The sequence below is a fragment of the Streptomyces hundungensis genome (assembly GCF_003627815.1).
In the GTDB taxonomy this organism is placed as follows: Bacteria; Actinomycetota; Actinomycetes; order Streptomycetales; family Streptomycetaceae; genus Streptomyces; species Streptomyces hundungensis_A.
Genome location: NZ_CP032698.1, coordinates 4177415 through 4234340, shown reverse-complemented (window position 1 = coordinate 4234340; position 56926 = coordinate 4177415). Strand labels below are relative to the sequence as shown.

Genomic DNA, 56926 nt, shown 5'->3' with positions numbered 1-56926 from the left:
GGGGGCCACGTCCTCGGTGGGGCCGCGTCATGAGCGTGCGCGGGGCCGACTCGCTCGGCGGCAGGGCGGCGATCGTGGGGATCGGCGCGACGGAGTTCTCCAAGGACTCGGGGCGCAGCGAGCTGAAGCTGGCCGTCGAGGCGGTGCAGGCGGCGCTCGACGACGCGGGGCTCTCGCCCTCGGACGTCGACGGCCTGGTCACGTTCACCATGGACACCAGCCCCGAGATCACCGTCGCGCAGGCGACCGGCATGGGCGAGCTCTCCTTCTTCTCACGCGTCCACTACGGGGGCGGCGCGGCGTGCGCGACCGTGCAGCAGGCCGCCCTCGCCGTCGCGACCGGTGTCGCCGAAGTGGTGGTCTGCTACCGGGCGTTCAACGAGCGGTCGGGGCGGCGCTTCGGCTCCGGAGTGCAGCACCGCGAGCCGTCGGCGGAGGGCGCGGCCCTGGGCTGGTCCCTTCCGTTCGGGCTGCTCACGCCCGCCTCATGGGTCGCCATGGCCGCCCAGCGCTATCTGCACACCTACGGCCTCACCCCCGAGGCCTTCGGTCATGTCGCCGTCACCGACCGGCGCCATGCCGCGAACAACCCGGCGGCCTACTTCCACGGCAAGCCGATCACCCTGGCCGACCATGCCGCGTCGCGGTGGATAGTGGAGCCGCTGCGGCTCCTGGACTGCTGCCAGGAGACCGACGGCGGCCAGGCCCTCGTCGTCACCACCACCGAGCGGGCCAGGGACCTGCGGCAGCGGCCCGCCGTGATCACCGCGGCCGCGCAGGGCGCCGGGCGCAGACAGGAGGCGATGACCAGTTTCTACCGGGACGAGCTGACCGGCCTCCCCGAGATGGGGGTGGTCGCCCAACAGCTCTGGCGCACCTCCGGGCTCGCCCCCGCCGACATCGACGTGGCGATCCTGTACGACCACTTCACGCCGTTCGTGCTGATGCAGCTGGAGGAGTTCGGGTTCTGCGCTCCGGGCGAGGCGGCCGATTTCGTGGCGGCGGACGCGGTGCCGCTCAACACCCACGGGGGGCAGCTGGGGGAGGCGTATCTGCACGGGATGAACGGCGTCGCCGAGGCGGTCCGCCAGCTCCGGGGCACCTCGGTGAACCAGACGGCGGACGCGGCGCACGTCCTCGTCACGGCCGGCACCGGCGTCCCGACCTCGGGCCTGGTCCTGGGCCGGGACGGCTGAGCGGCCGTCAAAGGGCGGCCCGCGCCGGGTCGGACGGCCGACCGTGTGCCCGTACGGCTGATCCTGCGCCCGTACGGCGCAGGGGGCGGCCCGAGCGGTGGCCGGTGCGGGTGGGGGCCCGTTCACTCGGGCCATGCGCCGCTTCAGACTGACTTCCGCCCCCTCTGTCACCGCCTCCGCCGCCCGCGCCACGGCCCTCGCCGCCCTGACCACCGCCCTCCTCGCCCTGGCCACCCTGCTCGCCCCGACCGCCGCCGCGGACGACGGGTGGGAGTGGGAGGACAGGGTGGCGGACGCCATGTCGTTCCGGGGGGCCGCCTTCGACACCTGCAACACGCCTCCGCTGGACACGATGCGGGCCTGGAAGAAGAGTTCTCCGTACCGCGGTGTCGGCGTCTACTACGCGGGGCGCGGCCGGCACTGCCTGGTCCAGAAGAACCTCAACGAGGCATGGGTGGGTCAGGTGCACGACATGGGCTGGCAGGTGCTGCCCGTGTTCGTCGGGTCGCAGTCCCCGTGCGTGTACGCCGCGAACAAGCAGAAGGTGAAGATCGGCAACCAACCCGTCAAGCAGGGCAGCTCCGAGGGGGAGCAGGCGGTCCAGGAGGCGGCGGAGCTCGGCATCCGCGAGGGCAGCGCCCTCTACCTCGACCTGGAGGCGTACAACGCGAACAACGCGGCCTGCGCCAGGACCACCCTGGACTTCGTGCGGGCTTGGAACCGGGAGGTGCGCGAGCGCGGCTATCTGCCCGGGTTCTACAGCAGCGCCGAATCGGGCGTACGACAGATCGAGCAGGCCAGGGTCGCGGGCAAGAGCGACCTTCCGGCGGCGATCTGGTTCGCTCGCTGGCGCTCCGGCCCCGCCCTCTACCAGGAGGCGGCGCTGCACAAGGACGCCTGGCAGCACCGTCGGATCCACCAGTACGCGGGCAACTCCGACGAGACGCACGGCGGGAAGCGCCTGGTCGTGGACCGCAACGACGTCGACGCGCCGGTCGCGCGCATCGGCTGAGCGCCGGCTGAACCCTGAGGGCCGAGGTTGCGTCCTCCACCTACAGGAGGTGCAGCCAGCCCCACCCCTACAACCTGAGGCGGACATCGCTTCGGGACCTGGGGCCGATCCCGGCGGCCCTTCGCGCTCATAGCGTGGAGCCATGACAACGCCCGTCTGCACCAGCGCCTCCCGAGCGGCGACGCCCTACCACGCGTACTCGTCGTTCTCGTCGTACGTCCGCGCCAGGGGCCCCGTGCTGCTGCGCACCGCGCGCTCGCTGACCGCGAACGCGAGCGATGCGGAGGACCTGTTGCAGACGGCCCTCACCAAGACCTATGTGGCCTGGGACCGGATCGAGGACCACCGCGCGCTCGACGGCTATGTGCGCCGCGCACTGCTCAACACCCGCACCTCGCAGTGGCGCAAGCGCAAGGTCGACGAGTTCGCCTGCGACGAGCTGCCCGAGCCGGAGATCGTGCCCGGCCCCGACCCGGCCGACCAGCAGGTGCTGCACGACGCGATGTGGCGGGCGGTCATGAAGCTCCCCGACCGCCAGCGGGCCATGGTCGTCCTCAGGTATTACGAGGACCTGAGCGAGGCCCAGACCGCCGAGGTGCTCGGGGTCTCGGTGGGCACGGTCAAGAGCGCGGTGTCGCGCGCCCTCGGCAAGCTCCGCGAGGACCCGGAGCTGGAGCCCATACGGTGACGTGCCGTGACGGGTGGGGGTCCGGCAGGCACAGCGTGGCCGGTTTCTCCAGGTAACTTCGCCGATCCACGAGTGTAACTACTCCCGGGTAGTGACATACCGCGCGGTACGTGAGCAGAATCGGCAGACCCTATCGTCATGGAGCGCGCCGTAGCGCTCACCGGGAGGACGCCGTGCTGAGCACCATGCAGGACGTACCGCTGCTGATCTCGCGGATCCTGACCCACGGGTCGACGATCCACGGCAAGTCCCAGGTCACGACCTGGACCGGCGAGGCCGAACCGCACCGCCGCAGCTTCGCCGAGGTCGGTGCCCGGGCCGCCCAGCTCGCTCACGCGCTCCGTGACTCATGCGGAGTCACGGACGCGAGCGCCATCGGCACGCTGATGTGGAACAACGCCGAGCACGTCGAGGCGTATCTCGCGATTCCCTCCATGGGCGCCGTGCTGCACACCCTCAATCTGCGGCTGCCCGCTGAGCAGCTGATCTGGATCGTCAACCACGCCGCCGACCGCGTGGTGATCGTCAACGGTTCGCTGTTGCCGCTGCTCGCCCCGCTGCTCCCCCACCTTCCGACGCTGGAACACCTCGTCGTGTCCGGCCCGGGCGACCGTTCCCTGCTCGACGACATCGACGGCGGGGGCCCTCAGATCCACGAGTACGAGGAGCTGATCGCCGGGCGGCCCACGACGTACGACTGGCCGCAGCTGGACGAGCGCAGCGCCGCCGCCATGTGCTACACCTCCGGCACCACCGGCGACCCCAAGGGCGTCGTCTACTCCCACCGTTCGATCTATCTGCACTCCATGCAGGTCAACATGTCGGAGTCGATGGCGCTCACCGACCAGGACACGACGCTGGTGGTGGTGCCGCAGTTCCATGTGAACGCCTGGGGCCTGCCGCACGCCACGTTCATGTCCGGGGTGAGCATGCTCATGCCTGACCGGTTCCTCCAACCCGCGCCGCTCGCCGACATGATCGAGCGGGAGAGGCCCACGCACGCGGCCGCCGTCCCCACCATCTGGCAGGGCCTGCTGGCCGAGGTCACCGCCCACCCCCGCGACCTCACCTCGATGCGGAACGTCACGATCGGCGGCGCGGCCTGTCCGCCCTCGCTGATGGAGGCATACGACAAGATCGGCGTGCGGCTCTGCCACGCCTGGGGCATGACGGAGACGTCGCCGCTTGGCACCATGTCCAACCCGCCCGCCGGACTCAGCGCGGAGGAGGAGTGGCCCTACCGCATCACCCAGGGCCGCTTCCCGGCCGGCGTCGAGGCGCGGCTCGCCGGGTCCGACGGCGCATTCCTGCCCTGGGACGGGGTGTCGGCCGGCGAGCTGGAGGTCAGGGGGCCCTGGATCGCGGGCGCCTACTTCGGTGGGGCGGGCGGCGAGGACTTCCGTCCCGACGACAAGTTCAGCCCGGACGGGTGGCTGCGGACCGGCGACGTCGGCGTCATCAGCCCGGACGGCTATCTGACGCTCACCGACCGGGCCAAGGACGTCATCAAGTCCGGCGGGGAATGGATCTCCAGCCAGGAGCTGGAGAACGCGTTGATGGCCCACCCCGAGGTCGCCGAGGCGGCGGTCGTCGCCGTCCCGGACACCAAATGGGGTGAACGCCCGCTCGCCACGGTCGTGTTGAGGCCCGGCGCCACCGTCGACTATGCCGCCCTGAAGGCCTTCCTCGCCACGAGGATCGCCAAGTGGCAACTGCCGGAGCGCTGGGCGCTGGTCGAGGCGGTGCCGAAGACCAGTGTCGGCAAGTTCGACAAGAAGGTCATCCGCAGGCAGTACGCGGACGGCGAACTGGACGTGACCGAACTGCGCTGACCGGCAGGTGACGGGGGGAGTTGACGGGGGGCGGCAACGCCCGTCCCGTCAACTCCCTTCCGCCCCGGGCTAGTTGGTGCCGATCTTCGCCAGTAGATCCACGATGCGGCCCTGCACCTCGGTGCTGGTGGACCGTTCCGCCAGGAACAGGACCGTCTCGCCCGACGCCAGGTTCGGAAGGTCGGCCTGGTTGATGCCGGCCGAGGTGTACACGACCAGCGGGGTGTGGTTCAACTGCCCGTTGGCGCGCAGCCAGTCGACGATTCCGGCGCGGCGGCGGCGTACCTGCATGAGGTCCATCACCACCAGGTTGGGCCGCATCTGGGCGGCCAGGGTGACCGCTTCGGAGTCGGTGGCCGCGCGGGCCACCTGCATGCCGCGCCGTTCCAGCGTCGCGGTGAGCGCGAGCGCGATCTCCTCGTGCTCCTCGATCAGCAGGACCCGGGGCGGATGCTGCTCGCTGTCACGCGGAGCGAGCGCCTTGAGCAGGACGGCCGGGTCGGCGCCGTACGCCGCCTCCCGCGTGGCCTGCCCGAGACCCGCCGTGACCAGCACGGGAACCTCGGCCGCGACCGCCGCCTGACGCAGCGCCTGGAGCGCGGTGCGGGTGATGGGTCCGGTGAGCGGGTCGACGAACAGGGCGGCGGGGAACGCGGCGATCTGTGCGTCCACTTCTTCGCGGGAGTGCACGACCACGGGACGGTAGCCCCGCTCGCTCAGCGCCTGCTGGGTGGAGACGTCGGGCGCGGGCCACACCAGGAGCCGGCGCGGGTTGTCGAGCGGTTCGGGGGGCAGCTCGTCGTCGACGGGCCCCGGCTGCGGCCGGTTGGCCACCTCGACGGCGCCGCCGGGTCCGTCCAACGGCTCGGGACCCTCGGCGCCCTCGTCGGGCCGCCCGATGGCGTACGCGCGCCCCTGCCCCTCGGAGGGAGGGGACGGCAGTACGGGGTGCGGGCGGGCGGCCGGTTCGGTGGGGCGTTCCACCCCCTCGGGCGGCGTGCCGAGCTTGCGCCGCCGCCCGGAGCCGAGCGAGCCGCCGGACGTCTGCGTCGCCAGGGCGGCTTGGGCCGCCTGGGCCTGGGCCTGCACCTGGGCTTGCGTCTGGCTGAACGGGGCGCCCTGCCCGAGCGCCCGCACACTGAACGCCCGGCCCTGGGTGTCCCCGCCGGCGGCCGGGATCCCTCCGGGCGGAGTCTCGGCGGGCAGCGGCTGCCGAGCGGGCCGGCCCCCGGCGGAGCCCCGCCCCTGGGTCGGATCCGGGCCCGGGTCCTGCGTCTGCGGGGGTACGGGGTTGAGGGCGCCCGGCGCCGCCGTCGCGCGGGCCGCCCACTCGGGCCGCTCGGCGGGGTGCGGCTGGGGCGGGGTGTGCTCGGCCAGCGGGTCGCCGGGGGCGGCGTTGCCCTGAACCGGACCGGTCGGGTTCGGGCCGTTCGGGTTCAGGGCGCGGGGGGCGGCGGGGGCGGCGGGAGGGGTGGGCGCGGAACCCAGGGCTTCGGGAGCCGTGGTTCCAGGGGCCGTGGTTCCCGCACCTACGTGCCCGGCACCCACAGGGCCAGCACCCATAGGTCCGGCGCCCGCAGGTCCGGCACCCATAGGTCCGGCGCCCGCAGGTCCGGCACCCACAGGGCCAGCACCCATAGGTCCGGCACCCATAGGTCCGGCGCCCGCAGGTCCGGCGCCCGCAGGTCCGGCACCCACAGGTCCCGCACCCATAGGCCGAGCGCCCGTGGGCTCAACTCCCTTAGGCGGGGCGCCCGTTGAGTCGGCGCCCAAGGGCTCGCTACCCATGTGCCCAGCACCCATGGCTCGACGCCCCATGGCCTCGGCCCCCACAGGACCCGCCGCCCCGACAGGACCCGCCGCACTCACAGAACCCTGAGCACCCGCCGCATCCACCGAACGCGCGGGCCCTTCGGCACGTACAGCATCGGAACGTACGGAATCCGGGCGGCCCGGCGCGGGAGCGGCGGAGGGGGCCGGCGTCGGCGGGGCGGGGGTGGGCCCGGGGTATGGCGCGCGGTCGGCGTCGGCGGGCGGCAGCGCGAACGCGGTCCGTACCTGCCCCTCCTGGCCACTCGCGGCGCCCCCCGCCGCACTTCCCCCGCCCGGCGCGACACCCAGGGCACGCCTGGCCCGGCGGCCGGACGGCTCGGCGGAGTTCTCGGCAGGGGCTGAGGCAGGGGCGGAGGCGGTGGGTGCGTCGGCGGACGCGGGCGCCGGCAGGGCGCGGCGGGCGCGGCGCCCGGTCGTCTCGGCCGGGACGCCCTGCGGCGGCACGGTCTCGCCCAGCGCGGCCCGCCCCATGCCGGACGACTCGCGAGCGCTCTCCGCACCGGTGACGACGGACCCCACGGAGCCCTGGGCATGGACAGCCTGCTCGGCGGGGCTGGGCCGCCCACGACGCCGCCCGGAACCGGACGCGTTCCCCGTTCCGGCACCCTCGCCCGAGGAAACGCCCCCGGCCCCGCCCTCGGGAACCTGACCGCTCCCGGCGTTCTGCTGCGCCGGAATCCGGGCCCGCCCGTCCGGCCCGCCCTCGGCCCCACCCGTACCGCCATCGGCTCCGGCCCCGGAACCACCCGGCGTACCGGCGTCAGCAGAACCGGACCCAACGGAACCGGAACCAACGGGCCCAGCCCCACCGGAGCCGGCCCCGGCCCCCGGACCAAGCTCGGACCGCGAACCGGACCGCGAACCGGGGACCGAACCGGACGCGGATCCGGACCCAGACCCGGACCCGGACCCGGACCCGGAATCGGAATCGGTGCGGGCCCGGCGGCGTCCGGTCGGGGAGGTCGGCTCGTCGCTGACCGGGCTGTCGAGGAAGGCGTCCATGGACGCACGCCGACCGCGCCTGCGCCCGCCGCCGTCCTGCTGGGCGGGGAGCAGCGCCTCGTCGGGCTGCGGGACCGGGGTCGCCTCGACGGTTCCGGCGCCCGCGCCGAGCGGGACTTCCAGTACGTACGCCGAGCCGCTCATGCCCGGCACCGCGACGGTCTGGAGGACTCCGCCGTGCGCCCGCACGATGCCGCGCACGATGGGCCCGTGGACGGGGTCGCCGCCGGGGTAGGGCCCGCGCACCTCGATGCGTACGACCGTGCCGCGCACGGCGGCCGCGACGACGACGGTGGAGTCCATGTAGCCGCCGGCGGCGACCGGCGCCTTGCCCGTGGCGTCGACGCCGGCCACGTCCGCGATGAGATGGGCCAGCGCGGTCGCGAGGCGCGGGGCGTCGACCTCGGCCTCGATGGGCGGGGTGTGGACGGCGAACTGGGCGCGCCCGGGCCCGATCAGCTCGACGGCGCCCTCGACCCCGGCGCCGACCACCGAATCGACCAGCACCTTGGCCTTCTTGAGCTCCTCGCTGCCCGCGTCGAGCCGCTGGTAGCCGAGGACGTTGTCGACGAGCGTGGTGATGCGCGAATAGCCGGCGGCCAGGTGGTGCAGGACCTGGTTGGCCTCGGGCCACAGCTGGCCCGCGTCGTCGGCGGCGAGCGCGGCGAGTTCGTGGCGCAGTTCGTCGAGCGGCCCGCGCAGCGAACCGGCCAGCACCGACAGGAGCTGCTGGTGCCGGGCGGCGAGCGCGTCGTAGCGCGCGGTCTCCCGCTCCAGGACCTCGGCGTGCTTGGCGGCCTGCTCCTCGAAGGGGCGGCGGTCGGTGAACGTCATGACGGCGCCGACGAGCAGATCGCCGTCGCGCACCGGCGCGGTGGTCAGGTCGACGGGCACCTTGGCGCCGGACTTCGTCCAGATGACCTGCCCACGCACCCGGTGCTTGCGCCCGGACTTGAGGGTGTCGGCGAGCGGGCTGCCCTCGTAGGGGAACGGCTCGCCGTCCTCGCGGGAGTGCAGCACCAGCGGGTGGAGTTCCTGCCCGCCGAGGTCGCTGGCCCGGTAGCCGAGGATCTGCGCGGCCGCGGGATTGACGAGGACGACCCGGCCGTCGGTGTCGGTGCCGACCACGCCTTCGGACGCCGCGCGCAGGATCATCTCGGTCTGCCGCTGCGAACGGGCGAGCTCCGCCTCGGTGTCGACGGTGCCGGAAAGGTCCCGTACGACCAGCATGAGGAGTTCGTCCCCGGAGTACGAACCGGGGCCGCCGCCGCTTCCGTAGGAGGCGTAGGCGTCCCGCCCGTCCTCCAGGTTGGCGCTGGTCACCTCGACCGGGAACTCGGTGCCGTCGGTGCGGCGCGCGACCATCCGGGTCGGCTTGGTGCGGCCCTGGTCGTCCTCGCTCTCGGGCCGGCGCATGGAGCCGGGGATGAGCCGGGAGTCGAAGGAGGGCAGCAGATCGAGAACTCCCCGCCCCACGAGCCCGGTGCCCGGCGCTTCCAGCATCTCCAGCGCGACGGTGTTGGCGTTGACGACCGTGCCGTTGCAGTTGACGAGCAGAAGCCCGTCCGGAAGGGCGTCAAGTATGGCTGCGAGGCGAGCAGCGCCTCGGGATGGCCTGCTGCTCACGACGACGCTTCCTCCCTGAACCACTGCACCTTGCGGCCTGTCACTGGGAGGGAGTCTAAAGGCTGGGGATGCGCGAACGGCGGCGGATGAGGGGGAGCTCTCACCAAGGTTGTGTGACCACGACGTACGCGAGGGGGCCCCACAGGGTGCCCTACCTGGCGCTCGGCAGCACCGGCTCCAGCTTGTCCCACCGCGAGATCTCGCATCCATTGGCACGGCTGTACGTCGCGTCGACGGGCCGACCGGCCCAGCTGCCGGTGATGTGGGCGGTGGCGGGCCCGCCGTAGACGAACGTGCACATCGCGTCCTTGGGCACCGGCGCGAACAGGTCCTTGCCCCAGGTCGTCAACGAGTCCAGCTTGTCGCAGGCCTGCTGGGAGCGGGGGTGGGTGCCGGCGGTGGGGTGGCATTCGAGGGTGTACTCCCCCTCCACGCCCGGCATGTTCTCGACGGTGATGGTGAGCCGGTCCTCGGTCTGGCCGCCCCCGAGCAGCGGCAGCGGGACGGGCAGGGGGCCGGCCAGGGCGGTGGGGGCGGTGGTGAGCGCGGCCAGGGAGGCGGCGGCGGTGACGGCGAGGCGACGCAGCATGAGTCTCGTACTCCAGGGCGGTCGGGCGGACTTTCGCGGACTTCGGTCTCCGCGGGGTCTAACGCGCGTCAACCCCCGGCGTTGCGGCCGTCAACCCCCGGCGTTGCGGCCGTCACCGCCCCGGCGTTGCGGCGCGGAACGCCTTTGCTCTGGCGGCCACCTGCCTAGTACCGTGGGGTGCGATTGGTGACGGCCCGCAAGGCTGTGTCATCATCTGCACGCACCACTCGCACACGCGACGGTGTGCTGGAGGCGTCGCCTAGTCCGGTCTATGGCGCCGCACTGCTAATGCGGTTTGGGTCTTAAAGCCCATCGAGGGTTCAAATCCCTCCGCCTCCGCCAGCATCACCCGAAGCCCCGGCCCCACGGCCGGGGCTTCGCCCGTTCCAGCCCCACTCCACCGGCCCCCCGCACCCGGCCGGATCCCCTCCCGCCCTGCTCACACAGAGGCATTTCCGCAGGTCGGAGGCGGTGGGGGCAATGGATTTCGCGTCACGGCGCAGGTCATGTAATGTTGTTCTCGCAACGCCGACGGGGCAGAAAAAACCCCGGAAGCACAAGCACTCGTAGCTTAACGGATAGAGCATCTGACTACGGATCAGAAGGTTGCAGGTTCGAATCCTGCCGAGTGCACAGCAGGCAAGAGGCCCGGACGAGAGTCCGGGCCTCTTGCGTTTCCTGGGCGTACAGCAGTGAAGTACAGCAACCAGCCCCGCCACGTGGAATGGGCCGCGACGGCGGACGGGATGGGTGCCGGCCGGGCGTGGTGGGTTGATCAACGCGCTACCGTGGCGCTGGGGGGAGGGGCAGGATGGCAGACAAGACCAGTCGGTGGAACCACCCGGCCGGGCACCTGTTGGGCCTTCCCCCATGAAGGTGGGCACGCGGTTATCGATCACGCGGCGAGCGTGAGTTTAGCTTTGTGGTGTCGTCGTTCGTAGGCGTCGGGGCTGAGGTGGCCGTTGGTGGAGTGCCGGCGGCGGGTGTTGTAGCGGGTCAGCCAGGCGAAGACGGTGCGGCGGCAGGTGGTGGCGTCGCCGTAGTCGTGGTCGCCCTGGAGGGTCTCGCGTTTCAGGGAGGCGTGGAAGCTCTCGCAGGCGGCGTTGTCGGCGCTGGTGCCGACCGCGCCCATCGACCGGGTCACCCCGAGCTGGTCGCAGAGGCCGGCGTAGGCCCTGGATCCGTACTGGGCTCCGTGATCGGAGTGAAAGACCGCGCCTTCCAGTGAGCCGCGGGTGCGGGCGGCCATCCGCAACGCGTCGGCGACCAGGTCCGTGCGCATGTGGTCGGCGATGGACCAGCCGACAATTTTGCGGCTGAAGCAGTCCAGCACCGTCGCGAGGTAGAGGAACTTCCCTCCCTGGAGCGGGAGATAGGTGATGTCGCCCATGAGCTTGCGCCCGGGCTCGGTGGCGGTGAAGTCCCGGCCGAACAGGTCGGGGACGGTCCCCGCGGCCGGGTCCGGGACGGTCGTGCGGACCCGTCTGCGCAGGCGGATCCCGGTGATCGAGAACGCCCGCATGACCCGGGCGACCCGCTTCTCGTTGACTCGGTGGCCGTTCTCGCGGAGCTCGGCGGTCACCCGCGGGGAGCCGTAGGCGCCGCCGGACTCGCCGTGAACCCGGCGGATCTCCTTGACCAGGGCCACGTCCTGGCGCTGCCGGGCGGCGCGGGCTTCGGCGCCGGCGCACCACTTGTAGTAGCTGGACCGGCTGACGTCCAGGACGTGGCAGAGCCGCTTCACCTCATAGGTGTTCCGGTGGTCGTGGACGAACTGGAAGCGGCTCACCAGTTCGTCTCTCCGGCGAAATACTTGGCCGCCTTGCGCAGGATGTCCCGCTCGGTCGCGAGCTTGCGCTCACTCGCCTCGAGCTCGGCCACCCGCGCCTCCAGGCGGCGGACCCGCTCGTCCGGGTCAGCGGACGCGATCGCCGCCGGCGGAGAGGCAGGCCGCGCAGGTGCGGCGGTGACGCCACGGCGTTCGCGGTCCCGCAGCACCCACTCGCGCAGGGTCGCCCGGTTGATGCCCAGGTCAGCGGCGATGCTCTTGTACGTCGCCCCGGGTGTGGACTCGTACAGGGCCACGGCATCGGCCTTGAATTCGTCCGAGTAGTCCTTCAGCGCCATCGGCGGTCTTCTCGCTTCCTCCGGATCAAGCAGATCCAGTATCAGCGTGTCCACCACTCAGGGGGAGGCCCCGTTGGTCGTGATTCCGCTTCTGATCCATCTCATCACTGAAGACGACACGATCACGCGATGCCTCCTGGCTTCAGGGCTCACGCTGGCGGCCATCCGCTACGGGCGCCACTCGGTGGAGTGGGGCCGTGCCAAGGCCGACTCCGACCGTGACATCAGCGGCTGACACCAACAGACGCGGACGACAACGGTCGAGGCGGGACCTCAGCGACCGACCCACCAGGTTGCAGCAGACGTTGACCGCCGTCGGCAGGTTTTCATGAGCGATTTGAAAAGGCTGTCGTCGAACCGCAAAGCCGGCGTGCTGCGCGGATGTCAGGGGGCGTGGTCGATCAAAGCTGGGATGACGACGCTGAGTATCACCGGTCCGAGCACCAGGCCTGGTTCATGGTGGGGGTCGCCTCATGCTGCGCGATGGCGGTTGTCGGGCGCGTCGCCCTCGCTGTCCTCGGCGGGGGTGTCTTCATGGCCCTTGTGAACGTCCTCAGTAAGTAGCCGCCTGCGGTACAGCAACGAAGTACAGCAACCACGGCGCCCGATACCGTCCGACGGCATCCTCCTCCGAACGCGCGCGCGTCAGCGTCTTGCTCGTGGAGTCGCGCCACTTTGCCTTCAACTCCCTTGAGTTACGCCGCTATCGCGAGGATTGCCGGGCAAGACATGGGACTGGTCACCGCGGACCGACGTTCAACCAGCCGAGTTCCGGTCGGTAGGCCTCCTGCCGATCCGTCAGGCGAGGCCGGCGGCACCGCCAGGCTGCAACGTGGCCCAGACCGTGACGTAAGGCGGTGCGGTCAGGAGCTACACGGACGCGGTGTGGGTGAAGCCGAGGGAGGTCAGTCCTTCGGCTTGGCACAGCCGGTCCGAGGGGCCGTCGAGCTCGGTCTGGAGGAGTTGGTAGGCGGCGCCGTGGGACTGGCCCCAGTGCATCGCCGCCCGCCACAGGATGCGTCCCAGGCCCCGGCCTCGGGCCTCGGGCAGGACGGCGAAGTACTGGGGCATGAGGTGCGGGCGTCCGACGGCATCGGGGAGCACCTCCAAGGGGCCGATCGCGCCCACGGTGCGGTCCTCGACGGCGGCGGCGAGGACCGGGCCGCACTGGCCCGCCTGCATCCGCGTGTGGAGGAAGGCCAGGCCATCGCCCGCCATGGCCTGGGCGAACGGGGCGAAGGTGTTCTGCACAGTGACCGGCCAATCGGCCACGGGGCGGACCGGGCCGCCGGGATCGGGGCAGGGGCCGGTAGTGAAGTCCTTCAGGTGGATGCGGGTACCGCGCGGGTGTGTGGTCCCGGGGCCGAGGGGGCGTACGACCCGGGCAGTGGCCACATCGTGCGCGGCGGCGAGCTTCGCTGCCAACTCGGCGGCCTCCTCCACGACGCTGTCGTTGGGCCCGTAGGCGAAGACTTTCACCGTGCCGTGTCCGCGCCGGGTCAGGGTGGGAATGAGGGTGTGCTCGGGCTGGTGCACCACGTCTTCGCGGAGGATTTTCTCGTCCTTCTCGCCGCCCCAGCGCCGGTCCTTGTCGTAGGGCAGGAACTCTCCGGTGTCGGCCGCTCGCAGGGCGTCCTCGAAGATGCCGACGGCCAGGGCGTCGGGATGGACGGGACCGAGGGCCGGCACGATCGGTGCGGCCAGTTGGGGCCGAAGCCAGTCCCAGCGGAAGAACATGAGCGGCACCCTAATGGTGAACCGGGCAGGGCTCAGGCCCCGACGCGAGCGCGCCAGGGCCTGAACGGAGTTGACCGGATCGTGTCGGTCAGTGGGGGTTGTCGTCCCCGGCGTCGCAGGAGCACTCCGCGCTCTCCACGATCACGTCGAGGTCCTGGACGGCGGTGATCGACGCGGTCGCGACGGGCGGGGCCGCGCGGCGGGCCGAGGCCGGCGGGCCGGGGAGGATGGTCACCGGTACGGGCGGGGTCATGAGGCGTTCTCCTTGTCTCCGTGCTGGCAGTAGCTGTGCAGCGGCGCCTTGGCCTCCTGGTAGTGCTTGGCCAGGGGGCGGCAGACCCGGCAGGTGCCGGACAGGGCGCAGCCCTCGCACCCACCGGTGCGAAGCATGAGGCGGTCGGCGATGGCGCCGAGCCGGGTGAGGCCGTCGATGCCTTCGGCCATGAGGTCGATCTGGTCGTCGCGCCCGACCTTGCAGATCGACACCTTGGCGTGCGGGTCGGCGTGGAAGAACGTGTGTCCTGCGTTGCAGCCGGCGAACGGCTTGCGCTGTCGCAGGTGGGCGGCGGACTGGGCGAGCAGCGGCTCTCCGCCGCCGTAGATCGTGGGCGTCATGTTCGTGTACGCGTGGTTCTCGACGTTCCACTCGTCGGCGAGGGCGGCCATCTCGTCGGCCTCGGAGGCGTTGTCCTCGGTCACCACGACGTTGATCCGCAGAGGAAGACCCGCCTCACGGGCGGCGTCCATGCCGCGCCGGAACGCCTTCCACGCCCCGCGGCGCTGGGTGAGCGTGTCGAAGGACTCCTCGCTCGCCCCGTACATGCTGACCACCAGGCGGTAGGGCGGGCAGTCTCGGAAGAGCTTGAGGAGGTCCGGCCGCCAGAGCAGCGATCCGTTGGTGGAGATGGTGAGCATCATCCCGGCCTGCCAGGCGTACCGGTAGGCGCCCTGGAAGTGGGGGTCCATGGTGGGCTCGCCGCCGGTGATCTGGAGCCAGAGGACGCCGGCCTCGCGCATGATGTCGAGCAGTCGCACCTTGTCGTCCCAGCCGAGGCCGGAGACGGGCCGCTCGCCGAGGTAGCAGTGCTTGCAGCCGAAGTTGCAGCCGAGGTTGATCTCCCAGGAGGCCCGGCAGTATCCGTACGGGGACGGCTCGCGTACCAGCACGGTGCCCTGCGCGGGGCGGCCGCCCAGGTCCAGGCCCCACACGTCGGCGGCGGTCTGAACCGCCCAGGCGGGAAGCGACTCACCGTCGGTTGCGGCCTGGCGCAGGCCCTCGTAGTGGTCGGCGGAGATTCGGGCGCCGGCCCTTGCTCCCGGCTTGAGGAGAAGGTGTCCGTCGAGGAACGGGGAGGCGATCAGAGCGTGGGCCATTGGTGGCCCTCCTTCCGGATCACGGAGCGGAACAGCGCACGGGACTCCCGGTGGCCGACGCGGCAGTGGATCTCGCCGAGTCCGTTGCAGGTGCCGCAGGTCTTGCCGGACGAGTTGGCGCCGCTGCCACCGCAGTCCCCGCACTGTTCGCTGCGAGGCGAGCGAGGGCGTCGGGTCTTGTGCGGGCTCGCGATCAGTTGGGGCACGAGACCTCCTCCAGGGCGTCTTCCCAGGTGTGCTGCTCGGCGTGGTCGGCGAACAGACAGCAGCCCTCACCGTCGGGGCCCGGGGCGGCCACCGGGCAGTCCGGCAGCGCGACGACTTCCGCCTCGTCCGTCCCGCGCCAGCGGAGCCACAGCGCGGTCCCGTACGCCCCGGCGTCGGTGAGGAGGCCGAAGTGCTCACCCTCGCCGTGCACGGACAGCTGGCACTGCACGGCCCGGTCGATGTACGGGGCGGTCGACTTCTCCCGCGCTTCCCTTGCCAGGTCGAGGGGTACCGGGCGCCAGTGCGCGCACCGCATCACGACACCATCCGGAAGGACGCGACGGCGTTCCGTTCCTGCTTCGAGCACCGAGGGCAGACGCACGGCGGGTAGCGGCCCGGGTTCTCCGGAACCACCGGATCCCCGCCCACGAGTACCTCGGTGCGAGGTCCCCACGACTGGCCGGAGTCGCGGGAGACCCGCAACGTCATCCGTGCATTGTCCTGTCCGTTCGCCATGGTCGGGAGCATCGCGATCTGCGGGCCCGGCCAGAAAGGCCAAGCGGATTACCCAACTTGGGTAACATCACTGTCGGTTGACCAAGTGCAGCGATCCGTAGTTCTCATGCCGGAGCGTGCCCGATGCCCGAGCTGTTTCGCTCGAAGGAACTCCCGGTCAGCCTGCTCACGGACCCAGTGATGATCGAGGCATGCCATGCCAGAGACTTCGGGCGGGTCTTTCAGCTGGTCAAAGCGCGAGCGGGTATCTATCCGTCTATGGTCGCGCGTCGCTGCGATCTGACCCCGAGCCGTGTGAGCGAGGTGATCGCCGGACGGCGGCAGCTGCTGCACATGGGCGTGATCGAACGGATCTCGGACGGGCTGCGCATTCCCGGACGCATGCTCGGCCTTGCCCGACGCTCCTGGGAGACACCGCCCAGCCTGACAGTGATGCCCCGCGAACCGGACGAGGCGCCGACCACAGCCGTCGAACCGCTGGCCGCCGGACTACCAGGGGCGGACGTCGACAGCATCCTCGCCCTGGCGGCCGAGCGGGACCTCAGCGCCTCGACGCTGGACGCGCTGCACTCGTCGATCGCGGACTACTGGCGCCGGGACGATGAACACGGTGGCGAGACCTTACGGCCGGCGGTTGTCGGCCAGCTCCGTTATGTCGTCGATCTCCTCAAGGAGCAGCGTCCGGCTCCTTTACGGGACGGCCTGCACAGCATCGCGGCCGAACTGGCCCGACTCACCGGATGGACCTACTTCGACGCGCGCCAGTACAACCAGGCACGCGCCTACTTCACCGAATCCCTCGCCCTCACCAAGGCCATCGACGACCGCCTGTTCATGGCCAACGTCCTTGCCTGCATGAGCCTCCAGGCCACTTACCAGGACAAGCCCGGCGACGCTCTCGCGCTCGTCACGGCCGCCCAGGATCAGGCCCGAACGGCTGCGGGGACGACACCGCGCGTGCTGGCCATGCTCGCGATGCGTGAAGCCTTCGCCCACGCCACCCTCGGCAACCACGGCGCGACCCACACCGCGATCTCGGAAGCCCACACCCAGTTCGGCCGGATCAGCACCGGCGATCCGGATCCGGCCTGGGTCGCCTACTTCGATGAACCGAAGCTGATCGTGGACACCGGCATCGCACACGGCCGCCTGGGCGAAGCCGCCCTCGCCGAACCCCTGATCGCGGACGCTCTGCACCGAGAACACCAGACGAACCACCGAGGCCGTGCCTTCCATGCCTTCTGGCTCGCCCGCACCCAGCTCCACCGCGGCAAACTTGACGAGGCGTGCCACACAGCCATGGACGCCCTCGCCCCGGCGGCGGCAGTCAGCTCTCAACGAGTCGCCGGCCACCTCCGGGAGTTCTACGAACAGCTGGAGCCCTTCCGCCGCGAGCCGGCCGCGGTGGCGTTCGAGTCCCGGCTCCGGGAAGCGCTGCCCCGCCAGATCAGCGGATTGCCTCGTCTATGAGGACGTAGAGCAGTCCGACCAGGGAGCCACTGCTGACGATCTCGCGCCGGTCGATCATGCCCCGCACATCGGCCAGCGGGATCCACTCGACTCGGTCCGACTCGTTCTTCTCGGTCGGCGGACCCTTGTACGTCGCCCCATTGGCCCGGAAGACGTGATGCTGAGAGTCGGTGATGCCGTTGGCCGGCTCAGCGTAGATCAACGGCTTGATGGGACCGGGCCGCCAACCGGTCTCCTCCAGCACCTCACGAGCGGCCGCTTCGACGGGCGTCTCGCCCTCCTCGACCAGACCCATGGGCAGCTCCCATGCCCAGGCATCTGTGATGAAGCGGTGCCGCCACATCATCAGGACCTCGCGCCGCTCGTTGACCACGGCGGCCACCGCCAAGTGCCGGAGCTTGATGACGTGGTGCTCCCAGCGGTTCCCATCCGGCGTCTCGACGTCGGTGAGCCACAGGTTCACCCAGCTGTTCTCGTAGATCGGACGTTCCCCGTGGATCTTCCACTGCATCGCTGCGGCCCCTCTCGATCGGCTTCCAGAGTCTCAGACCAAGCCAAGAGGAGACGTACGTACGAGTCGTTTGGCGTCAACTGAACGCGATAGAAGCGCAGTTGCACTGCTGCGCGCGAGGAGTGAGCCGCATCTAAGTGATGGCTTCTGCCCCGGGCGATAACGCGGCGCCATGGACGAACCCCGGATCAGGCTCTACGGTTCGGCGGACGAAGTCACCATCGCGGCCAACGCTGCCGGGTTGAGGGAACTTGCCGAGCGGCTCATGGCACTCGCGGATCCCGAACTTCGGGACGGCTACCACCAGCACCTTGATGCGGGTATCAACCTTGAAGAGGGGTCCATCAACCTGATCCTGGAGCGCGACGACAAGGTTTGGTGACGCGGCCCCGCGAGAGTCGGGCCGTGGGGCGACAGGGGGGCGCGTGCGGATTACTGGTCCGCCTTCCAGTCCGTGTCCAGGGTTGCGGCGTGGACGGTCGCGACGATCCAGATCACCTTGTGCTGCTTGGTCGCGTACATGCGGGCCCGCACAGGGGCATTGATGTATGGGCTGCTCATGAGTCCCCCTTGCTTTTACGAGACAGCAAGTGTGACCAATGTCACTTCCGCGTGGGCGGTGATTGGGGGAACTGGGGCTTCCGAGGTTGCCGTCCGGCGCCCATTCCTGTCCGCCCCCGCTTCGCGCGAACGGCCGGGTTGTCAGTAGGGGGCGGTAGCTTCGGGGGGTGGATGGGTTGTGGCGGTGTGTCGGGGTTCGGTGGGGGGTTGAGGGGCCCGGGCTGCGGTGGGAAGGGGGGCGGGTCAGTCCGCTCGGCTATGGGCGGGATGTGGCGTTCCGGGCCGTCGGGGTGCGGAGCTGTGTGGGGGCGCGGGGGAATCCCTGTCCGGTGGCGGCGCCGGTGCCGGGGCGGGGGACGCAGGCGCGGTGCGCCGAATGTGCTCGGCTCGATCGGGCGCACTCCGTCGCCGCCGATACCTATGTCGATGATCCGCGTACCTATCGGGTCTACCTCGCCTGGTTCGGGAGCGGGATGGTCAAGGTCGGGATCACCGCGGAGGAGCGGGGCTCGGCCCGGCTGCTCGAACAGGGCGCGGTGGCGTTCGGCTGGCTCGGGCGCGGGCCCCTGATGGCGGCTCGGCGCTGCGAGGAACTGCTCCGGGCGGCCCTCGCGGTGCCGGACCGGATTCCGTACGCGGCGAAGCGGGCGGTACGGGCCCGGCTTCCCGGGGTGGCCGAGCGGGCGGCCGAGGTGGCCGCGCTCCACGCGCGGGCCGTCGCGCTGGCCGATTGGCCCGAGTCCTTGCAGCGGCTGGAGTGCCAAGTCGTCGACCACGCACGGGAGTTCGGGCTCGACGGGCTTCCCGCTGCCTCGGCGGTGGTCACCGAGCTCGTGGACCACGGGGTGGTGAGCGGCCGGCTCATCGCCGCCGCCGGGCCCGATCTTCACCTGGAGGTCGGGGGTGGGCGCGGCGTCGTGGTGCTCGACGCGCGGCTCATGAGCGGCTGGGATCTCGCGGCCGTCCGCCCCGGGGAGTCGGAGGGCGTCACCGTGCCGGTGCGGGAGGTCCCCAAGGAGGGCGAGCGCGGGGTGCAGGATTTGTTGTTCTGAGCGGAACCCCGCCGCACCTGGCCGGCCGGTTGGCGGGTACGTCGGCTGGCCGATTGGCCGGTACGTCGGCTGACCGGTTGGTAGGTGCGTCGGCTTGCCTGTTGGTCGGTTGCTGGTTCGGCGGGGGTGGGATGCGCCGTGCACCAGCGGTCGTCTGCGGTCGCTGGACAGGGTTCGCGGGGGCGGCCGAGGGTGGGGGCATGAGCGATCAAGGGGCAAGTGGGGTGGCGGGAGCGGCCGATGACCGCGGGGCTGCCGGCGCGGCCGGGTCTACTGGGTGTACCGGGGCGGCCGGGTCTACGGGGTCTACCGGGTCGGCCGGAGGCGCGGCGTTGACCGGAGGCGCGGCGTTGACCGGCGGCGTGCCGTTGGATGGCGGCACAGGGGCGGCAGGCGAGGTGCTGGGCAGTGCGCCATCGGACCGCTGTGCCGGGCGGAGGGGCGGCGCGGCACCGAGGAACGGCTGCGTCGCGGATTCAGGCGCCCGCCCCGGAACGGCCGGTATCGAAAGCGCCGCCAGTGCTGGGCCTCGGGACGGGGCGCATGTTCGGGGGTTTTGGGGGCGGATCGGGGTTCCCGGGGGGATTGATGTGCATACGCACTTCATGCCGCAGCGGGTGCTCGACAAGGTGTGGCGGTATTTCGACTCCGCCGGGGAGTTGGTGGGCGGGGTCGAGTGGCCCATCACCTATCGGGCGGAGGAGGCCGAGCGGGTGCGGTTGCTGCGGGAGGAGTTCGGGGTGCTCGCCTTCACCTCGATGATCTACCCGCACAAGCCCGGGATGGCCGCGTGGCTCAACGGGTGGAGCGCCGGCTTCGCGGCGCGGACGGACGGGTGTCTGCACACCTCCACCTTCTTTCCCGAGCCCGGGGTCGCCGCATATGTCCAAGACGCCCTCGAAGCGGGCACCCGGGTGTTCAAGTCCCATGTACAGGTGGGGAGTTACGACCCCGGTGATCCGCTCCTCGACCCCGTCTGGGGGCTGCTCGCCGAGGCGGACGTGCCCGTGGTGATGCACTGCGGCTCCGGGCCCGCGCCGGGGAAGTACACCGGGCCCGGGCCGATCGGGCGCGTGCTCGCGCGCCACCCCCGGCTGCGGCTGATCGTCGCGCACATGGGAATGCCGGAGTACGCCGACTTCCTCGACCTCGCCGAGGCGTACGGCTCCGTCATGCTCGACACGACCATGGCCTTCACCGACTTCAGCGAGCGCCTCGCGCCGTTCCCCTCCGGCGAGCTCGGCCGGCTGGCGGATCTCGGGGACCGTGTGCTGTTCGGCTCGGACTTTCCCAACATCCCCTACCCCTACATCCACCAACTGGAGGCGCTGGAGCGGCTCGGGCTCGGGGACGCGTGGCTGCGGGCCGTCTGTCACGACAACGCGGCTCGTCTCTTCGGGCCGGCCCCCGGGCGACCTTCGGGCGAGTAGACCGCCCCGCACCCGAGCCCCCCCCGCCGAGCCGCGCCGAGCGGCCCCGCGCCCGTACTTTCTCAGGGAAATCACAGGATCGGCCAAGGCTGTTCTCACGGCCCCCTCACAGGGTGGGCGCATGACCGTTACCTCCTCGCCCCAGGGGCGGACCGAAATGCTCAGGCCGGACGGCAGTCCCGTCCGGGTGCTCGTCGTGGACGACGAGGCGCCGCTCAGCGAGCTGCTCTCCATGGCCCTGCGCTACGAAGGCTGGGACGTGCGCAGCGCCGGTGACGGTGCCGGGGCGGTGCGCGACGCCCGGGCGTTCCGGCCCGACGCCGTGGTCCTGGACATCATGCTGCCCGACATGGACGGCCTCGCCGTCCTCGGCCGGCTGCGCCGCGAACTCCCCGACGTGCCGGTGCTCTTCCTCACCGCCAAGGACTCCGTCGAGGACCGGATCGCCGGGCTCACCGCGGGCGGCGACGACTACGTCACCAAGCCGTTCAGCCTGGAGGAGGTCGTGGCCCGGCTGCGCGGTCTCATCCGCCGCTCGGGCGCGGCGGCCCTGCGCAGCGAGTCGGTGCTGACCGTCGGCGACCTCACCCTCGACGAGGACAGCCACGACGTGACCCGGGGCGGGGTCAACATCCACCTCACCGCGACCGAGTTCGAGCTGCTCCGCTTCCTGATGCGCAACCCGCGCCGGGTGCTCAGCAAGGCGCAGATCCTGGACCGGGTGTGGTCGTACGACTTCGGCGGCCAGGCCAACGTGGTCGAGCTGTACATCTCCTATCTGCGGCGGAAGATCGACGCCGGGCGCTCCCCGATGATCCACACCCGGCGCGGCGCGGGATATCTGATCAAGCCCGGGGAGTAGGACCGCGTGGGGACGCCCCGAGCAGCACGGACGGCACGAGCAGCACGGACGGCACGGGCAGCGCGGACGCCCCGAGCGGCGCGGACGGCACGCACCCTCCGGGGGCCCTGGTCGCTGCGTACCCGGCTCGTCGTGTCGGCGGTGGCGCTGCTCGCCGTGGTGGGAGCCGTCATCGGGACCGTGACGGTGCTCGCGATGGGCGCCAACCTCCAGAGCCAGCTCGACGCCCAGTTGCGTGGCGCCCTCGTGCCCGGCCGGATGGTCGGCCACGAGTCGCCGGGCTCCGGCCCGCTCGCCGGCGACCCCGGCAGCGGTACGGGCACTGGTACTGGTACTGGTACTGGTACGAACAAGGGTGCCGGGCGGATCGACTTCGTCGTGTCCCGGCCCGGGCAGCCGCTGCACGCGGTGGCGGCCGGCGCGGGCGCCGACGGACGGGTCGCCGGTGCGCAGGCGGTCCGGCCCGAGCGGCAGGGCGAGGCTCGCAGCGCCGCGCTGACCGCCGCGCAGACCCGGGCGCTCGCCGCCGTGCCCAAGGACGGCCGGGTGCACTCCGTGACGATCGCCGGCCTCGGCGACTACCGGGCCGTGTGGGACCGCGAGAACGACTTCGTGCTCGGCTTCCCCAACGCCGCCGTCGACTCGACCGTCAACACCCTTGTGGTGGTGGTCATTTGCGTGACCGCCGCCGGGCTCGTCGCCGCGGGGATCGCGGGCGCGGCCATCGTCGGGGTGGCCCTGCGGCCGCTGCGCAGGGTCGCGTCGACGGCCACCCGGGTATCCGAACTCCCCCTGCACAGCGGCGAGGTGGCGCTGCACGAGCGGGTTCCGGCGGCCGAGGCGGACGCCAGGACCGAGGTCGGCCAGGTGGGCGCCGCGCTCAACCGGATGCTGGACCACGTCCACGAGGCGCTCAGCGCGCGCCAGGAGAGCGAGACGCGGGTGCGGCAGTTCGTCGCCGACGCCAGCCATGAACTCAGGACCCCGCTCGCCTCCATCCGCGGGTACGCCGAGCTGACCCGGCGCGGACGCGAGGACGTCGGGCCCGACACCCGGCACTCGCTCGGCCGCATCGAGTCGGAGGCGGCCCGCATGACGGGCCTGGTCGAGGACCTGCTGCTGCTCGCCCGGCTCGACGCCGGACGCCCGCTCTCGTACGAGAGCACTGATCTCTCCGCCCTGGTGGTGGACGCGGTCGGGGACGCCCATGCCGCCGGGCAGGGGCACACCTGGCGGCTGCAACTGCCCGAGGAGCCCGTCGCCGTGTACGGGGACGCGGAGCGGCTCCAGCAGGTGCTGGTCAATCTGCTCGCCAACGCCCGTACGCACACCCCGCCGGGGACGACCGTCACCGCCCGGGTCGAGGTGCGCGGGCCGGACGCCGTCGTCGCGGTCGAGGACACCGGGCCCGGGATCCCGTCCGCCCTGCTGCCGCGCGTCTTCGAGCGGTTCGCGCGCGGGGACGCCTCCCGTTCGCGCACCGCCGGGTCCACCGCCGGGTCCACCGGCCTCGGGCTCGCCATCGTGCAGGCCGTCGTCGCCGCGCACGGCGGCCGGGTGGACGTACACAGCCGGCCCGGGCGGACGGTGTTCACGGTCCACCTCCCCGGCGCGCCCGGCTCCGCCGCCCCGGCCCCCACCTCACAGGCTGAGCACAGGTCGACCACACAGGTGTGACAGCGGGGCTCGCGAGGGTCGCACGTATGCGAACCGACCCCTCTGCGAGCGCCCCCGGCGCTACGGGCGCCCCGACCGCGCCACACGCGGCCGACCCGGCGCATCCGACACCGCACCCGGCGGACCCGAGGCATCCGACACCGCACGCCACCGACCCGGCGCATCCGACACCACACCCGGCGCCGCACACGCCGCCGCACCCGACGAAGTCGCCCCCGCAACCGACCGCCCTCCCCGCCCGGCAGCATCTGCCCGTGCAGGCGGCCGGCGTGCCCGTGCTCGATGTGACCGTTCCCGTCCACAACGAGGAGCGGGACCTGGAGCCCTGTGTGCGGCGGTTGCACGAGCACCTCGCGCGGACCTTTCCGTACGGCTTCCGCATCACCATCGCCGACAACGCCAGCACCGACTCAACTCCCTTGATAGCGGCCGCACTTGCCGGTGATCTGTCCGAGGTGCGGGCCTTCCGGCTGGAGGAGAAGGGGCGCGGGCGGGCCCTGCGCACCGTGTGGTCGGCGTCCGACGCGCCCGTGCTCGCGTACATGGACGTGGATCTGTCCACCGACCTCAACGCCCTGTTGCCGCTGGTCGCTCCGCTCATCTCCGGCCACTCGGACCTCGCGATCGGTTCGCGTCTGGCGCGGTCCTCGCGGGTGGTGCGCGGCGCCAAGCGGGAGTTCATCTCGCGTACGTACAACCTGATCCTGCGCGGCTCCCTGGCGGCCCGGTTCTCCGACGCCCAGTGCGGGTTCAAGGCGATCCGGCGCGATGTGGCGCAGCGGCTGCTGCCGATGGTCGAGGACAGCGGGTGGTTCTTCGACACCGAGATGCTGGTGCTCGCCGAGCGGGCCGGACTGAGGATCCATGAGGTGCCGGTGGACTGGGTCGACGATCCGGCCAGCACCGTGCACATCGTCAGCACGGCGATGGACGACCTCAAGGGGGTGTGGCGCGTCGGGCGGGCGCTGGCGGTGGGGGCGCTGCCGCTGGACCGGCTCTCGCGGCCGTTCGGCGACGACCCCAGGGACCGGCAGCTCCCCGGGGTGCCGGGGGGCCTGGCCCGCCAGCTCGTCGGGTTCTGCGTGGTGGGCGCGCTCTCCACGCTCTTCTACCTCGCCCTGTACGCGCTCGCGCGCACCGCCATGAACCCCCAACTCGCCAACGCCACGGCCCTGTTGGTGTCGGCGGTCGCCAACACCTCGGCCAACCGGCGGCTGACCTTCGGGGTACGCGGCCGGGACCGTGCGGTACGCCACCAGGCGCAGGGCCTGGCGGTGTTCGCCATCGGGCTCGCCCTGACCAGCGGCTCGCTCGCCGCCCTCGACGCCGCGCACGCGCACGCCGCGCACTCCACCGAGGTGGCCGTCCTGGTCGCGGCGAACCTCGCGGCGACGGTCCTGCGCTTCCTGCTGTTCCGCGCCTGGGTCTTCCCCGACCGCGCGAACGCCCCGGGCGGGGCGACCTCCCCCGCCGCCGTCACGCCGGAGACGGCTTCCTCCCACCCCCACCCGAAGGGCGACGCACGATGACCACGACCTCCTCCCCGCAGGCCGATCCGCGCGAGGGGGTCGCGGCGGCCCGGCGTCGTCGGGGTGCCCCGGCCCGGTTGTGGCGCGGCCGGCCCGACGACCCGGCCTGGGCGCGGCCCGCGCTCCTCGCGCTGCTCGCCGCCACCTGCGTCGCGTACCTGATGAACCTCGGCGCCTCCGGGTACGCCAACTCCTTCTATTCGGCGGCCGTCCAGGCGGGCAGCGAGAGCTGGAAGGCGTTCTTCTTCGGTTCGCTGGACGCCGCCAACGCGATCACCGTGGACAAGCCCCCGGCGGCGCTGTGGCCGATGGCCCTGTCCGTACGCCTCTTCGGCCTCGGCTCCTGGCAGATCCTGCTGCCCGAGGTGCTGATGGGCGTGGGCACGGTCGCCGTCCTGTACGCGGCGGTGCGGCGCCGGTTCAGCGCGGCGGCGGGGCTGATCTCCGGCGCGGTGCTGGCCCTGACGCCCGTCGCCGCGCTCATGTTCCGCTTCAACAATCCGGACGCCCTGCTCGCGTTCCTGATGACGGTCACCGTGTACTGCGTGCTGCGTGCCCTGGAGGGGGCCCGTACGAAGTGGCTGGTGTGGGCCGGGGTCGCGATCGGCTTCGCGTTCCTGACGAAGACGCTCCAGGCCTTCCTGATCCTGCCGCCGCTCGCGCTGCTGTACGCCGTGTGCGCGCCCACCTCGGTGCGGCGCAGGCTCGGTCAACTCGCCCTGGCGACAGGCGTGTTGGTGGTATCGGGCGGATGGTGGGTGGCGGTCGTGGAGCTGTGGCCGAAGTCGTCCCGGCCGTACATCGGAGGCTCCCAGCACAACTCGTTCATCGAGCTCACCTTCGGCTACAACGGGCTCGGGCGGCTCAGCGGCGACGAGACGGGCAGTGTCGGCGGCGGTGCCCGGCCCGGCGGCATGGAGCTGCCCGCGGGCATGGAACTCCCGGCCGGAATGCGGGCGGGCGGCCGTGGTGGCGGTGGCTGGGGCGAGACCGGCATCGGCCGGATGTTCAACTCCGAGATCGGCGGCCAGATCTCCTGGCTGCTGCCCGCCGCCCTGCTGTTGCTGGTCGCGGGTCTGGTCATCACCTGGAAGGCCGGGCGCACCGACACCGCGCGGGCCGCGTTCCTCGCCTGGGGCGGGGCGCTCCTGACGACCGCCGGGGTCTTCAGTTTCATGGCCGGGATCTTCCACCAGTACTACACGGTGGCCCTGGCGCCCTTCATCGCGGCGCTCGTCGGCATGGGCGTCACGGTGCTGTGGGAGGAACGGGCGCGCATCGGGGCGGCCCTCACGCTCGGAGTGACGGTGGCGGGCACGGCCCTCTGGTCGTACGTGCTGCTTGGGCGCACCCCGGATTATCTGCCGTGGCTGCGCTGGGCGGTGTTGATCGGCGGGCTCGCGGCGGCGGTCGGCCTCGCGCTGACGGGTCGGCTGAACCGTCGGCTCGCCGTCGGTGTAGCGGGGCTCGGCTTCGCGGTCGCGCTGGCCGGTCCCGCCGCGTACACGGTGAGCACCCTGGAGACCGGGCACACCGGCTCGATCGTGACGGCGGGCCCGGCCGGGGCGAGCGGAGGCCCTGCGGGCGGCGGACCGGGTGGGGGCGGGCCTGGTGGCGGCGGTGGACGGACGCGGTTCGGCGGGGCGCCGGGCGCGGGACAGAACGGCACTCCGGGCCTGCCACCCACCACACCCACCACGCCCAACGCACCCGCCTCACCCGGCCAGGACGGTCAGGGCGGCCGCACCGCTCGCGGAGGGATGGGCGGTCTGCTGGACGGCGCCGAGGTGGGCGCCGATGCCGAGGCGCTCCTGCGGAAGAACGCGGATCAGTACACCTGGGCCGCGGCCGCCATCGGTTCGCAGAACGCCGCGAGCTACCAACTCGCCACCGCGGAGCCCGTGATGGCGATCGGCGGCTTCAACGGCAGCGACCCCTCACCGACGTTGGCGCAGTTCAAGCGGTACGTCGCGGACGGGAAGATCCACTACTTCGTCTCCAGCGGCGGCGGAATGATGGGCGGCGGCGGTGGCGGTCGGGGCGGTCAGTCCGGGGGCAGCTCCATCAGCAGCTGGGTCGAGTCGTCCTTCAAGAAGGTGACGGTCGGCACCGCCACGTTCTACGACCTGACGTCACCGGTGGCGGCGGGCTGAGGCCCGCACCGGGGGAGGTGGTCACGCGAATTCACTTTACGGCGTAGAAGAACTCCTTTACGGTGTACAAGACAGCCCTTACACCGTATAAGGAGCGAGGAGCCGCCATGACGGCCACGACCGCCGAGAACTCCACCACCACCCCCACCGGGCATCCGCAGCGCTGGTTGATCCTCGGCGTCGTGTGCGTGGCCCAGCTGACGGTGCTGCTCGACAACACCGTCCTCAATGTCGCCATCCCCTCCCTCACCACCTCGCTGGGCGCGTCCACCGCCGACATCCAGTGGATGATCAACGCCTATTCGCTCGTCCAGTCCGGGCTGCTGCTGACCGCGGGCAGCGCCTCCGACCGATACGGGCGCAAGAAGATGCTCGCGGCGGGGCTCGCCCTCTTCGGCATCGGCTCGCTGGCGGCCGGCCTCGCGCAGAACTCGGGGCAGCTCATCGCGGCCCGCGCGGGGATGGGCATCGGCGGGGCGCTGCTCATGACCACGACGCTCGCCGTCGTCGTGCAGATCTTCGACGACGCGTCCCGGATCAAGGCCATCGGCATCTGGGCCACCGTCAACTCCCTGGGCTTCGCGGCCGGGCCGCTCATCGGCGGGGTCATGCTCGACCACTTCTGGTGGGGCGCGATCTTCCTGGTCAACATCCCGGTGGCGGTGCTCGGACTGGTCGCCGTGATCACGCTCGTACCGGAGTCGAAGAACCCGCAGGGGGAGCGGCCCGACCTGCTCGGGGCGCTGCTCTCCACGATCGGCATGACCGGCGTGGTCTACGCGATCATCTCCGGGCCGGGCCACGGCTGGCTCTCCACCCATGTGCTGGTCTCCGCGGGCGTCGGCGCGGTGTTCCTCGCGGCCTTCGTACGGTGGGAACTGTCCATCGAGCACCCCATGCTGGACATGCACTTCTTCCGCAACCAGAGGTTCATCGGCGCGGTCGCCGGGTCGATCCTGGTCGCCTTCGGCATGGGCGGCTCGTTGTTCCTGCTCACCCAGCACCTCCAATTCGTCCTCGGATACGGTCCGTTGGAGGCGGGGCTGCGGACCGCGCCGCTCGCGCTCAGCGTCGTCGCGCTGAACATGACGGGCGTCGGGGCGAAGCTGGTCACCAAGGTCGGCACCCCGCGCGCCATAGCGATCGGCATGACCGCGAACGCGGCCGGGCTCGCCTCGATCGCGCTGCTCGGCGCACACAGCTACGGCGGCACACTGCTCGGCCTGGTCGTCATGGGCGCGGGCATCGCGCTGTCCATGCCGGCCATGGCCAACGCCATCATGAGCGCGATCCCGCCGGAGAAGGCCGGGGTGGGCGCGGGCGTGAACGGCACGCTGGGCGAGTTCGGCAACGGGCTCGGCGTGGCGGTGCTCGGCGCGGTCCTGAACTCCCGGTTCGCGGCGCTCGCGCCGGTGGCCGCGGCCTCGCTGCCCGCGGCCCTCGGCGCCGCCCGGGACGACGCGGAACGGGGCAGGATCGCCGACGCGTTCGCCTCCGGCCTGGAGACCAGCCAGCTGGTGGGCGCGGTGGCGGTGCTCGCGGGCGGACTGCTCGCGGCGGTCCTGCTGCACCGCGCCGAACGATCGGCGCCCGCACCCGCCGGAGCGGCTCCCGCCGCATAGCATCGTCGGGGGTGCGATCCCCCAAGGCCCTTGAGGGGGTGCGAGAACCTAGGCCAGAGGAGGGCGGCGATGGTGTCGGCGGCGGACCGTAGCAAGGATGCGGCGCGTACCAGCGTGTGGCTCGGCAGCAAGGCGGGCCACCGGGTGCGGCGCGCGGAGCCGGCCGAGGGCGGGCCCGCGCTCGACCGGGACCGGATCACCGCCGAGGCCGTACGGCTGCTCGACGCCGAGGGCGCCGCCAAGTTCTCCATGCGGCGCCTGGCGGGCGAGCTCGGCGTCACCGCGATGTCCCTCTACTGGTACGTCGACACCAAGGACGACCTCCTCGAACTCGCCCTCGACGCGGTGTTCGCGGAGGTCGACCTGCCCGACGCGGCGGACGAGGCGGCCGACTGGCGCGATCAGCTCCGCGCGGTCGCCGTCGGCTATCGTGCGGCCTTCGTCCGCCACCCCTGGGCGTCCGCGCTGGTCGGGCGCTACCTCAACATCGGGCCGCACTCCATGGCCTTCTCGCGCACCGCCCAGCGCATCATGGCGCGCACCGGGCTCCCGCCGCACGGGCAGATGGGCGGGCTCGCGGCGGTCTTCCAGTTCGTGTACGGGTTCGGCACGATCGAGGGCACGTTCGTGAAGCGCTGCGCGGATGCCGGGCTCACCCAGGACGAGTACTTCGCCTCGGCGATGGGGGCGTTGGTGGAGCGGCCGGAGTATCGGGAGCAGTTCGCGGATGCGGCGGAGTTGATGGCGGCGCGGGGTGGGGAGACGGTGGTGGACATGCGTCAGCGGGACTTCGACTTCGCGCTGTCCCTGCTGATCGCGGGCATCGAAGCCCTACGCCCTGCGGGCCGCGCCTAGGGGTTGGGGGCCGGCCCCCAACCCCCTGGGGCTCCGCCCCAGACCCCGACGCGTTTTCCCACCCGCCCGCCCGTAGGCGCAGGGTTGGATGGCCCGGGCCTCCTGGGGCTCTGCCCCAGACCCCGTATCGCGCCTTAAGGGCGCTCGTCCTCAATCTCCCCCAAGGCCTTAAGGGCCAGGGGGGACCCCCATGACAGGCTGAGGTGCTGGCCAGCGCCGAGTAGTTAGGGGCGCGGGGAACTGCGCGACCAGCCCCGCACGGCCCGCAGACGAAAACGGGGTTTCTTGGGGGCGCGAGGAACTGCGCGAGGGTTTAGGGGCGCGGGGAACTGCGCGGACAGCTCTGCGGCACGCAGGCCCGCCAGCGCCCCCCACCCCCCCCGGGAGGGCGGCGCGGGCTCAGCCAGCCGGCAGGACCTCCCCCTGGACCGTCTGGATGTCCAGGGACACCCGCAGCGTCGTCCCGATCGCGGAAACCCCCGCCCGCACCACCTGGTTGTAATTCATCGCGAAATCCTCGCGCCGCAGCTCCGCCGTCGCCCGGTACGCCGCCCGCACCCCGCCCCACGGGTCGGGACCCGTGCCGAGGTAGGTGAGGTCGAGGTCGACCTCGCGGAGTACTCCGTGCAGGGCGAGTTCGCCGTGGACCGTCCAGCGGTCGGGGCCCGCCGGGGTCAGGCCCGTGCTGCGGTAGGTGATCTCGGGGAAGCGCTCGACGTCGAGGAAGTCCGGCGACTTCAGATGCCCGTCCCGCATCGCGTTGCCCGTGTCGATGGACGCCGCGCCGATGACCGCCTCGACCCGCGACTTCTCCAGGTCCTCGGCGATCTCGATGCGCCCGCCGAACTCCCCGAAGCGGCCGTGCACGCTGGAGATCCCCAGGTGCTGGGCGACCGCGCCGACCGACGAGTGCGCCGGGTCGATCGTCCAGGGGCCCGGCGGCGGCAGCTCGACGCCGCCCTGCCGGGCCAGTACCACCGTGCCGACCGAGGCCCGGCCGCTCGCCGTCACCAGCGCCGTGGAGGCGGCCGGCGCGTATCCGACGGCCGTCACGATCACCGTGTACGGGCCGGGCGCGAGGGCCACGTCGGCCGCGACCGAACCGTCCTCGGCCGCCGCGGCGCGCAGCACCTGTGTGCCCGTCATGTCGGTCATCGTCACCACGGCGTGCGAGAGCGCCCAGCCGTCGCGCGTCCTGACCTGTGCCCGCAGTCCCATCCCGTTCTCTCTTCTCTCCTCGAAAAAAAGTCGGGCCCCGGGGGCGGGGCGGCCGGCCGTCCCCTGCCCGCCGCCCCTGCCCCGGGGCCCATTTCCACACCGGGCGCGACCGCCTCCGCTCGAAGCGGGCCGCACCCGGGGGTCTGAAGCAACCCCGACTACTCGCCGGGGTGGGCGAGTTCGACGTCGTGGCCGTCGACGCCGCGCCCTGCCACGGTGAGCGAGCCGGCCACCGGCGGGTAGCCGGTCGCGATCAGCGTGTACTCGCCGGAGTTGAGGTCGGCGAAGGCGTACGCGCCGTCCTCGCCCGTCGTCGCGTTGGCGACCACGTTGCCCGCCGCGTCCAGGAGGGTGACCCGGGCGTCGGCCAGCGGGCGCCGGTCGGCGCCGCCGCGGATCGTGCCCTGGACCAGCGCGCCGGCCTGGAGCGCGGCCTCGACGCGGGTCACTCCGTAGCCCGCGATCTCCACCGGCAGGGCCAGCGGGCGGAAGCCGTCCGCGTTGACCGCCACGGTGACCTGGCCCGGAACGAGCTCGCCGAAGGTGAACTCGCCCGTGGCGCCCGACTTCCCGGTGGCCAGCAGGTCGCCGCGGACATCGGTCACGATCACCATCGCGCCTTCGACGGGCGCCCCGGTCTCGGCGGCCTTGACCGCACCGACCAGGCCACTGGTGCCGGACAGGAGGATGTCGTACGAGAGCGGCTCGGCGCCCACCACGATCGTCGAGGCCTGCGGCTGGAAGCCGTCGGCGGCCGCGATCAGGACGTAGCTGCCGGCGCCCGGCGCGGCGAGCGCGTACCCGCCGTCGGGGCCCGCCACCGCGCGGCCGAGCTGGCTGCCGCCGAGCGAGATCAGGGTGACGGCCGCGGAGGCGACGGGCGCCCCCTCGGCGGCGCGAACCGTGCCGCGCACCACGATGCCGTCCACGGCCGGAGCCGGGGCCGGGGCCGCGTCCACCACCGGGGCGGTGAGGGTCGCGGCGGCCGGGGCGGCCTCGACTCCCGCAGCCGGGGCGGGGGTTTCGGCCACCGGCGTCTTCTCGGCGGCGGCGGCGGCGCCCACGGCGTGGGAACGCAGCGGGATCTCCTTGATGAAGAGCGTGATCAGGAAGGCGAGCAGCGCGCACGGCGCCGCGTACAGGAACACATCGCCGACACCGTGCCCGTACGCGCTCTCGATGACGGTACGGATCGGCGCGGGCAGCGTCGCCAGGTCCGGGATGGCCCCGGAGCCGCCACCGCTCTTGGCGGCGGCAGCGCCCTGCGGGCCGAGCGCGGTGAGCCCGTCCGTGACGTAGTGGGTGACCCGGTTGGCCATGACCGCGCCGAGCGCCGAGACGCCGACCGCACCACCGAGGGAGCGGAAGAACACGACGACGGAGGAGGCCGAGCCGAGGTCGGCGGGGGAGACCTGGTTCTGGGTGCACAGGACCAGGTTCTGCATCATCATGCCGATGCCGAGACCCATCAGGGCCATGTAGATCGCGAGGTGCCAGTACGGGGTGTCGTAGCGCATCGTGCCGAGCAGACCGAGGCCCGCCGTCACCAGCACACCACCGCTGACCAGCCACGCCTTCCACTTGCCGGTCTTGGTGATGATCTGTCCCGAGACGGTGGACGAGATGAAGAGTCCGCCGATCATGGGGATCGTCATGACACCGGACATCGTCGGCGTCCGGCCGCGCGCCAGCTGGAAGTACTGCGAGAAGAAGACCGTGCCGGCGAACATCGCGACACCCACGAAGAGCGAGGCGAGCGAGGCCAGCGTGATGGTGCGGTTGCGGAACAGGCGCAGCGGGATGATCGGCTCGCTGGCCTTCGACTCGGCGAGCACGAACAGCGCGCCGAGCACGATCGAGCCGCCGACCATCGCGTACGTCTGCCACGAGATCCAGTCGTACTTGTTGCCCGCGAAGGTCACCCAGACCAGGAGCAGCGAGACAGCCGCGCTGATGAGGAACGCGCCGGTCCAGTCGACCTTGACGTCCCGCTTGACGACGGGGAGCTTCAGGGTCTTCTGGAGCACGATGAGCGCGATGACGGCGAACGGCACGCCGACGTAGAAGCACCAGCGCCAGCCGAGCCAGTCGGTGTCGGTGATCAGACCGCCGAGCAGCGGGCCGCCGACCGTCGCGACCGCGAACGTGGCGCCCAGGTAACCGCTGTAACGGCCGCGCTCACGCGGCGAGATCATGGCGGCCATGATGATCTGGGCGAGCGCGGAGAGACCGCCGACGCCGATGCCCTGGACCACGCGGCAGGCGATGAGCATGCCCGAGCTCTGGGACAGACCGGCCACGATCGAGCCGGACACGTAGATGATCAGGGCTATCTGGACCAGCAGCTTCTTGCTGAAGAGGTCCGACAGCTTGCCCCACAGCGGGGTGGTCGCGGTCATCGCGAGCAGCGAGGCCGTGACGACCCAGGTGTAGGCGGACTGGCCGCCGCCCAGGTCGCTGATGATGTGCGGCAGTGCGTTGGAGACGATCGTCGAGGACAGGATGGCGACGAACATGCCGAGCAGCAGCCCGGAGAGCGCCTCCATGATCTGCCGGTGAGTCATCGGCGCGCCACCGTCGGACGGCGCGTGCCCTCCGTGCTTGGCGTGGCCGCCCCGCACACCGGCTGGTGTGGTCGTAGCCATGAAGTTCCTTGTCTTGTGCGTGGGTTGGGCAGGTGTACGGGTGTGGTGCTAAGCGGGTGTACGGGTCGGCGGACGGGTCTCGGGGGCCCGGGCCTCTCCCGTATGGAGGGCCCGGGCGTGGGGTGCCCGGCAATCTCCGAAGGAATCACGCAGCCGGGCCAGCATCGCGTTGAGCTGCCCGACCTCGTCGTCCGACCAGTCCTTGAGGGTGTGCGCGAACATCTCCGTGGTGCGCGTCCCCAGGTCGTCGATCATGGCCTGGCCGGCGGGGGTGAGCCGCAGGATCCGTGAGCGCTTGTCGGCGGGGTCGGCGGACCTCTCGATCCAGCCCCGCTGGGCGACGTGCGCGACATGACGACTCGTCACCGACATGTCCACCGCGAGGAGTTCGGCGAGTCTGCTGATCCGCATCTCGCCGTGGCGCTCCAGGAGGGTCAGCACCGCGGCCGAGCCGCCCGGGCACTCGGGCGGCAGGATCCGCGCGAGCCCGCGCTTGACCGCGCCGATGGCGCTGAGCTGCCGGGCCAGCTCCTCGTAGAGGCTCTGCGCGGCCATGGACACCTCCCTGGAAATCTTGTTGCTTCGGGCAACCATAAGATTGTTGGTTGCCGAAGGCAAACTAAATCCGGGATGCTGGAGCAAAGGAAGCGCAAAGGCTTCGCAAGTGAAAACCCAAGGTGCAGGTCAAGCCCTTGCGGGCGGGGGTGCGGAGTTTTCGTGGCAGCGCTCGCCGGGGCTCATGGAAGCCCGTGGGGCCCCTCGCGGCGCGGGGCGCACCCGGGCCGGAGCCGTCTCGCGGGCGCGTTCGCGCGGGGGCGGGGGTTGGGTGGAACCCCCAACTTCGCTAGGGTCCTGCCCCATGGCACACAACCCCCACGCACCCCAGGGTCCCGAGGGCTACGACCCGGCGGGCTCCACGCAGATGTTCCGCGCCTTCGTCGACGAGGGCGCGCCCCAGGGCGGCCGGCCGGCCACCCCGGCCGCGGCTCCGGCGGGCCCACGCGTAGGCCTGATCGTCGGCGTGGTCGCCGTGATCGTGGTCCTCGCCGCGGTGGCCTGGCTGGCCCTGGGCTGAGGCGTTCTCGGCCCGTCCACGATGTGAGCGGGCGGGGGGGTGGGGGCGAGAGAGCGGCCCCCTACCCCCAACTGGCCGTCACGGAGCGGGTTTCCACATGCATCCCCAGCGGCACCCGCCAGGCGTCCACACACACCGCGTACGTGCGCGACCGTACCGTCCCCGCGGGGATCGGCACCGGCAGGTCCTGACGGGACGTGATGGTTGCCCAGTCCACCCCGAGCAGCCCGATGATGTGCGTCGCGAACATGACGCTGCCCGATGTCACCGCCGTCCCCCCGGTGTTGCGGAACTGCACCGTCACGTTCTCGCACCACCGGTGATCCGCCGCCGACCGGCTCGGCGCCCCGAGCGCGAGCACGGCCGGCCCGGCGGGCGGACGGGGCCGGCCAGGATCGGACGGCGTACCGGGTGGAGTGGACGGTGTCCCTGGAGCGCCGGGCCCTCCCGAAGAAGAACCGGGCTGCCCCGGAGTCCCCGTAGCGCCCCCGCCCCCGGGCACCCCTGACGTTCCGCCCCGGCCCGAACTCCCGTCCCCGGAAGGCGAACCGGAGCCACCGGAGGCCCCCGGCGTCGCCCCCGCTGGAGAGCCGGCGCCCGCCGCAGTGGACGGCGTACCGGAGGCATCGGATGCGCCGGGAGCATCGGACGTACCGGAGGCATCGGATGTGCCGGGAGCGCCGGGCGCACCCGGGGCCCCGGACGTACCGGGAGCGCCGGGCGGTGCTGACCGCGACCCCGGCATGCCCGAACCGTCCAGGGGGACCAGCTCCACCCTGCCGTGGGGTGGCACCGCGCGGCCCGGAGCGTCGGGGCCGGCGCCCACGGCGCCGACCGCCACATAGCCGGCCCCGGTCCCGCCCCCGGCGCAGGCCGCTAGGGCGCCACCCAGGCCCAGCACCACGGCCGCCGGGATCCCGATCAGCGCAGCACGTCGTCGCATCGCGCCAGTGTGTCTGACGGAGCGTCAATTAACCAGGGTGTCAGTCGGGTTGGGCCGGGCCTCAGTCGGAGATCAGGCCCTCGCGGAGCTGGGCCAGCGTGCGGGTCAGCAGGCGCGAGACGTGCATCTGGGAGATGCCGACCTCCTCGCCGATCTGCGACTGCGTCATGTTCGCGAAGAAGCGGAGCATGATGATCTGCCGTTCCCTGGGCGGGAGTTTGGCGAGCAGCGGCTTCAGGGACTCGCGGTACTCGACGCCTTCGAGCGCCGTGTCCTCGTAGCCGAGCCGGTCCGCGAGCGAGCCCTCGCCGCCGTCGTCCTCGGTGGCGGGCGAGTCGAGCGAGGAGGCGGTGTAGGCGTTGCCCACCGCGAGCCCGTCGACCACGTCCTCCTCGGACACCCCGAGCACCACGGCCAGTTCGGGGACGGTGGGCGAGCGGTCGAGCTTCTGCGCGAGTTCGTCGCTGGCCTTGGTGAGGGCGAGCCGCAGCTCCTGGAGGCGGCGCGGCACCCGCACCGACCACGAGGTGTCGCGGAAGAAGCGCTTGATCTCACCGACGACCGTCGGCATCGCGAACGTGGGGAACTCCACGCCACGTTCGCAGTCGAAGCGGTCGATCGCCTTGATCAGACCGATCGTTCCGACCTGGACGATGTCCTCCATCGGCTCGTTGCGGCTGCGGAACCGGGCGGCCGCGTACCGCACCAGGGGCAGGTTGAGCTCGATGAGGGTGTCGCGTACGTACGTACGCTCCGGGCTGTCGTTGTCCAGCGTGGCAAGGCGCAGGAACAGGGAGCGGGACAGCGTGCGGGTGTCGATGGCTGCGGTGTTTGCGGCGTGTCGGTGCACGGTGGGTGCGGGAACGCTCTTGGTGAGCGTGAGCACCTTCGAGCTGCCCTGTTCTACGGACATGCCAACCCCCTTGAAGTTGCGGCGGTCGCGGACGGTCGTGTGTGGGCCACGACCATCACAGGAAGCAGCCTCCACCTGAATACCGGACGGGGGGCTGCGGCAAACGCGGTTTCCGCAGAATGTCACATGTCGGCAACACGCTGTAGTGACTTGTCGACAAGGCAAGTCGGAGTACGTGCAGGAAACGGGGGGTGTGGGCTTTTTCGACCGGGGATCTTTTTACCGAGCCCAAAAAACGGCAAACAAGGGCCCGGCTCACTCGAACCGGTTATGCCTCGATTCGATTTGCGGATCGCAGTCGGGCGAAGCTCCTGGCCAGGAGCCTTGACACATGCATCTGCGACACTCCCAATTCCTGGCTGATCTGGGACTGCGTCAGATTGCTGTAATAGCGGAGCATCAGGATCCGCTGCTCGCGTTCGGGCAGTTGTACGAGCAGATGGCGGACCAGGTCGCGGTGTTCGACCCCGGCGAGCGCGGGGTCCTCGTAACCGAGCCGGTCGAGCAGGCCGGGCAGACCGTCGCCCTCCTGGGCGGCCTCCAGGGAGGTCGCGTGGTACGAGCGGCCCGCCTCGATGCAGGCCAGCACCTCGTCCTCGCCGATCCGCAGCCGCTCGGCGATCTCGCCGGTGGTGGGGGAGCGGCCGTGCAGGGTCGTGAGGTCCTCGGTGGCGCCGTTCACCTGTACCCACAGCTCGTGAAGGCGGCGCGGGACGTGCACGGTGCGGACGTTGTCGCGGAAGTAGCGCTTGATCTCGCCGACGACGGTGGGCATCGCGAAGGTGGGGAACTGGACGCCACGGTCCGGGTCGAAGCGGTCGATCGCGTTGATCAGGCCGATGGTGCCGACCTGGACGACGTCCTCCATGGGCTCGTTGCGGCTGCGGAACCGGGCGGCCGCGTACCGCACCAGCGGCAGGTTGGCCTCGATCAGCGCCCCGCGCACGCGGTCGTGTTCCGGGGTGCCCGGTTCGAGGTTCTTGAGCTGGCCGAAGAGCACCTGGGTGAGGGCGCGGGTGTCCGCGCCCCTGGTGGAGGTCCTGACGGGTCCTCTGGGGCCCTCCGCGGTGTCCTGTGCGGGCACGTCGGGGGTGTCCTGGGGCTCGTTCTGGGGCGGCACTTGAGGCGTAGTACTGGCCGGCACGGTCACGCCACCCCTTAGTCTTCGGTCCACTCATCCGTCAAAAGCGGTCATAGCATCACAAGACATGTCCACTGTGTGCAAGCACCGTATAACCACGTGTTGAGGGCAAGTTGGGACAGATGGCCCGGTCAGCGGCGTGCCGGGTCACGAAAAAGCCCCGCACCTCTCAGGTGCGGGGCCGGGCCGCGTACCGGTTCGGCCGACGGATCGGTGCCGGACCGGCGGTTGATCGGACGCCGAATCGAACCGTGGACCGGGCGCCGAATCGAACCGTGGATCGGACGCCGGGTCAGAAGGGGTAGTCGGCGATCACCCAGGTGGCGAACTCGCGCCACTGTCCGGCCGCCGCCTGGTGGGCGGGGTGCTCGATGTACCGCTTCAGCGCGTCCGCGTCGGCGACGGCGGAGTTGATGGCGAAGTCGTACGCGATCGGCCGGTCGGTGATGTTCCAGGCGCACTCCCAGAACTCGATCTCGGGAACGATCCCGTCGAGCTCCTGGAAGGCCTTCACACCGGCGACCACGCGCTCGTCGTCGCGCCGGACGCCCTCGTTGAGCTTGAACAGGACCAGGTGGCGGATCATGACGTCTCCTACGAACGCGGCTGTTACGACGGGGTTGGACGGGCCGCTCAGCGGACCAGGTTGGTCATGAACTCGCCGACGCCCTTGGCCGCACTCGATATGCCCTCGAACCCGGTCTGGACCATCCCGGCGGCCTGCACCGGCGACGTGATGATCGTGTACAGCACGAAGACCACGGCGATGTAGAGCAGGACCTTCTTGATGTCCACTGTGTCGAGCCCCTCCCCGGCGCCACCCCTGTGCGGTCGGGTGAGTCTAACCGCCGTCCGCCCGGTCCTCACCCGGCCTTTAAGGACCAAGGACCCGGTGATCGGGGCCGTTTGCCCGGCGGTACGGGAGTGACGGGAGAGCAGGATGGTTGGTGAGCCCGCCTCATCTGGCAGGAATGCGGAGGGCTCAGGAACAGGACCTCACTGCGGGGTCCGCGCCGCGCGCTTCCCCCTGACTGCGGCGCAGGGCTTGCAGGTTCTGTTCTCGTCGGGGGGAGCGGCTTGTCCCCCCCGATGCCGCTCCCCCCGTCCCCGAGTCGAAGCCCCGGTCGCCCCCGACCGGGGCTTCTTCGCGTCCGCGACCGGGTACGACCGGGGTTCCCACGCGTTCACGGCCGGGCACGCAAGAAGGGCCCCGACACTGTCGGGGCCCTTCAGAAGCGGTAGCGGAGGGATTTGAACCCTCGGTGAGTTTCCCCACACTCGCTTTCGAGGCGAGCTCCTTCGGCCGCTCGGACACGCTACCGAGAGAGAGCTTAGCCCAAGGTGGCCCGTGGTTTGAAATCGGTTCGGGGAGAGCTGGATCACCGCTGCCGGAAGAAGGCCGTGAGCTGCGCCGAACACTCCTCCTCGAGGACGCCCGCGACGACTTCGGGGCGGTGGTTGAGCCGTTGGTCGCGTACGAGGTCCCACAGCGATCCGGCCGCTCCGGCCTTCTCGTCGCGGGCCCCGTAGACGACCCGCTCGATGCGCGCCTGCACGAGCGCGCCCGCGCACATCACACACGGCTCCAGGGTGACGACGAGCGTGCAGCCGGTCAGCCGCCACTGACCGGTGCGGTGTGCCGCGCGCCGGATCGCGAGGACCTCCGCGTGCGCGGTCGGATCGCCGGTGGCCTCGCGTTCGTTGTGCCCGGACGCCAAGAACGTGCCGTCCGGGGCGAGCACGACCGCGCCGACCGGCACATCGCCGGCCGACTCGGCCTGTGCGGCCCCGGCCAGGGCGGAGCGCATCGGCTCCGCCCACCGTTCGCGTACGGGGTCGTGCGGATGGAGCACTAGCGGACGGCCTCCAGGACCTCGGCCGCGCCCAGCGCGTCCGCGATCGTCACGAGGGCGTCGCCGTCGAGTGCGAGCAGCCGGCGCTCGCTCACTCCGAGGTCGGCGAGGATCGCGCTCTCGCCGAGCGGGCCCGCAGGGGCACTGCCGATGGCGTCCGACGGGTCGTCGACGGCCTCCGGCTCGTCCGCGGCCCCGGTGGTCGCGTCCTCGTAGCCGTCCTCCGTGCCGTCGAGGTCAAGGGTCTCCAGCTCGTCCTCCTCGTCGTCCTGGTCGTGGCCGAGCAGTTCGTCGGTGAGCATGGCCCCGTACGAGGAGCGGGCTGCGACGGCGGCGTTGGAGACGAAGACACGCGGGTCCTCCTCGCCGTCGACGCGGACGACGCCGAACCAGGCGTCCTCCTGCTCGATGAAGACGAGCACCGTGTCGTCGGCCCCGTCGGTTGCTGCTTCCCGGGCCAGATCGGCCAGATCGGACAGCGTCTCCACATCGTCGAGCTCTGTGTCGCTCGCTTCCCACCCGTCTTCGGTGCGCGCGAGCAGTGCGGCGAAGTACACCGTGACTCTCCCACTGGTCGTAGGCGTGCCGGTTGGGGGTCCCCCCGGCTGTGCTTCCTTCGGAATCGTGGCAGAAAACCCGGCGGTTGCGAGAGTTCTTCCGCGGTTGCGTTTTTCCGGTCGCCGCGATCACGGGTTCCGACAGGCCGTGATCACGGGTTCCGGGCCACCCCGGTCACGGGTTCCCGGCGGCCGCGACCGCGGGCGCCACAACGCCGGTTTCACGGGTCACCAGCGGAAGGTTCGCATGCGCATGGCCTGGCGCATACGGGCCGCGCGGGCGCGCCGCGGCTGGACCCGGTCGCGCAGCGCTTTCGCCTCGTGCAGTTCGCGCAGGAACTGGGCGCGCCGCCGCCTGCGCTCCGCGTCGCTCTCCGGTTGTCGCTCTGCGCCGTGCTGGTCCGGCATTGGCTCACACCGCCCCGGGTCGGTTCGTCTCTCTCACCTTCCCCCCGTTCGGGCTCTTGACGCCAGCGTCAACCCTCACCAGGTGGGACGCGGGGCCGCCACGCCCCGGTTACTGTGGTCGTCATGCGGATCCATGTCGTCGACCACCCTCTCGTGGCGCACAAGCTCACCACGCTGCGCGACAAGCGCACCGACTCCCCGACCTTCCGGCGGCTCGCCGACGAGCTGGTCACCCTGCTCGCCTACGAGGCCACCCGGGACGTGCGCACCGAGCAGGTGGACATCGAGACCCCGGTGACGCCGACGACGGGCGTGAAGCTCTCGTACCCGCGTCCGCTGGTGGTCCCGATCCTGCGGGCCGGCCTCGGCATGCTCGACGGCATGGTGCGGCTGCTGCCGACCGCCGAGGTGGGCTTCCTCGGCATGATCCGCAACGAGGAGACCCTGGAGGCCTCCACGTACGCGACCCGGATGCCCGAGGACCTCTCCGGCCGCCAGGTGTACGTCCTGGACCCGATGCTGGCGACCGGTGGCACGCTCGTCGCGGCCATCCGTGAGCTGATCAAGCGCGGCGCGGACGACGTCACCGCGGTGGTGCTGCTGGCCGCCCCCGAGGGCGTCGAGATCATGGAGCGCGAGCTGGCGGGCACGCCGGTGACCGTGGTGACCGCCTCGGTCGACGAGCGCCTCAATGAGCACGGCTACATCGTGCCGGGCCTGGGTGACGCGGGCGACCGCATGTACGGGACCGCCGACTAGCGGTTGGCGCGGGGGCCGCCCGACCGGCGGCCCCGTCGCAGGACGCAGGGCGTTGTCAGCGCGTTGTCAGCGCGTTGTCCGCCACAGTGTCAGCACGTTCAGCACTTACCGGAGGGCGCGGGTGCGGGCTTGGCCAGGGCGGCCAGGGCCGTGTCCGCGTCCTTCGGCGTGTTCAGGTCGCCGAACGTGGTCCCGAGGATCAGGTCGACGTCCTGCGTGTCGCGCGTGTCGGTCTTCTGCGTGGCGCCCTTGAGCTGCGCGCCCAGTACGGAGAAGGGTCCGCGGGCCGCCGTCGGGGCGCCGAGCAGCACTCCGTTGCCGGGAACCTTCTTGTCGTACTCGGCGGGCGCGTTGCCGACCTTGCCGATCGCGAAGCCGCGCTTCTTCAGCTCGTCGGCGACCGCCTTGGCGAGACCGCCGCGCGGGGTCGCGTTGTAGACGTTGACGGTGATCTGCGCGGGCTTCGGCAGCGCCTGGGGGGCGGCGGCCGCGGCGGTCGACGCCGAGGGCGAGGGCGTCGGGCAGTTCTTCTGGTGGGCGGCGGCCTTGGTCTTGCCGCCGCCGCCGAAGACGTCGATGAGCTGGATCGTCCCCCAGCCGATCAGGCCGAGGGCCACGACCGCGCCGACCAGCGCGAGGACCAGTCGGCCGCGCTTGCGGGGACGTCGCATCCGCGGGTACGCGTCACCCTTGACGCGGTACTTTCCGCCCATGCCGGGGGGAGTGAGCATGCTCATAGGCGCAGGGTAGTGCCGACCCGGGACGATGCCTACTAAACGATCAACGGGTGGCGTACATGTGCGCCCGTATGCGTCCGAAAGCGTCCGAAAGGCTCACCCGGCTGTCGGACTCGATCCGTATCGGGTACGTGCGATCGAACCCGGTCCCTTTCGGGTACGCGCCCTGTCGCACGCGGCGCACTTCGGGTCCGCGCTCTGCCGGACGAAGTGGCCCGTTCCGCGTCCGAACTCTGCCGGCCTCGGCCCGGTTCTGATTCGCGTCCGAGCTCTGCCGGACTCCTGGGGCCTTTTCGTGCCCGTGCTCTGCCTCGGACTCAGACTCAGTCCATTTCGAGGACGCGGGCGTGCAGGACCTGGCGCTGCTGGAGCGCCGCCCGTACCGCCCGGTGCAGCCCGTCCTCCAGATAGAGGTCGCCCTGCCACTTCACGACGTGCGCGAAGAGGTCCCCGTAGAACGTGGAGTCCTCGGCGAGGAGGGTCTCCAGGTCCAGCTGGCCCTTGGTGGTCACGAGCTGATCGAGCCGGACCGGGCGCGGCGCGACGTCCGCCCACTGCCGGGTGCTTTCCCGGCCGTGGTCGGGGTAGGGCCGCCCGCTTCCGATGCGCTTGAAGATCACACGGAAAGCCTACCGGGCGAGCGGCTCCGGGCGCAGCCATGGAGCGCGAGTGCGATCCTGGGCAAAACGCCCGAAACCCGACGCAGGGGGCCCGTCATGACCGACAGCGACCAGACGGCGGCCGGGCGCGAGCCCGTCGGCGCCGCGCCGTCGGCGGGGACGCCGGCCGGTACGGCGCCCGGGGACGGGACACCCGACGAAACCGGAGTGCGGGATCCCGCACCAGCGCCCGCGGCCACGCCCACGCCCCCCGCGTCCGCCCCGGGCTCCTCCCCGACACCGGGCACCCCGGCGACCCCCCGGGCCCAGGCCTTGCCGCAGGTCGCGGCCGACATCGCCGCCGGGTACGCCTTCACCGGGCCCGCGCTGGAACTGGGCGCCCTGCTCTGGGACGGCCAGTGCCTGGCGGACGCGCCCATCCGCATCCCGCTGTCCATGCTCAACCGGCACGGCCTGGTCGCCGGGGCGACCGGCACCGGCAAGACCAAGACCCTCCAGCTCATCTCGGAACAGCTCTCCGCCAACGGCGTACCGGTGTTCCTCGCCGACGTGAAGGGCGACGTGTCCGGCATCTCGGCCCCCGGCAAGCCGGGCGACAAGGTGGCCGAACGGTCCGCACAGGTGGGCCAGGAGTGGGAGGCGGCCGGATTCCCCTGCGCGTTCTACGGCCTCGGCGGCATCGGCCCCGGCATCCCGCTGCGCGCCACGGTCACCAGCTTCGGCCCCGTACTCCTGTCGAAGGTGCTCCAGCTCAACCAGACGCAGGAACAGTCGCTGAGCCTGATCTTCCATTACGCGGACACCAAGGGTTTGGAGCTGTACGACCTGAAGGACCTGAGGGCGGTCGCCGGCTTCCTGGTCTCGGACGTCGGCAAGGCGGAACTGAAGGGAATCGGCGGCCTGTCGCCCGCCACCGCCGGCGTGATCCTGCGGGCGATCACGGCGTTCGAGCAGCAGGGCGCGGCGTCGTTCTTCGGGGAGCCGGAGTTCGACACGAGCGAGCTGGTCCGCCTGGCCCCGGACGGCCGCGGCCTGGTGTCCGTCCTCGAACTCCCCGCGGTCCAGGACAAGCCCCAGCTCTTCTCCACCTTCCTGATGTGGCTGCTGGCCGACCTCTTCCACCGGCTCCCCGAGGTCGGCGACGTGGACCGGCCCAAGCTCGTCTTCTTCTTCGACGAGGCACACCTGTTGTTCAACGGCGCGTCGAAGGCGTTCCTGGAGTCGATCACCCAGACCGTGCGGCTGATCCGCTCCAAGGGCGTCGGCATCTTCTTCGTCACCCAGACCCCCAAGGACGTCCCCGGCGACGTCCTGGCCCAGCTCGGCAACCGCGTCCAGCACGCGTTGCGGGCGTTCACGCCGGACGACGCGAAGGCCCTGAAGGCGACGGTACGGACCTTCCCCAAGTCCCCCTACGACCTCGAGGAACTCCTCACCGGGCTCGGCACGGGGGAGGCGGTCATCACCGTACTGAGCGAGAACGGCGCGCCGACCCCGGTCGCGGCGACCCGGCTGCGGGCCCCCCGCTCCCTGATGGCCCCCATCGACCCGGCTGCCCTGGACCAGGCCGTCAACTCCTCACCCCTGTACGCGCGTTACGCCCAGGCGGTGGATCGCGAATCGGCCTTCGAGAAGCTGTCGGAGGCGGAACGCAAACGGGAGGAAACGGCAGTGACGGAGGCCCTGGACACCGCGGCCCCCGCCCCTTCGCCCAGCCCGCGGAAGCGGGAGGCGTCGCGGGACGCGTCGCTGGCGGAGCAGGTGGTGGGCAGCGGGATCTTCCGCTCGCTCGCGCGGTCGGTGGGGACGCAGCTGGGCCGAGAGATCTCAAGGTCCCTGTTCGGAACGCGGAGGCGGTAGGGGGCGGGTTTCTTCCCCCACCCCGCCCCTCCCCGAAACCCTCCGGGGGGTGGGGGTACGGGGCCGCATGCCAGGCGCGGGTGGGGTCGTTGACCACTCGCCCAGTTCCCCGCCCCCCTGAAACCCGCTTTCACCCGCGGGCCGTGGGTGGCTGGTCGCGCAGTTCCCCGCGCCCCCAAAACCCGTTTACGCCTGCGGGCCGTGGGTGGCTGGTCGCGCAGTTCCCCGCGCCCCCAAAACCCGTTTTCGTCTGCGGGCCGTGGGTGGCTGGTCGCGCAGTTCCCCGCGCTCCTGAACCCTCTCGATCCTGCGGACCGTGCTCGCTTCTCGCGCAGTTCCCCGCGCCCCTTAACTGCTCGGTGCTGGGGCACCTTCAGCCTGTCCGGCGTTTGAGGACGAGCGCCGTTCAGGCGCGAACGGGGTCTGGGGCGGAGCCCCAGGAGGCCCGGGCCATCCAACCCTGCGCCTACGGGCGGGTGGGTGGGGAAGGTGCCTTGGGGTCTGGGGCGGAGCCCCAGGGGCCCGGGCTGTCCAACCCCCGTCACGGGCGGGTGGGCAAAGGGGCTCGGGGTCTGGGGCGGAGCCCCAGGGGGCCGGAACCAACCAACCGCTGCACGGGTGGGTGGGCGAGCGGGGCGGAGCCCCAGGGCCTACGGCGTCCGCCCCGCCGCCTTAACCCCCTGCTTGTACGCCCGTACCTTCCCCAACGACTCCACCCCCGTAATGTCCGCCACGGACCGGAAACACCCCGCCTCCCCATACGCCCCCGCCGCCTCCCGCCACCCCGCCGGCCGGACCCCGAGCTGCTTTCCCAGGAGCGCGAGGAAGATCTTCGCCTTCTGCTCCCCGAAGCCCGGCAGCGCCTTGAGCCGGGAGAGCAGCTCCGCCCCGGATGCCACCCCCGTCCAGACCCCGGCCGCGTCACCCCCGTACTCCTCCACGAGAAACCCGCACAGCTGCTGGATCCGCTTGGCCATGGAACCGGGGTAGCGGTGCACCGCGGGCTTCTCCTTGAGGAGTTCCGCGAAGGCTTCCGGGTCGTACGCGGCGATCGCCCCCGCGTCGAGATCGTCCACCCGCATGCGCTGGGCGATCGTGTACGGGCCGGAGAACGCCCACTTCATGGGGACCTGCTGATCGAGCAGCATGCCGACCAGCGCGGCGAGCGGACTGCGGCTGAGCAGTTCGTCGGCTTCGGGCTGCTGGGCGAGCCGAAGGGTTGTGTTCATGCCTCGATGATCGGCGCGCAACGACCGCACCGCACGCGGACGAGCACCGCCCCGCGGACCCGCACCGCAACGCGGATCCGCACCCGTCCCGCGGATCCGCACCCGTCCCGCGGACCCGCACCCGTCCCGCGGACCCGCACCCGTCCCGCGGACCCGCACCCGTCCCGCGGACCCGCACCCACGTGACTTGCACCCCGCAAGCACCGCCATTTCAAAGCGACACTTTTCAAACGCCGGCCACTTTCCAAACCTCGGCCACTCTCCCAACATCGCTCGCCTTTCGAACCCCCTCACGCTTTCGCATGACTCTCCCCCACCCGCGGAATGGCGAAGCCGTGGTGGGGTAGCTCGGCTCGGACCACCCCGTGCGTACCGGGCACGCGCGTACCCAAGACGTACGCCCCGGGCACGCCCGTACCCGCACGCGCGTACAGCCGCGCGCAGCAAGAGGGGCAACCGCAGTGAGCCAGCCTTTCGTCCTGCCGGATTTCTATCTGCCGTATCCGGCCCGGCTCAATCCCCATCTGGACTCCGCGCGGGAGCACTCCCGCGTCTGGGCCCGGGAGATGGGCATGCTGGAGGGTTCCGGGATCTGGGAGCTGAAGGACCTCGACGCACACGACTACGCCCTGCTCTGCTCCTACACCCACCCCGACTGCGACGCGGATCAGCTAGCCCTGGTCACCGACTGGTACGTGTGGGTGTTCTTCTTCGACGACCACTTCCTGGAGATGTTCAAACGCACCCTCGACCGCAAGGGCGGCAAGGAATACCTCGACCGGCTGCCCGCCTTCATGCCGATGGACCTCGCCGACGGGTTCCCGGAGGCGACCAATCCCGTCGAGGCGGGCCTCGCCGACCTGTGGGCGCGCACCGTTCCGTCGATGACGCGCGAGTGGCGCGACCGCTTCGCGACCAGCACTCGCAATCTGCTCAACGAGTCGCTCTGGGAGCTCTCCAACATCAACGAGGGGCGGGTCGCCAACCCCGTCGAGTACATCGAGATGCGCCGCAAGGTGGGCGGCGCGCCCTGGTCGGCGGGCCTCATCGAGTACGCCGCGAACGCCGAACTCCCGGCGTCCATCGCCGAGTCGAGGCCGGCCCGGGTCCTCACCGACGCCTTCGCCGACGCCGTCCATCTGCGCAACGACCTGTTCTCCTACCAGCGCGAGGTCGAGGACGAAGGCGAACTCAGCAACGGCGTCCTGGTACTTGAGAACTTCCTGGGCTGTACGACGCAGGAGGCCGCCGAAGCCGTCAACGACCTGCTGACCTCGCGACTCCAGCAGTTCGAGAACACCGCGCTCACCGAAATGCCGCGCCTGTGTGTGGAGAAGGGCCTCACCCCCGACCAATGCGCGGCCGTCGGCGCGTACGTCAAGGGGCTTCAGGACTGGCAGTCCGGCGGCCATGAGTGGCACATGCGCTCCAGCCGTTACATGAATGAGGGCGCCGCTCTCTCCGCCTCGCCCTTCGACGGGGCGCTCGGCACCTCGGCCCGCCATGGCAGCACGCTGTTCGGGCGCCCCGCCGAGGCCCGTCGGCGCAGCTTCACCCACGTTCCGATGCAGCGGGTCGGCCCGTCGCTGCTGCCCGACTTCGACATGCCGTATCCCTTGGCGCTCAGCCCACATGTGGGCGCCGCACGTGTGGCGTCTGTCGACTGGGCGGACCGGATGGGGTTGCTCGACGACATCTGGGACGCGGAGAAGCTGGCGGGGTACGACTTCGCGCTCTGCGCGGCCGGCCTCGACCCCGACGCGACGCCGGAGGAGCTCGAACTGAGCACCGAGTGGCTGACCTGGGGAACCTACGGCGACGACTACTACCCGCTGGCGTTCGGGAGGCCGCGCAACCTGGCCGCCGCGCGGGCCGCCACCGATCGGCTTTCCGCCTGCATGCCCCTCGACGAGCCCTCGGCCGGGCACGCGGCGGCGCGCACCCCCATGGAGCGCGGCCTCGCCGACCTGTGGGCGCGCACCGCGGGACCGATGACCGGCGAAGCCCGCGCGGCCTTCCGCCGGGCCGTCGACATCATGCTGGAGAGCTGGCTCTGGGAGCTGCACAACCAGGCCCAGCACCGCATCCCCGACCCGGTCGACTACATCGAGATGCGCCGCTACACCTTCGGCGCCGACCTCACCATGAGCCTGGCGCGCCTGCGTCACGCGGGCCAACTCCCGCCCGGTGTGCGAGAAAGCGGCCCCCTGCGCAGCCTGGAGAACGCCGCAGCCGACTACTGCACGCTCCTCAACGACGTCTTCTCGTACCAGAAGGAGATCGAGTACGAGGGCGAGGTCCACAACGGCGTCCTCGTCGTCCAGAACTTCTTCAACTGCGACTACCCGACGGCGCTGCGCATCGTCGACGACCTGATGCGCTCGCGGTTGCGCCAGTTCCAGCACGTCATCACGCATGAACTCCCGGTGCTGTGCGAGGACTTCGAGCTCGATGAGGGCGAGCGCCATGTGCTGGGCGCCCATGTGGCCGAGCTCCAGGACTGGATCGCGGGCATTCTGAACTGGCATGAGTCGACGCGCCGCTATGGGGCCGCCGACCTCCCGGACGCCCTCCCGCATGGCAGCTCCCCCCACAGCGTGGCCCGGGGCAGTGTGGCCCCCTGGTGGATGCGGCCCACCGGGGCGGGGACCTCGGCGGACCGGGTGCGGCTCCCGGAGATGTTGGTGTCGGTCGCGGAAACGGTGGCGCCGCCGGTGATGGCCACGGCCGCGCATTCCGTTCCCGCGGGGCCGCCCCCGCCGGCCCTCCCCCTGTCCACCGTGGCGCAAGGACACACCGTCTGATCCTCTGACGGGGCACCTGCCGCAAGCGGTCCAGCTGGAACCCGAGGGCCGCCCGGAGGCCGCTCAGCCCCTCCTCTCCGCTCTCCCCGCCCCCTCCGCTCTCTCCGCTCTCTCCGCGTCGGACGCCCGGAGCCGGGTGTCCGTGGAGCGTTGAAGGGCGCCCAACACCCAGGGCACGTAACGCTGTTCGGTCACCACATACACAGGGGTCACACCGTCCCGGCACTCCACCACCTGGCAGTCGGGGGCGGCCCGGGGTCCCGGGTCGGTCCAGTACGGCGGCCGGACCCGGACGGCCGTGAGGGTGCGCGGCACGGGTTGGCGGGCGATCCGGCCGGACGGGTCCGGGGTGGCGGCGAGCAGCCCCGGCGCGGCGACCACATACCTGAACCCCTCGTGGCAGTACGGGACTTCGCCGAGGATCGCGCCGGGGAAGCACTCCTCCACGAGCGGGACCAAGGGGGTCACCTTGATGGTGTCGGGGGTGCGGCGGCGGTGGCGGTGCGTGAGCCAGGCGGCGCCGGAGAGAACGGGCACGGCCCCGACCGCCGTGAGCAGCAGGGCGGTGGGCACGCCGCCGGTGACCCAGGGGGTGCCGAAGGCGAAGCAGACGATGAGCAGGACCGACCCCAGGGGGAGGGTGAGCCGCCAGGGCTCGTGCACGGGCGACTCGGTGGCACGCCGTGCCGAGCAGTAGGCCGCGCGCAGACAGGCCACGCCCACGGAGAGCGAGACGAGCGCCCCGGCCAGCGGCAGCCGGTAGCCGCCCCTCGGGTCCGCCGTCGTGTACTGGCGCAGGCTCCGGAACTCGACGTATCTGATCTCCCCGCGCCAGTAGGTGAGGTGGAGCGTGGCCCCGGGGCGTACCGCGGCGAACACGGGGGCCCGGCCGTCCATCTTCACGCGGTGCGGCGGCGTGGCCCCGCCCGCCGGGACCTTCGCGGGACTGGCCTTCAGCCGCCCCGGCAGCGCCCCCGACCCCTCCTGTACGTCGCCGAGACCCAGCCAGTAGTAGGTCGAGCGGTGTTTGTGGTCGGCCGCGGCGGAGGTCACCGTGGCCGTGATGGTGTGTCTGCACTCCGTCGAGACCTCGGCGACCGGGCAGTTGGACGCCGACGCGAAGGCCCGCTCCTCGTCGAGCGCGTGGGGCGCGGTCGCAAGCAGCAGCCAGCCGGCGGCGAGCATGAGCACGACGCCGATCACCGCGGGAACGAGGACGGCCGAGCGGTCCCGGACCGTGGCGGGAGCTGTGTTCACCGCTCGCCGCTCCCGGGCACGTACCGCACGAAAGGGGATGACTCGATCATCATCCGGTCATTCTGAAGCCTGTGGGGAGTCACCTCGCATACGGCGCAAGGTCGTTCAGACCTCTCGGAACCACCCGGTCGGGACCGACGGGGCCGATCTTGCACGTGTCGTCGACGCGACCCGGGCCGGCCGGGATCACCGGGCCCACCTGTGCGGGTTCACCCGTAGGTGTGAGCGGGGAGGAGACATGAGCCAGTGGCACTTGCGTGTCGGCACTCAGTGCCATGCGATCGGCGGCCGAGGCCGGAGCCAACGGACGCGTCGGCCCCCTGATGTTCCGGGGCGCCCGGTGCGAGAATTCGGTCCACACAAGCCAGCCGAAGACCATGTGCGGACCGATCCGGCCCCCGCATGCCACATGTGCATCCCCCACATGCACACCACAGTGACACCACAGTGGTGCTCCCCGACTGCGTACGAGCCGCCGCGAACGGGCATATGCCTATCCGGCGCTCCCGAATGAAGGTGATGGGGCCATGTCCGCGGACATGAAGGTGCTACTGGTCGACGACCATGAGGACAACCTGTTCGCCATGGAGAGCATCCTCGCGCCGCTCGGCTATCCCCTGGAGCTCGCGACCAGCGGGGACGCCGCCCTCAAGGCCGCGCTGCACGGGGGGATAGGGGTCGCGGTCCTCGACGTGGTGATGCCCGGCGTGAGCGGCCTGGACGTCGCCCGTTATCTGAGCCGCCTGACCCAGACCCGGCTGATCCCCGTCATCCTGGTGACCGGCAGGGGCCACGACAACGAAATCGCCGCCCAGGCCCTGCACTTGGGCGTGGCCGACTACCTGATCAAGCCCATCGACCCGTGGGCGCTGCGGATCAAGGTGCAGTACCTGTACCGCACGAGCACCCTCCTGACCGGCCCCGCCCCCCGCCAACGGGGCCCCCGCACCCACCCCGCCGAGCCGACCCCACTCCCCACCAGACGCCGCCAACTCCGCCCCACGGAAACCATCCGCATCCCCCACCAGCCCGAGGACCCACCGCGCTGAGCCGCCTCGTCGTGCGAAGTGTTCTGTGGCTGACACGCGTCCGGGGTAGCAAGCACCACCGTCCTACTTGCCGTGCTCCGGGCCGTACCACTGGAGGGCTTGGCCCGTCACTGCGGCGATGCACTCGAAGTCATGATCGCGATGGAGCAGGGTGAGCCCTTGCAACTCGGCTGTCGCGGCGACGACGAGATCGACCGCTCCGGCACTTCGGTGCTTCCCCTGCTTGGTGAGAGCCTCTTGTACGCGCCAGGCGCGGTCATAGGCCCGGTCGTCCACGGGGACCCAGCCGAAGATCAGCCGCATGTCCTCGATGCCGCGTGCCCGGTCGGCAGCCGACCGGGCGCTGTAGAAGAACTCAAGCTCGGTGATCGGGCAGGTCGCGATGAGACCCGCTGCGGCGGCTTGGTCCCAGCCGTACTGGTCCGAGTCCCCCCGCATGAACCGCGCGAGCGCGCTGGTGTCGATCAGGAACTGAGCCGCGTTCACCTGCGGTAGTTCCTCTTGTCTTCGAGCAGGTCCAGGTCGAAGGCGCCCTCGCTGGAGGCCGCCCGCAGCCGGGTGAGGGCGAGCGCGCGACGCCGGCCGTCCAGTACCTCGCGAAGAGCGGTGTTGACGGTCTCCTTCTTGGTGCTCGTCCCGAGCGCTTTGGACACTTCCGCGACCAGGTCGTCGTCGAGGTCGATAACCGTCCGACTCATGTGGCCTCCTTGGTATCAAAGATGCAACCAAGTATATCTCACGGGATACCTCCGGAGAGTGGGTGCATCCCGTCCTTGGTGGTCAAGACGTCTCTGGCAACTGGTACGCCGGGACCCTGACCTTCACGCGAGTGGGCGCGGCCCACACCGCTGACGGGCGGAAGGGGGAGGGGGCTGTGGCTGCGCCACCAGTCCAATATCCCTCGTTGCAGTACTCCACCTACCGGCTAATGATGGATTGCCACTCAGGGCTCACGTGGGGAGTGCAGCGTTAGCGGTTCGTCGGTTGCCTGTTATCCGCCGACATGTGAAGCTCCATTCTCCACATCATCGGGATGCACTACAGAGTCGTGAACGCCTGTGGCACGCATCAGCGATTTTACCGGTACAACTCGACTATTGCCGTTCCAGAGTACCCTGAAGGATAATGAACCCGCATTGGACTTTCTTGATGCCTGCGATTCTGAGAGGCCAGCGGCATCGGCCGCTTTGCGGAATCCGAGATGAGTGGGGAGGAGGTCGGAGAATTGATAGTAAAGGTTCCTCCCGTCCACCCATGATCGCCCCAACTGTTCCGGGCTAATGGCGGAAGCGTCTACCTCGTCACGGCAACCGCTGCGCAGTTTCGCGTGAAAGGTTTTGACGTGGTCCATGACTCCCATGCTTTGCAACAGGGCTCCCGTGCGCTCACCGCGAATCCTTTCGTCGGAATCTGGATTCAGCATCGTGCTGGCGTCAAGGATCGAAGCTGCACGTAGCGTGGATCCTTCTTCATATGCGGCGTCAGCCATGAGGTCCTCCACACTTACCGCACATGTTTCCGATCTGCCGGCTTCTACCAGGGCGCGAGCGCTGGCGAACGCACGAGCCATCATGGCGTCCAGGAGTTTATTCGAGGGCGTGCCAGTCGGCGCGGAAAACCATTCCTCGAGGGCGCCGTGCACCATCGCGGACCTGATGTCCGAGAGGTCGTAACTCCACTGTTGCGCCAGCTCCTTCGACCATCCCCGAAAATGTAGCGTCAGTAGATCAAGTAGGATCATCAACCATTTCTCTCGCTCCTGCGGCTCCCCCTCTCTCGCCAGCGTTACTACCGACTCCCACAGGCGCAGGCTTTTCACGGATCTGGATCGTCCCAAGCGAACTGTCTTGCGCAGTACCTTATATGGGGGATGGCTCTTGATTGTGCACGCTCGTACATCGCCGACGTGTGCACAGATGGGCTCTCCTCTGAAGTCGCGTGTAATTGCTTCAGAGATGAGAGCGAAGACATCGCGCATAATTTTCCCCATCATGTAGGGCGGGCAGGTCTGGGGAAATCGTGGGCTACGGCAGGGGTGCCTTGGGGGAATCCTGCTTGGATTCGGCCCCATTGAGTGAAGAATGTTTGACGGTGCCAATGATGGGGCGGGGCCGGTATTCGGCAGGCGGCGCTCAGTCTGCGACAGAGACCCCGGGTGCTTGGGGCCGCGTGTGGCGTCGCAAGTGAGGTCTCTGCGGGGCCTTGGAGTCGATTGAGCCGAGAGGAGGGCCCGCGCCGTGGCCCCGGTGTAGACCGAGGCCGCGGATCGAGTCTCCTGGCAGGCCTCGGGAGCGTGAGTCCCGTGCGGGGGGTACCTCCCGCAGGCGCCAACGAGCCTCAATCGCTGGATCGGCGCCTCCACTTGCGCCGAGTCCCCCGTGACTTCCGGCGATTGTCCGTGTCCAGGTTGGCGATTCGGCTGGTCGCGCGGCTCTGGATGCCGGCGTTGATCCGGCGTACGAGGCGGGGGATGGTGAGCTCTGGCAGCTTCGGCAGCACAAGGCGTAGTCGCGAGCCCCGTCGGCCTGAAGCTCGGTGCGCCGGCACTCACGGCGGCGAGGCGGCCGCCGTCGAGGCAGAGCGCGCCCGGCGGCGGAGGAGCCGGGGATCTGTGTTGCTCCGGGCATGCGGACGGCCACTGCCACCATGAACGCCGAAGGGCCCCGCAGCGAACTGCGGGGCCCTTCGACGTATTGCCCGGTGAGAGCAATGGCGGAGGATACGAGATTCGAACTCGTGAGGGGTTGCCCCCAACACGCTTTCCAAGCGTGCGCCCTAGGCCACTAGGCGAATCCTCCGCGGCAAACAATACAAGACGTTGGGGGGTGCTCGCGAACTCGTTCCCACGTCAGGGATCGGGTACCCTGTGCGGAGCCCCTCACGTGGCGCTATCTGACTGAACTCCCCCAGGGCCGGAAGGCAGCAAGGGTAGGTCGGCTCTGGCGGGTGCGTGGGGGGCGCTTGATTTTGTGGGGTCGGAGGCCTCGATCCGGGCCTCGATCCCCTGTGTGGCCCCCTATGCGGCCGCCTGTGTGGCGGGCCCGGGCGGGGCGGGTGGGTCGTCGGCGGGGCCGGTTGTCAGTGGGCCCCGATAACCTCGTATGCGTGTCGTCCCTTGCGCTGTACCGCCGCTACCGCCCCGAGTCGTTCGCCGAGGTCATCGGGCAGGAGCATGTCACCGACCCGTTGCAGCAGGCGCTGCGGAACAACCGGGTCAATCACGCGTACCTGTTCAGCGGGCCGCGGGGCTGTGGCAAGACGACCAGCGCCCGTATCCTCGCCCGCTGTCTGAACTGCGAGCAGGGGCCGACGCCCACCCCGTGCGGGGAGTGCCAGTCCTGCCGGGACCTCGCGCGCAACGGGCCGGGCTCCATCGACGTGATCGAGATCGACGCCGCGTCGCACGGTGGCGTGGACGACGCCCGTGAGCTGCGCGAGAAGGCCTTCTTCGGCCCCGCATCCAGCCGGTACAAGATCTACATCATCGACGAGGCGCACATGGTGACCTCGGCCGGCTTCAACGCCCTGCTGAAGGTCGTCGAGGAGCCGCCGGAGCACCTCAAGTTCATCTTCGCCACCACCGAGCCCGAGAAGGTCATCGGGACGATCCGGTCGCGTACGCACCACTATCCGTTCCGGCTCGTGCCGCCCGGCACGCTGCGGGAGTACCTGGGCGAGGTCTGTGGGCAGGAGGGCATTCCCATCGAGGACGGGGTGCTGCCGCTCGTGGTGCGGGCCGGCGCCGGGTCCGTGCGTGACTCGATGTCCGTCATGGACCAGCTGCTCGCCGGCGCCGCCGACGACGGTGTGACGTACGCCATGGCCACCGCCCTGCTCGGTTACACCGACGGTTCGCTGCTCGACTCGGTGGTGGACGCGTTCGCCGCCGGGGACGGGGCGGCCGCCTTCGAGGTGGTCGACCGTGTCATCGAGGGCGGCAACGACCCGCGCCGCTTCGTCGCCGACCTCCTGGAGCGGCTGCGGGACCTCGTCATCCTGGCCGCCGTCCCCGACGCGGGGGAGAAGGGGCTCATCGACGCCCCCGCGGATGTCGTCGAGCGCATGCAGGCGCAGGCCTCCGTCTTCGGCGCGGCCGAGCTGAGCCGCGCCGCCGACCTCGTCAACACCGGGCTCACCGAGATGCGCGGGGCCACCTCGCCCCGGCTCCAGCTCGAACTGATCTGTGCCCGGGTGCTGCTGCCCGCCGCCTATGACGACGAGCGCTCGCTCCAGGCCCGTATCGACCGCCTTGAGCGCGGCGCCCACTTCCAGGCGGCGCCCGTCGGCGGCCCCGCCATGGGGTACATGCCCGGGCCCGAGGCACATGCGCCGATGCAGGGTGGTCCCGGCGGGCCCGAGGCGGCTCGGGCCGCGGTGCGGGGTGGTGGGGCGGGAGGGGCGGCGCCGGTTGCCGGGCCCGCCCACTCGGGGGGCGCCGCGCCTTCCGGTCCGCCCATGCAGCAGCCCCCGGCGCCGCAGCCGCCCATGCCGCAGCCCGCCCAGCAGGCGCCGGCCGCGCCGAGCCGGCCCGTCGCGCCGCAACCCGCTCCGGCCCAAGCGGCTCAGCCCGGACAGCCCGCGCAGTCTGGTCAGGCTTTCGGTCAGCCCGCGCAGCAGAGCCCCGCCGGGACCTGGCCTTCGGCTGCCTCGCCCGGGCAGGGAGGCGGCCAGCGGGCCGGCGCCTGGCCCGGTGCGTCGGCCGCCGCCCCGACCCCGGCCCCCGCCCCGACTCCGACCCCCTCCGCCGGAGCCTGGCCCTCGGCTGCGTCCTCGGCCGGGTCCTCGGCCACACCGGCGGCCGCACCCGAGGCTGCCCCCGCCCCGGCCGCGCAGGCCCCCGCGTCCGGCGGTGCTCAGGGCAATGCCATGCAGGTGCGGTCCATGTGGCCGGACATCCTGGAGGCCGTCAAGAACAAGCGGCGCTTCACCTGGATCCTGCTCAGCCAGAACGCGCAGGTGGCCGGCTTCGACGGCACCACCGTGCAGCTCGGGTTCATCAACGCCGGGGCCCGCGACAACTTCGCGAGCAGCGGCAGTGAGGACGTGCTGCGCTCCGTGCTCTCCGAGCGGTTCGGGGTGCAGTGGAAGGTCGAGGCGATCATCGACCCGTCGGGCGGTGTCCAACCCCCGCCCGCCGCAGGCAACTTCGGGGGTGCCGCGCCCCGGCCCCCCGCGCCGCCCGTGCAGCAGCACCAGCCGCACCAGCAACACCAACAGCACCAGGCGCAGGCCTCCGCGCAGCCTCCGAGCTCCGCGACCTCGGCCAGCCCCGCCCCCGTACCGCAGGTCCAGCAGCCGCCCCGGGGCGCCGCTCCCGTACGCCATGAGGAGCCTCCGCCGCCGGTCCGGCCGGAGGACGACGTTCCGGAGGACGACGACCCGGATCTGGTGGACAACGCGCTGTCCGGCCACGACCTGATCGTGCGCGAGCTCGGGGCCACCGTGGTGGAGGAATATACGAACGAGGGCTGACGGTCCACTGGGTGGCCCGCACAAAGATCAAGCCATCGCGGCGGTTAGGCTGGCTGCCGTGAAGGTCCTTGTCATCGGCGGCGGTGCCCGTGAGCACGCCCTGTGCCGTTCCCTGTCCCTCGACCCCGACGTGACGGCGCTGCACTGCGCCCCCGGCAACGCCGGGATCGCGGAGGTCGCCGAGCTCCACCCGGTCGACCAGCTGGACGGTGGAGCGGTCGCCCGCCTCGCCGTCGAGCTCGGCAGTGACCTGGTGGTCGTCGGACCCGAGGCGCCCCTGGTCGCCGGGGTCGCCGACGCCGTACGGGCCGAGGGGATCCCCTGCTTCGGCCCCTCCCGGGAGGCCGCCCTGCTGGAGGGCTCCAAGGCGTTCGCCAAGGACGTGATGGCGGCGGCGAACGTGCCGACCGCCCGCTCCTACGTCTGCACCACCCCCGAGGAGATCGACGCGGCGCTGGACGCCTTCGGGGCTCCGTACGTGGTGAAGGACGACGGTCTCGCGGCCGGCAAGGGCGTCGTCGTGACGGACGACCTCGCCGCCGCCCGGGAGCACGCGCTGGCCTGCGACCGCGTCGTCATCGAGGAGTTCCTCGACGGCCCCGAAGTCTCGCTCTTCGCGATCACCGACGGCGTCACCGTCCTCCCGCTCCAGCCCGCGCAGGACTTCAAGCGCGCGCTCGACGGCGACGAGGGCCCCAACACCGGTGGTATGGGCGCCTATTCGCCGCTTCCGTGGGCCGACCCGAAGCTGGTCGACGAGGTCATGGAGAGCGTGCTCCAGCCCACCGTCGACGAGCTGCGCCGCCGGGGCACCCCGTTCTCCGGACTGCTGTACGCGGGCCTCGCGATCACCTCGCGCGGGGTGCGGGTCATCGAGTTCAACGCGCGGTTCGGCGACCCCGAGACGCAGGTCGTGCTGGCCCGC

General features: G+C 71.2%; 51 protein-coding genes, 4 tRNA genes and 1 other RNA gene (2 of these 56 cut by a window edge). 26 read left to right on the top strand and 30 right to left on the bottom strand.

The genetic code is table 11. The features are described 5' to 3' along the window. From DWB77_RS18875 to DWB77_RS18855, 5 genes are all read left to right on the top strand, one after another. Window positions 1-33: the final stretch of a MaoC/PaaZ C-terminal domain-containing protein gene (locus DWB77_RS18875; protein ID WP_120722354.1), read on the top strand. Its footprint begins 378 nt before the window's first position; 33 of the gene's 411 nt are visible here — the last part of the coding sequence; its start codon lies beyond the left edge, outside the window; it ends in the stop codon at window positions 31-33. Beyond that, window positions 30-1196: a lipid-transfer protein gene (locus tag DWB77_RS18870; protein WP_120722353.1), complete on the top strand. Its 1167-nt coding sequence runs from the start codon at window positions 30-32 to the stop codon at window positions 1194-1196. The genes DWB77_RS18875 and DWB77_RS18870 overlap by 4 nt, the downstream gene beginning before the upstream one ends. A gap of 133 nt (window positions 1197-1329) precedes the next feature. Further along, the gene (locus tag DWB77_RS18865; RefSeq protein WP_120722352.1) at window positions 1330-2208 is read left to right on the top strand and encodes a DUF1906 domain-containing protein; all 879 of its coding nucleotides are present in this window, start codon (window positions 1330-1332) and stop codon (window positions 2206-2208) included. 142 nt (window positions 2209-2350) lie between these two features. Beyond that, window positions 2351-2896, top strand: coding sequence for a SigE family RNA polymerase sigma factor (locus tag DWB77_RS18860; protein WP_120722351.1), 546 nt, complete (start codon window positions 2351-2353; stop codon window positions 2894-2896). Window positions 2897-3069: 173 nt separating this feature from the next. Further along, window positions 3070-4728, top strand: coding sequence for a long-chain fatty acid--CoA ligase (locus tag DWB77_RS18855; RefSeq protein ID WP_120722350.1), 1659 nt, complete (start codon window positions 3070-3072; stop codon window positions 4726-4728). A 69-nt stretch (window positions 4729-4797) separates the two neighbouring features. Here DWB77_RS18855 and DWB77_RS18850 read toward each other — a convergent pair whose 3' ends face one another. Next, window positions 4798-9189 carry a PAS domain-containing protein gene (locus tag DWB77_RS18850; protein WP_120722349.1) on the bottom strand — a complete coding sequence of 1464 codons (4392 nt, stop codon included), beginning with the start codon at window positions 9187-9189 and terminating at the stop codon, window positions 4798-4800. 151 nt (window positions 9190-9340) lie between these two features. Further along, window positions 9341-9778, bottom strand: coding sequence for an SSI family serine proteinase inhibitor (locus DWB77_RS18845; protein ID WP_120722348.1), 438 nt, complete (start codon window positions 9776-9778; stop codon window positions 9341-9343). Window positions 9779-10026: 248 nt separating this feature from the next. On the opposite strand from DWB77_RS18845, the gene DWB77_RS18840 reads away from it, so the two are divergent. Next, window positions 10027-10120, top strand: a tRNA-Ser gene (locus DWB77_RS18840). Between the two features lie 218 nt (window positions 10121-10338). Then, window positions 10339-10411 (top strand) — tRNA-Arg (locus tag DWB77_RS18835). A gap of 262 nt (window positions 10412-10673) precedes the next feature. Here DWB77_RS18835 and DWB77_RS18830 read toward each other — a convergent pair. Continuing rightward, a protein-coding gene (locus DWB77_RS18830) for an IS3 family transposase (RefSeq protein WP_120719390.1) occupies window positions 10674-11905 on the bottom strand; the annotation gives its coding sequence in 2 pieces (ribosomal slippage) (window positions 10674-11578 and window positions 11578-11905; 1233 coding nt in all). A gap of 46 nt (window positions 11906-11951) precedes the next feature. Between DWB77_RS18830 and DWB77_RS18825 the strand changes: the two genes are divergently transcribed. Then, window positions 11952-12140 carry a hypothetical protein gene (locus tag DWB77_RS18825; protein ID WP_120722347.1) on the top strand — a complete coding sequence of 63 codons (189 nt, stop codon included), beginning with the start codon at window positions 11952-11954 and terminating at the stop codon, window positions 12138-12140. Window positions 12141-12775: 635 nt separating this feature from the next. On the opposite strand, the gene DWB77_RS18820 is transcribed toward DWB77_RS18825, so the two are convergent. From DWB77_RS18820 to DWB77_RS18805, 5 genes are all read right to left on the bottom strand, one after another. Beyond that, window positions 12776-13642: a GNAT family N-acetyltransferase gene (locus DWB77_RS18820; protein WP_120722346.1), complete on the bottom strand. Its 867-nt coding sequence runs from the start codon at window positions 13640-13642 to the stop codon at window positions 12776-12778. Window positions 13643-13730: 88 nt separating this feature from the next. Beyond that, window positions 13731-13895, bottom strand: coding sequence for a hypothetical protein (locus DWB77_RS37865; protein ID WP_162952559.1), 165 nt, complete (start codon window positions 13893-13895; stop codon window positions 13731-13733). Then, entirely contained in the window at window positions 13892-15016 is a 1125-nt protein-coding gene (locus DWB77_RS18815) for a radical SAM protein (protein WP_120722345.1), read from the bottom strand. The genes DWB77_RS37865 and DWB77_RS18815 overlap by 4 nt, the downstream gene beginning before the upstream one ends. Then, entirely contained in the window at window positions 15001-15222 is a 222-nt protein-coding gene (locus tag DWB77_RS18810; RefSeq protein WP_120722344.1) for a hypothetical protein, read from the bottom strand. Before DWB77_RS18810 ends, DWB77_RS18815 begins: the two co-directional genes overlap by 16 nt. Then, entirely contained in the window at window positions 15210-15539 is a 330-nt protein-coding gene (locus DWB77_RS18805; RefSeq protein ID WP_120727960.1) for a hypothetical protein, read from the bottom strand. The genes DWB77_RS18810 and DWB77_RS18805 overlap by 13 nt, the downstream gene beginning before the upstream one ends. 323 nt (window positions 15540-15862) lie before the next feature. On the opposite strand from DWB77_RS18805, the gene DWB77_RS18795 reads away from it, so the two are divergent. Further along, window positions 15863-17209 (top strand): helix-turn-helix domain-containing protein, encoded by a 1347-nt coding sequence (locus DWB77_RS18795; RefSeq protein WP_120722342.1) that lies wholly within the window; start codon window positions 15863-15865, stop codon window positions 17207-17209. Here DWB77_RS18795 and DWB77_RS18790 read toward each other — a convergent pair. Beyond that, the gene (locus DWB77_RS18790; RefSeq protein WP_120722341.1) at window positions 17187-17720 is read right to left on the bottom strand and encodes an NUDIX hydrolase; all 534 of its coding nucleotides are present in this window, start codon (window positions 17718-17720) and stop codon (window positions 17187-17189) included. The two genes, DWB77_RS18795 and DWB77_RS18790, sit on opposite strands and share 23 nt — an antisense overlap. 172 nt (window positions 17721-17892) lie before the next feature. On the opposite strand from DWB77_RS18790, the gene DWB77_RS18785 reads away from it, so the two are divergent. Continuing rightward, a complete protein-coding gene (locus DWB77_RS18785) occupies window positions 17893-18102 on the top strand; it encodes an Imm32 family immunity protein (RefSeq protein ID WP_120722340.1) in 210 nt (69 codons plus the stop codon). Between the two features lie 50 nt (window positions 18103-18152). Here the strand turns inward: DWB77_RS18785 and DWB77_RS39300 are convergent, their stop codons facing one another. Then, a complete protein-coding gene (locus DWB77_RS39300) occupies window positions 18153-18281 on the bottom strand; it encodes a hypothetical protein (RefSeq protein WP_281280008.1) in 129 nt (42 codons plus the stop codon). Window positions 18282-18448: 167 nt separating this feature from the next. On the opposite strand from DWB77_RS39300, the gene DWB77_RS18780 reads away from it, so the two are divergent. The 8 genes from DWB77_RS18780 to DWB77_RS18745 all read left to right on the top strand — a co-directional run bounded on the left by DWB77_RS18780 (window position 18449) and on the right by DWB77_RS18745 (window position 29461). Further along, entirely contained in the window at window positions 18449-19333 is an 885-nt protein-coding gene (locus tag DWB77_RS18780) for a DUF2797 domain-containing protein (RefSeq protein WP_120722339.1), read from the top strand. 503 nt (window positions 19334-19836) lie between these two features. Then, window positions 19837-20763, top strand: a complete 927-nt coding sequence (locus DWB77_RS18775) for an amidohydrolase family protein (RefSeq protein WP_246033883.1) — start codon at window positions 19837-19839, stop codon at window positions 20761-20763. A 121-nt stretch (window positions 20764-20884) separates the two neighbouring features. Next, window positions 20885-21625: a response regulator transcription factor gene (locus tag DWB77_RS18770; protein WP_120722337.1), complete on the top strand. Its 741-nt coding sequence runs from the start codon at window positions 20885-20887 to the stop codon at window positions 21623-21625. Window positions 21626-21757: 132 nt separating this feature from the next. Further along, window positions 21758-23302, top strand: coding sequence for a sensor histidine kinase (locus tag DWB77_RS18765; protein WP_120722336.1), 1545 nt, complete (start codon window positions 21758-21760; stop codon window positions 23300-23302). A gap of 248 nt (window positions 23303-23550) precedes the next feature. Beyond that, window positions 23551-24831 carry a bifunctional glycosyltransferase family 2/GtrA family protein gene (locus tag DWB77_RS18760; RefSeq protein ID WP_120727958.1) on the top strand — a complete coding sequence of 427 codons (1281 nt, stop codon included), beginning with the start codon at window positions 23551-23553 and terminating at the stop codon, window positions 24829-24831. Continuing rightward, window positions 24828-26984 carry a glycosyltransferase family 39 protein gene (locus tag DWB77_RS18755; protein ID WP_120722335.1) on the top strand — a complete coding sequence of 719 codons (2157 nt, stop codon included), beginning with the start codon at window positions 24828-24830 and terminating at the stop codon, window positions 26982-26984. The genes DWB77_RS18760 and DWB77_RS18755 overlap by 4 nt, the downstream gene beginning before the upstream one ends. Window positions 26985-27091: 107 nt before the next feature. Continuing rightward, the gene (locus tag DWB77_RS18750; protein ID WP_120722334.1) at window positions 27092-28606 is read left to right on the top strand and encodes an MFS transporter; all 1515 of its coding nucleotides are present in this window, start codon (window positions 27092-27094) and stop codon (window positions 28604-28606) included. 69 nt (window positions 28607-28675) lie between these two features. Then, on the top strand, window positions 28676-29461 hold the full coding sequence (locus DWB77_RS18745; RefSeq protein ID WP_120722333.1) for a TetR/AcrR family transcriptional regulator: 786 nt from the start codon (window positions 28676-28678) through the stop codon (window positions 29459-29461). A gap of 399 nt (window positions 29462-29860) precedes the next feature. Here DWB77_RS18745 and DWB77_RS18740 read toward each other — a convergent pair whose 3' ends face one another. The 3 genes from DWB77_RS18740 to DWB77_RS18730 form a co-directional block, all read right to left on the bottom strand. Continuing rightward, the gene (locus DWB77_RS18740) at window positions 29861-30679 is read right to left on the bottom strand and encodes a YceI family protein (RefSeq protein WP_120722332.1); all 819 of its coding nucleotides are present in this window, start codon (window positions 30677-30679) and stop codon (window positions 29861-29863) included. Between the two features lie 158 nt (window positions 30680-30837). After that, window positions 30838-33324, bottom strand: a complete 2487-nt coding sequence (locus DWB77_RS18735) for an MFS transporter (RefSeq protein ID WP_162952558.1) — start codon at window positions 33322-33324, stop codon at window positions 30838-30840. Between the two features lie 48 nt (window positions 33325-33372). Next, window positions 33373-33879, bottom strand: coding sequence for a MarR family winged helix-turn-helix transcriptional regulator (locus tag DWB77_RS18730; protein ID WP_120722330.1), 507 nt, complete (start codon window positions 33877-33879; stop codon window positions 33373-33375). A gap of 304 nt (window positions 33880-34183) precedes the next feature. On the opposite strand from DWB77_RS18730, the gene DWB77_RS18725 reads away from it, so the two are divergent. Next, a complete protein-coding gene (locus DWB77_RS18725; RefSeq protein ID WP_120722329.1) occupies window positions 34184-34399 on the top strand; it encodes a hypothetical protein in 216 nt (71 codons plus the stop codon). A gap of 61 nt (window positions 34400-34460) precedes the next feature. On the opposite strand, the gene DWB77_RS38935 is transcribed toward DWB77_RS18725, so the two are convergent. The 9 genes from DWB77_RS38935 to DWB77_RS18685 form a co-directional block, all read right to left on the bottom strand. Then, window positions 34461-34703 (bottom strand): hypothetical protein, encoded by a 243-nt coding sequence (locus tag DWB77_RS38935; protein WP_246033567.1) that lies wholly within the window; start codon window positions 34701-34703, stop codon window positions 34461-34463. Window positions 34704-35403: 700 nt separating this feature from the next. Next, the gene (locus DWB77_RS18715; RefSeq protein WP_120722327.1) at window positions 35404-36255 is read right to left on the bottom strand and encodes an RNA polymerase sigma factor SigF; all 852 of its coding nucleotides are present in this window, start codon (window positions 36253-36255) and stop codon (window positions 35404-35406) included. 268 nt (window positions 36256-36523) lie between these two features. Beyond that, complete coding sequence (locus tag DWB77_RS18710; protein ID WP_120727956.1) at window positions 36524-37399, bottom strand: RNA polymerase sigma factor SigF; 876 nt, start codon at window positions 37397-37399, stop codon at window positions 36524-36526. Window positions 37400-37688: 289 nt separating this feature from the next. Continuing rightward, entirely contained in the window at window positions 37689-37982 is a 294-nt protein-coding gene (locus tag DWB77_RS18705) for a Dabb family protein (protein ID WP_120722326.1), read from the bottom strand. A gap of 47 nt (window positions 37983-38029) precedes the next feature. Then, a complete protein-coding gene (locus tag DWB77_RS37860) occupies window positions 38030-38191 on the bottom strand; it encodes a hypothetical protein (protein WP_162952557.1) in 162 nt (53 codons plus the stop codon). 441 nt (window positions 38192-38632) lie between these two features. Continuing rightward, a tRNA-Ser gene (locus tag DWB77_RS18700) sits at window positions 38633-38717 on the bottom strand. 58 nt (window positions 38718-38775) lie between these two features. After that, window positions 38776-39204, bottom strand: coding sequence for a tRNA adenosine(34) deaminase TadA (gene tadA / locus DWB77_RS18695; protein WP_120727954.1), 429 nt, complete (start codon window positions 39202-39204; stop codon window positions 38776-38778). Window positions 39205-39248: 44 nt separating this feature from the next. Next, window positions 39249-39806, bottom strand: a complete 558-nt coding sequence (locus DWB77_RS18690; RefSeq protein ID WP_120722325.1) for a hypothetical protein — start codon at window positions 39804-39806, stop codon at window positions 39249-39251. 228 nt (window positions 39807-40034) lie between these two features. Further along, window positions 40035-40214 carry a hypothetical protein gene (locus tag DWB77_RS18685; RefSeq protein ID WP_120722324.1) on the bottom strand — a complete coding sequence of 60 codons (180 nt, stop codon included), beginning with the start codon at window positions 40212-40214 and terminating at the stop codon, window positions 40035-40037. A gap of 123 nt (window positions 40215-40337) precedes the next feature. On the opposite strand from DWB77_RS18685, the gene upp reads away from it, so the two are divergent. Next, entirely contained in the window at window positions 40338-40973 is a 636-nt protein-coding gene (gene upp, locus DWB77_RS18680) for a uracil phosphoribosyltransferase (RefSeq protein ID WP_053725981.1), read from the top strand. A 98-nt stretch (window positions 40974-41071) separates the two neighbouring features. Here upp and DWB77_RS18675 read toward each other — a convergent pair whose 3' ends face one another. After that, window positions 41072-41710, bottom strand: coding sequence for a LytR C-terminal domain-containing protein (locus tag DWB77_RS18675; protein WP_120722323.1), 639 nt, complete (start codon window positions 41708-41710; stop codon window positions 41072-41074). A 323-nt stretch (window positions 41711-42033) separates the two neighbouring features. Then, the gene (locus tag DWB77_RS18670; RefSeq protein ID WP_053725882.1) at window positions 42034-42330 is read right to left on the bottom strand and encodes a type II toxin-antitoxin system VapB family antitoxin; all 297 of its coding nucleotides are present in this window, start codon (window positions 42328-42330) and stop codon (window positions 42034-42036) included. Between the two features lie 96 nt (window positions 42331-42426). Between DWB77_RS18670 and DWB77_RS18665 the strand changes: the two genes are divergently transcribed. Then, window positions 42427-44190, top strand: a complete 1764-nt coding sequence (locus DWB77_RS18665) for a helicase HerA-like domain-containing protein (protein ID WP_246033566.1) — start codon at window positions 42427-42429, stop codon at window positions 44188-44190. Window positions 44191-44840: 650 nt separating this feature from the next. On the opposite strand, the gene DWB77_RS18660 is transcribed toward DWB77_RS18665, so the two are convergent. Further along, window positions 44841-45419, bottom strand: a complete 579-nt coding sequence (locus DWB77_RS18660; protein ID WP_120722322.1) for an HhH-GPD-type base excision DNA repair protein — start codon at window positions 45417-45419, stop codon at window positions 44841-44843. Window positions 45420-45880: 461 nt separating this feature from the next. On the opposite strand from DWB77_RS18660, the gene DWB77_RS18655 reads away from it, so the two are divergent. Then, window positions 45881-48223, top strand: coding sequence for a terpene synthase family protein (locus tag DWB77_RS18655; protein ID WP_174248576.1), 2343 nt, complete (start codon window positions 45881-45883; stop codon window positions 48221-48223). 63 nt (window positions 48224-48286) lie between these two features. On the opposite strand, the gene DWB77_RS18650 is transcribed toward DWB77_RS18655, so the two are convergent. Next, complete coding sequence (locus tag DWB77_RS18650) at window positions 48287-49480, bottom strand: hypothetical protein (RefSeq protein WP_120722321.1); 1194 nt, start codon at window positions 49478-49480, stop codon at window positions 48287-48289. A gap of 527 nt (window positions 49481-50007) precedes the next feature. Between DWB77_RS18650 and DWB77_RS18645 the strand changes: the two genes are divergently transcribed. Further along, window positions 50008-50529: a response regulator gene (locus tag DWB77_RS18645; protein ID WP_120722320.1), complete on the top strand. Its 522-nt coding sequence runs from the start codon at window positions 50008-50010 to the stop codon at window positions 50527-50529. Window positions 50530-50592: 63 nt separating this feature from the next. Here the strand turns inward: DWB77_RS18645 and DWB77_RS18640 are convergent, their stop codons facing one another. The 4 genes from DWB77_RS18640 to DWB77_RS18630 all read right to left on the bottom strand — a co-directional run bounded on the left by DWB77_RS18640 (window position 50593) and on the right by DWB77_RS18630 (window position 53327). Further along, window positions 50593-51015 (bottom strand): PIN domain nuclease, encoded by a 423-nt coding sequence (locus tag DWB77_RS18640; protein WP_120722319.1) that lies wholly within the window; start codon window positions 51013-51015, stop codon window positions 50593-50595. Further along, window positions 51012-51227 carry a type II toxin-antitoxin system VapB family antitoxin gene (locus tag DWB77_RS18635; RefSeq protein WP_120722318.1) on the bottom strand — a complete coding sequence of 72 codons (216 nt, stop codon included), beginning with the start codon at window positions 51225-51227 and terminating at the stop codon, window positions 51012-51014. The genes DWB77_RS18640 and DWB77_RS18635 overlap by 4 nt, the downstream gene beginning before the upstream one ends. 293 nt (window positions 51228-51520) lie before the next feature. Then, window positions 51521-52348, bottom strand: a complete 828-nt coding sequence (locus tag DWB77_RS37855) for a hypothetical protein (protein ID WP_162952556.1) — start codon at window positions 52346-52348, stop codon at window positions 51521-51523. Window positions 52349-53239: 891 nt separating this feature from the next. Further along, window positions 53240-53327 (bottom strand) — tRNA-Ser (locus tag DWB77_RS18630). Between the two features lie 71 nt (window positions 53328-53398). On the opposite strand from DWB77_RS18630, the gene ffs reads away from it, so the two are divergent. The 3 genes from ffs to purD form a co-directional block, all read left to right on the top strand. Then, window positions 53399-53497, top strand: an RNA gene (ffs, locus tag DWB77_RS18625) — signal recognition particle sRNA small type. A gap of 137 nt (window positions 53498-53634) precedes the next feature. Further along, the gene (locus DWB77_RS18620) at window positions 53635-56001 is read left to right on the top strand and encodes a DNA polymerase III subunit gamma and tau (protein WP_120722317.1); all 2367 of its coding nucleotides are present in this window, start codon (window positions 53635-53637) and stop codon (window positions 55999-56001) included. Window positions 56002-56059: 58 nt separating this feature from the next. Beyond that, window positions 56060-56926: the 5' portion of a phosphoribosylamine--glycine ligase gene (purD, locus tag DWB77_RS18615; RefSeq protein WP_120722316.1), read on the top strand. The gene runs 390 nt beyond the window's last position; the window shows 867 of its 1257 coding nt (coding positions 1-867); its start codon is at window positions 56060-56062; the stop codon falls past the right edge of the window.

Coding starts and splice junctions, on each gene's coding strand:
- DWB77_RS18790 (WP_120722341.1), bottom strand. CDS start 17,720: ATGCAGTGGAAGATCCACGGGGAACGTCCGATCTACGAGAACAGCTGG.
- DWB77_RS18685 (WP_120722324.1), bottom strand. CDS start 40,214: ATGCCGGACCAGCACGGCGCAGAGCGACAACCGGAGAGCGACGCGGAG.
- DWB77_RS18725 (WP_120722329.1), top strand. CDS start 34,184: ATGGCACACAACCCCCACGCACCCCAGGGTCCCGAGGGCTACGACCCG.
- DWB77_RS18770 (WP_120722337.1), top strand. CDS start 20,885: ATGACCGTTACCTCCTCGCCCCAGGGGCGGACCGAAATGCTCAGGCCG.
- DWB77_RS18660 (WP_120722322.1), bottom strand. CDS start 45,419: ATGAACACAACCCTTCGGCTCGCCCAGCAGCCCGAAGCCGACGAACTG.
- DWB77_RS18865 (WP_120722352.1), top strand. CDS start 1,330: ATGCGCCGCTTCAGACTGACTTCCGCCCCCTCTGTCACCGCCTCCGCC.
- DWB77_RS18815 (WP_120722345.1), bottom strand. CDS start 15,016: ATGGCCCACGCTCTGATCGCCTCCCCGTTCCTCGACGGACACCTTCTC.
- DWB77_RS18645 (WP_120722320.1), top strand. CDS start 50,008: ATGTCCGCGGACATGAAGGTGCTACTGGTCGACGACCATGAGGACAAC.
- DWB77_RS37865 (WP_162952559.1), bottom strand. CDS start 13,895: ATGACCCCGCCCGTACCGGTGACCATCCTCCCCGGCCCGCCGGCCTCG.
- DWB77_RS18740 (WP_120722332.1), bottom strand. CDS start 30,679: ATGGGACTGCGGGCACAGGTCAGGACGCGCGACGGCTGGGCGCTCTCG.
- DWB77_RS18795 (WP_120722342.1), top strand. CDS start 15,863: ATGCCCGAGCTGTTTCGCTCGAAGGAACTCCCGGTCAGCCTGCTCACG.
- DWB77_RS18735 (WP_162952558.1), bottom strand. CDS start 33,324: ATGGCTACGACCACACCAGCCGGTGTGCGGGGCGGCCACGCCAAGCAC.
- DWB77_RS18805 (WP_120727960.1), bottom strand. CDS start 15,539: ATGCGGTGCGCGCACTGGCGCCCGGTACCCCTCGACCTGGCAAGGGAA.
- DWB77_RS18705 (WP_120722326.1), bottom strand. CDS start 37,982: ATGATCCGCCACCTGGTCCTGTTCAAGCTCAACGAGGGCGTCCGGCGC.
- DWB77_RS18730 (WP_120722330.1), bottom strand. CDS start 33,879: ATGGCCGCGCAGAGCCTCTACGAGGAGCTGGCCCGGCAGCTCAGCGCC.
- DWB77_RS18820 (WP_120722346.1), bottom strand. CDS start 13,642: ATGTTCTTCCGCTGGGACTGGCTTCGGCCCCAACTGGCCGCACCGATC.
- upp (WP_053725981.1), top strand. CDS start 40,338: ATGCGGATCCATGTCGTCGACCACCCTCTCGTGGCGCACAAGCTCACC.
- DWB77_RS18635 (WP_120722318.1), bottom strand. CDS start 51,227: ATGAGTCGGACGGTTATCGACCTCGACGACGACCTGGTCGCGGAAGTG.
- DWB77_RS18860 (WP_120722351.1), top strand. CDS start 2,351: ATGACAACGCCCGTCTGCACCAGCGCCTCCCGAGCGGCGACGCCCTAC.
- DWB77_RS18715 (WP_120722327.1), bottom strand. CDS start 36,255: ATGTCCGTAGAACAGGGCAGCTCGAAGGTGCTCACGCTCACCAAGAGC.
- DWB77_RS18845 (WP_120722348.1), bottom strand. CDS start 9,778: ATGCTGCGTCGCCTCGCCGTCACCGCCGCCGCCTCCCTGGCCGCGCTC.
- DWB77_RS18665 (WP_246033566.1), top strand. CDS start 42,427: ATGACCGACAGCGACCAGACGGCGGCCGGGCGCGAGCCCGTCGGCGCC.
- DWB77_RS18745 (WP_120722333.1), top strand. CDS start 28,676: ATGGTGTCGGCGGCGGACCGTAGCAAGGATGCGGCGCGTACCAGCGTG.
- tadA (WP_120727954.1), bottom strand. CDS start 39,204: ATGCGCTCCGCCCTGGCCGGGGCCGCACAGGCCGAGTCGGCCGGCGAT.
- DWB77_RS18750 (WP_120722334.1), top strand. CDS start 27,092: ATGACGGCCACGACCGCCGAGAACTCCACCACCACCCCCACCGGGCAT.
- DWB77_RS18675 (WP_120722323.1), bottom strand. CDS start 41,710: ATGAGCATGCTCACTCCCCCCGGCATGGGCGGAAAGTACCGCGTCAAG.
- DWB77_RS39300 (WP_281280008.1), bottom strand. CDS start 18,281: ATGAGCAGCCCATACATCAATGCCCCTGTGCGGGCCCGCATGTACGCG.
- DWB77_RS18755 (WP_120722335.1), top strand. CDS start 24,828: ATGACCACGACCTCCTCCCCGCAGGCCGATCCGCGCGAGGGGGTCGCG.
- DWB77_RS18785 (WP_120722340.1), top strand. CDS start 17,893: ATGGACGAACCCCGGATCAGGCTCTACGGTTCGGCGGACGAAGTCACC.
- DWB77_RS18870 (WP_120722353.1), top strand. CDS start 30: ATGAGCGTGCGCGGGGCCGACTCGCTCGGCGGCAGGGCGGCGATCGTG.